The sequence below is a fragment of the Marinobacter guineae genome (assembly GCF_002744735.1).
Classification (GTDB): domain Bacteria; phylum Pseudomonadota; class Gammaproteobacteria; order Pseudomonadales; family Oleiphilaceae; genus Marinobacter; species Marinobacter guineae.
This window is the reverse complement of record NZ_KZ319340.1, coordinates 1,148,317-1,205,111: the sequence shown is the minus strand read 5'-3', so window position 1 is coordinate 1,205,111 and position 56,795 is coordinate 1,148,317. Positions and strand designations below refer to the sequence as shown.

Sequence of the window (56,795 nt, the reverse complement as noted above, 5' to 3'; positions counted from 1 at the left end):
TCGTAGCGGGCATTCAGGCCACTGGCCTCCAGGGGCTGTTCCGCGTCAACGCCTCCGGCGAAGGCGCTGCCCACGCCTTCACCATCGCCGGACGGCAGGTAGCCGCCATCACAGAACACGGGCAATGCCAACCTGGCCTTTTCCGGCAATTCTGCCCTTGGCCGCCAGTCAATCTCCGCCGCCGAGGGCGGCGTTTCAGCATAGCCAGTGGCGCACCCGAGCCCCAGCGTGCCAGCCAACAGCAATCGGCCATACCGGCTCTGCCACCGGTTTTTCGGCGTCTGCAGTGGGCGTTCGGGACATGGCACGGTGGCTGGATCCTGTTCCGGGTGAATGAGAGTGCGGGCAACGCTGAACGCCGCCTAGTTTACACGTGCCCTCCGGGGTTGTTAACGGAAACTCCGCTGCAAAACCGTTTTACCCTCTTTATACTCGTCTGCTAACTTTCCCAGTCAGCGACAACTTAATTTAAAGGATCGCAACCCGAACTATGGACACCCGCCTGCAGTTGCTGACCGAATGGGTCAGACAGTTTCCCGGCTTTGAGCGATGCAAGGCCGAACCGGTTTCCGGCGACGCCAGTTTTCGCCGTTATTTCCGGGTCTGGCAGGGTGTGGGCCAGAATGAGCCCAGACCCTTTATCGTGATGGATGCGCCGCCAGAACACGAAGACTGCGTTCCCTTTGTAGCCATCGCCCGGCACTGGCACCGACAAGGCGTGGCGGTGCCGGACATTATGCAGGCGGATTTGAAACAGGGCTTTCTGCTGCTGGAGGATTTTGGTGACCAGCTGATGCTTGCGCAGCTGACCGATGACTCTGCGGACCAGCTTTACCGGAATGCGCTGGATGAACTGACCCTGATTGCGCGGCAGACCTCGCCCGCCGACTACCCGCTACCGCCCTACGATGCCACATTGCTTGATCGGGAAATGGCGCTGTTCCCGGACTGGTTACTGGAACAGCAGCTGGGCATGAATCTCGAAAACAGCGAAAAGGCCTTACTGGACACCACCTTTTCCATACTCCGTGAAAGCGCGCTTGCCCAGCCAGAAGTTACCGTCCACCGCGACTATCACTCCCGTAACCTGCTGGTGCGTCCGGGTGAAGCCCGCCCTGGCGTCATCGATTTTCAGGACGCGGTGGCCGGGCCAGTGACCTACGATGTGGTCTCACTGCTCAAAGATTGCTATGTCCAGTGGCCCGAAGGTCGCATCTGCAACTGGCTGGAGGTATATCGCCAAAGCAGCCGTGAAGCCGGACTACACCGGGCAGACCGGGAAACTTTCCGCCAGTGGTTCGAATTGATGGGCATGCAACGGCACCTGAAGGCGGCCGGAATATTCGCACGCCTGTCCATCCGGGACGGCAAGCACAGTTTCCTGAATGACATTCCCCGCACGGTTCAGTACCTGATCGTTGCCAGCAGCCGGCAGCCAGCCCTGCGCCATTTTCACGAATGGCTCAGCGACCGGGTAATGCCCCTTATCGAGGCCAACATAGGCCCGGCCCCGAAGCAGGAACAGGAGCACCACTGAAGTGAAAGCGATGATTCTCGCAGCTGGCAGAGGCGAACGCATGCGGCCGCTGACCCTGGCCACCCCCAAACCCCTGCTTTGCGCCGGGGGCAAGCCGCTGATTGTTCACCACCTTGAGCACCTGCACCGTGCGGGATTCAGCGAAGTAATCATCAATCACGCCTGGCTGGGCGACCAGATTGAAGAAACCCTGGGCAATGGGGATCGGTTTGGCCTTTCCCTGCGTTACTCCCGGGAGGGTGAGCCCCTTGAAACCGCCGGAGGCATCGTCCGAGCCCTTCCACTAATCACTGGGGGTGAATCCGACTGGTTCCTGGTGATCAATGGTGACATCTGGAGCGACTTTGAACTGTCCAGGCTCAAACCACCAGAGCAGTCAGACGCATTGCTGGTGGTCACCGATAATCCACCACACCATCCCGAGGGCGACTTTTATCTTGCGCCAGAGGGTGTGTTGGCCGAATCCGGCCCTGACAGCCTGACCTTCACTGGCATCAGCCTTTTGCACCGTCGCCTGTTTAAGGGTCTGACGGACCAGGCCGGCAAACTGGGGCCGGTCCTGCGAAGAGCCATGAGCGAGGGCCGCGTGGAGGGCCTCTACCATCCGGGCCGATGGGTGGATGTCGGGACCCCGGAACGACTCAGAGCGCTGGACCAACAACTTCGCGGCGGGAGCTCCTGAGACCATGGCAAGCAGTGACAAACAACCCGTACTGCCGGCCCGAATGGAAGCCGAATTTTCCAGCCTGATGCGGGAACTCTCGGCGTGCGGCCATCAGGCCCCAGCCCTGATTGAGCGGGCCCAGCTTCCCCGCTGGTGCCGGCGGCCCCTGTTCTTTTTCCTGGGCTACATTGCCAGGGCGGAAGGCCGGGTCACCGAAGCCGACATTGGCAACGCAGAATCGCTCATCAAAGCCATGAAGCTGTCGGCGCGCCAGCGCCGACGGGCCATCGGCTGGTTTCAGCAGGGCAAAGCCGCCGAGAAACTGCCCTTTTTACGAGGCCTGGCCCTGAGGCTGTCGAGACGACTCTGGCCGGCGCCGGCCCTGAAAACCGCCATCTGCCTGTGTCACGCCAGCCAGCTCAGCGGCCGCCCCGGCAAACCCCGGCGTTACCGCTGTGAGGACGCCATAGACCAGATTGGTCTGCCCGTAGGCGTCAGTGAAGACATCTTTAACAGCTACGCCAGCAAGGTCTGGGCTCGCTACACAAAGAGCATCTCCAAACCAACCAGTTATCAGCAGGCCTGCGAGCTGCTGGGGGTTACCCGGCGGGATTCACTGGAAGTCATCAAGCGGGCCTACCGCAAAAAAGTGTCCGAATGCCATCCAGACAAGCTGGCGCAGCAGCAGGTCAGTGCCAGCGAAAAAAGTCTGGCCAAGGAACGATTGTTGAATTATCAGCAGGCCTGGGAGCTGATAAAGCGTCACCACGCCGCCGGCTGAGCATTATTTCAGCGGGATTCCAACCAGGCCGCAACGCGGCTGGCTATAACATCACCAAGTGCCACCGAGGGAGGGCTGAACCAGGGGATCGGTTGCCGCTGGTAGCCGCCAACACCTGCCCGAAGCAGCTTCTCACCGGTACTCCAACCCGCCTCATCACCTCTTGACCCTGCCGGATGAAGATCCAGCAACGCGATGCCGAGCGAAGCCAGGCGCTCTGGCAAGTCCACGCGGTCAACGGGATAAAACCGGGGCGCGACCCAGACCAGGGCCGACGCGCTCGCGCCCTCCAGGATCCGGTTGGTCACATGAATGCTCGCCCGGCCGATACCCAAAAGCACCGGCGTCTCGTAGCCCCGGTCGATCAGTTCGGCCAGTCCTGCCTCCAGGACCTGGCTGATCCGGTTGCGGTAGCGGGCCTCCAGATCATCCGCATTTTCCGGCTGCATAACGTCAATCATCACCGACTCGGTGGGCGCTTCATCATTTACTTCCTGCCCCGGGGCACTCACAACTGGTCGCACCAGTATTCTTTGCAAGGCAGGAGACGAGGCTTCCAGGCCAAGCGTCAACACCGCCCACCCCCTCGCAGACAATGCCCTGGCCATTGCTCCCGCCAATCCGGATGCGGCAGTTTCACCTTCATCAGCCAGAACCACCACGGCGCCCCGGGCCGGCAGCCTGATCTCAGGATAAAACAGCCCCAACGCGCGCTCGCCCTCTTCAAGCTCCAGCCAGACCCCGGCCTCGGGAAACGTCTGGCTCAGCCCTCGTTCACCGGTGCCCGTCCAGATCAGGAACCGATTCGCGGGCTCCGTGACCGATACCGTCGGCGCCTGCTCAGCCGACTCTTCTTCCTGGGCGCCCCCCGCCGGTAGCGCCACAGCGACCAACGCAGCCACCACAAAAAGCCACCTGACCGGATGTCTACAAACCTCGATTCTATGCACAGATCCTGACCCTTTGACTGCGAAAAACACGACTGAGCTGTTAGACTAGCACTCGCTTTGACTATGCGGCAGGGGCCGCTGACCACGCCATTATTCATTGTTGTGAGAGAGCCGTCATGAACCCTTACCTGATTGCCCCATCCATCCTGTCCGCCGATTTTGCCCGTCTGGGCGAGGAAGTTGACAATGTCCTGGCCGCCGGCGCCGATGTTGTGCACTTCGATGTAATGGACAATCACTACGTACCCAACCTGACCATCGGTCCCATGGTATGTGAGGCGCTTCGCAAACACGGGGTAACGGCTCCCATTGATGTCCACCTGATGGTCTCACCGGTAGACGACCTGATCCGCATGTTCATTGATGCCGGCGCCAGTTACATCACCTTCCATCCGGAAGCGTCCAACCACATCGATCGATCTTTGCAGCTGATCCGTGAGGGTGGCTGCCAGGCCGGCCTGGTGTTCAACCCGGCCACACCGCTGCATTACATGGATCATGTCATGGACAAGCTGGACATGGTTCTACTGATGTCCGTGAACCCCGGTTTCGGCGGCCAGAAGTTCATTCCCGGTACCCTGGACAAGCTGCGGGAAGCCCGCAAGCGTATTGATGCCAGCAACTTCAACATCCGGCTGGAAATAGACGGTGGCGTGAAGACTGACAACATTCGTGAAATCGCCGAAGCCGGGGCGGATACTTTTGTGGCCGGTTCCGCCATCTTCAACACCGATGACTACAAGGCCACCATCGACGCCATGCGCGAAGAACTCGAGCAGGCCCGCAAGGTCATCAGCCAATGAGCCTGGCGGGATTGTTCAGTACCCGCTGGCCGGGCGTTGCCCTGTTCGACCTGGACGGCACCCTGGTGGACAGTGCGCCGGATCTGTCGGCGGCTGTCGACCAGATGCTGGAGCACCTGGGCCGTTCACCGGTCGGTATTGATCGGGTACGGCAGTGGGTCGGCAACGGCGCGAGTATTCTGGTGCGCCGTGCCCTGGCCGGGCAGGTGGACTGGGAACCGGCACGGCCGAAAGACGACGCCTTGTTCAAGGACGCCCTGGCGATTTTTTACCACGCCTATGGCACCCTTAATGGCCGGCATTCGGTGGTCTATGCCGGTGTCGAAGCGTGCCTGACCCACCTGAAACAGCAGGGCTGTCGGCTGGGCGTGGTCACTAATAAACCGGAACAGTTTGTGGCGCCCCTGCTCGAGCAGATGGGCCTCGATCACTGGTTCGACCTGAGCGTTGGCGGTGACACCCTGCCGGTGAAAAAACCGGACCCGGCTCCGCTGCTTCATGCCATGGAGGCTTTGGGCGGAACCCGCGGTACCACGGTGATGGTGGGGGATTCCGCAACAGACATTAACGCGGCATTAGCGGCCGGCATACCCTGCGTGGCAGTCCGCTACGGTTACAACTATGGGCCTGCGGTCGATACGCTCGGCGCCGACGCAGTTGTTGATTCGCTGGCCGAGCTTTTGTAATCTCACAAGGAACTTACATTGAGCACTTCTTTACGGGAGATTCCTGCCGTGCAGGGACTGAATCTGATTGCAGCGCGAGGCATCCTGACCACCCGCGCGACACGATGGTGGCGATGGCGCACTGGCTGAGCAAGCCCGGCGGCTGACTGGCACCTGCCTGTCGAGACCGCAGCACCTGATGGAAGCACCAGGCTTTCGTCCACAATGCAGATCAGATTCAGGAAACCGTACCATGACACCCGAGCAATTCTCCGAGCTCGCCGGCGCCGGCTTTAACCGCATCCCCGTTTACCGCGAAGTGCTGGCCGACCTCGACACACCTCTGAGCACCTACCTCAAGCTGGCCAGCGGGCCTTATTCCTACCTGTTTGAATCCGTTCAGGGCGGCGAAAAATGGGGCCGTTACTCGATTATCGGTTTACCCAGCCACGAAGTGCTGAAGGTATTTGATCACCGTGTAGAGATCAGCCGCGGCGGTGAGATTGTGGAAACAAACGAGGTGGACGACCCACTGGCCTTCGTCGAGACCTACCAGAAGCGCTTCCACGCACCGGACCTGGACGAGCTGCCCCGCTTCAACGGCGGCCTGGTGGGCTACTTCGGATACGACACCGTGCGCTACATCGAAAAGCGGCTGCGAAAGAGTTGTCCGCCCGATCGCATCGGCACGCCGGACATCCTGCTGATGGTGTCCAACGAGATCGTGGTTTTCGACAACCTGCGCGGCAAACTGCACCTGATTGTGCATGCCGATCCTGCCTTGGAAGGCGCCTTTGACAAGGCCCAGACTCGAATTGATGAACTGGAGAACCGTCTGCACCGGCAAACCGCCGACGCGCCACGTACTCCCGAACACCTTCGTGGCAAGACAGTGGATGAGAGCGACTTCATCTCCGGCTTTACCCAGGACAAATTCGAAGCCGCAGTGGACAAGATCAAGGGCTATGTGCTCGACGGCGATGTCATGCAGACCGTGATCTCCCAGCGCATGTCGATTCCTTTCGAGGCGCCACCGCTGAACCTGTACCGCTCGCTTCGGGTATTGAACCCGTCCCCCTACATGTATTTCCTGGATCTGGAGGACTTCCACATCGTTGGCTCCTCCCCGGAAATCCTGGCCCGTGTGGAAGACGAGGAAGTCACCGTGCGGCCCATCGCCGGTACCCGCAAGCGTGGCGCCACCGATGCCGAGGACAAGGCGCTGGAAACCGAGCTGCTGGCTGACCCCAAGGAAATTGCCGAGCACCTGATGCTGATCGACCTGGGCCGCAACGACGCCGGCCGGGTATCGGAAACCGGCACCGTGCGCCTGACCGACAAGATGATCGTGGAGCGCTACTCCCACGTGATGCACATTGTCTCCAATGTCACCGGCCGCCTGAAAGAGAACACCAGCTGCCTGGATGTCCTGCGCGCCACCCTGCCCGCCGGCACCCTCAGTGGTGCACCGAAGATCCGGGCCATGGAAATCATCGACGAGCTGGAGCCGGTCAAACGCGGCGTTTACGGCGGTGCCGTGGGTTACCTGTCGTTCAACGGCAACATGGACACGGCCATCGCCATCCGTACCGCCGTGATCAAGGACAAAACCCTGCATATCCAGGCCGGCGCCGGCGTGGTGGCCGATTCGGTGCCCCGTCTTGAGTGGAAGGAAACCATGAACAAAGGCCGCGCCATTTTCCGCGCGGTCGCCATGACCTACAACGATTTCGACCACTGAGGCGGAGGAACGGATTATGTTGCTGATGATCGATAACTACGATTCCTTCACCTACAACGTGGTGCAGTACCTGGCGGAGCTGGGCGCAGACGTACAGGTGTACCGCAACGATGAAATCACCATTGAAGAAATTGAAGCCCTGAAGCCTGAGCGCCTGGTGATCTCCCCCGGCCCTTGCACCCCCAACGAGGCCGGCATCTCCATGGCAGCCATCCGCCACTTTGCCGGCAAGCTGCCTATCCTGGGTATCTGCCTGGGCCACCAGGCCATTGGCCAGGTGTACGGCGGCGACATCATTCGCGCCGGGCGGGTGATGCATGGCAAAGTGTCGCCGGTGTTCCACAAGGACACCGGGGTTTTCCGGGGCCTGAGTAACCCTCTGCAGGCCACCCGCTACCATAGCCTGGTGATCGACAAGACCACCCTGCCAGACTGCCTGGAAGTGACCGCCTGGACCCGCAACGACGATGGCTCCATCGAGGAAATCATGGGGGTGCGCCACAGGACATTGCCAATCGAGGGCGTGCAGTTCCATCCGGAATCTATTATGACCGAGCAGGGTCACGAGCTGCTGCGCAACTTTCTGAGAACCCAATAAGAGGCCGACACATGGACATGAAAGAAGCTCTCAACCGCATTGCCTCCAACCTGGACCTGTCCCGGGAGGAAATGAAGGACGTGATGCGCATCGTCATGAACGGCGAGGCGACGGACGCCCAGATCGGCGCGTTTCTTATGGGGCTGCGCCTGAAAAGCGAAACCATCGACGAAATCACCGGTGCGACTGAGGTAATGCGCGAGTTGGCGACAAAGGTCACCGTGAACGCCGAGCCTCTGGTCGATATAGTCGGCACCGGCGGTGATGGCGCCAACCTCTTCAACGTATCCTCTGCCGCATCCTTCGTGGTGGCGGCGGCCGGCGGTTTCGTGGCCAAGCATGGCAACCGGGCCGTATCCTCAAAAAGTGGCAGCGCAGATCTGCTGGAAAAAGTGGGCATCAACCTCAGCATGAAACCCGAGGAAGTGGCCCGCTGCGTCGAGGAAATCGGCGTCGGCTTCATGTTCGCCCCGGCCCACCACGGCGCCATGAAACACGCCATCGGCCCCCGCAAGGAACTGGGCTGCCGCACCCTCTTCAACATCCTCGGCCCGATGACCAATCCGGCAGGCGTTAAACGTCAGCTCGTGGGCGTATTCACCCGGGAACTCTGCCGGCCGATGGCGGAGGTGCTTCAACGCCTGGGTGCGGAGCACATCATGGTGGTATGTTCAAAGGACGGTCTGGATGAAATCAGCCTGGCCAGTGCCACCCATGTGGCGGAACTGAAAAATGGCAAAATTACCGAATACGATATCACCCCGGAAGACCTGGGCATCAAGAGCCAGTCGCTGATGGGCCTGAGCGTGGACACCGCGGACGAGTCTCTCGCCCTGATCAAGGCCGCCTTTGGCCGTGGTCACGATGAGATGGCCGAGAAGGCCCGGGATCTGATTGCCCTGAACGCCGGCGCGGCCATCTACGTCGCCGGTCTGGCAGGCACAGCCAAAGAAGGTGTGGATATGGCACTGGACGCTATGGGTTCTGGTCTGGCGGCGGGCAAGATGTCCGAGTTGGCTGACTTTTCTCAATGTTTTTGATCCCGGCCTGCTGAGATTGCAGCCGGACGAGCTGGTGGGGTGTCCCTTCCGAAACACGCCCGTGAATCCCCCTGGCGGGGTCCAGTCAACAATCGCAGATTGTTGCCGTTCGCCTTTCGCATGAAGCTTTGCTTCATAAGCGCTCGGTCGAACCCATGTAGGGCTTGGCTGCAGCCATCCATGGCTGCAGACAGTTTCGGAAGGGACACCCCACCACCTCTCGCATACTTTTTACGGGCCTGATATGACTGACAGACATTTGGAAAAGACACCTACGATTCTTCGGAAGATCGTTGATCGGAAGTGGGAAGAAATCGACGAGCGCAAGACCAAGGTCAGCATCGACGACTTAAAGGCCATGGCGGGAGACCTGCCGACGGCGAGAGGCTTCGCGAATGCCTTGCGTACGCGGATTGAAGCCCGAACGCCCGCCGTCATCGCCGAAATCAAGAAGGCCTCGCCCAGCAAGGGCATTCTCCGTGACCCGTTCGAACCGGAAGCCATTGCCGAAAGCTACGAAAAAGGCGGCGCCGCCTGTCTGTCGGTGCTCACCGACAAAGATTTCTTCCAGGGCCACGAGGACTATCTGGTCGCCGCCCGCAATGCCTGCAGTCTACCGGTGATCCGAAAGGACTTCATGGTCGCGCCCTACCAGGTCTATGAAAGCCGGGCTATCGGGGCCGACTGCATCCTGCTGATCGCTGCCTGCCTCACCAGGGACCAGGTGCAGGAACTCGAAGGCATCGCCCACGACATCGGTCTGGATGTTCTGGTGGAAGTGCACAACGGTGAGGAACTGGATGATGCACTAACCCTGAAAACACCACTGGTGGGCATTAACAACCGTAACCTCCACACCTTCGATGTTTCCCTGGACACCACCTTCGATTTGCACGAGCGGATTTCTGCAGATCGCCTCACCATCACCGAAAGCGGCATCATGACCAGAAATGATGTGGGCGCGATGACCAGCCGTGGCATTTATGGCTTTTTGGTCGGTGAATCGTTTATGCGAGCAAAGGAACCGGGACAAAAACTCCAAGAGCTGTTTTTCCCTGAGGGCTGACTCCTTCAGATGGGGTGAGTCAGCGGGTAAGGCTTGCCAAAATCGTGCGGAGCCATGGATGGCGGAGCCGAGCGTACACGGACGTATTTACAGCGTATTTTGGCAAGCCTTACCCGCTGACTCGCATGCACCCATCAGGCCTCAGGTTCCGACAAAGCTTCCTGTAGCAACGCCAATAAATGCGCCGGCATTCCCTCAGCAAGCCTGAGCGCCGCCTCATGCCCACGGGGTGACATCTTGCCCCAGGTCCGGCGCACGATGCGTAGCCACTTCTCCCGGTCGTAATCCGCCTTTTCTTCGTAGAAATCCGCGAAATAACGCTCAAGGAACACCATGCAGGCAACATCCTCAAGAAGCTGGGTGTCCTCATCCTGCCGGAGCTCGCGCTTGGTCAGAATCGTTTCCACCCGCTCGCATTCGCCCGCAGGGTAGCCACAGTCCGCCATGATTTCCGCCGCCCGGCGCCCATGCATCCGGCCACAGGCCTGGCGCCATTGATAGTAGGCCTTGCGGCCCTCCGGGTAATCCTTGCGCGGCATCGTCCAGCGCTCGATGTGCTGGGCCCGGCAGGCGATCTGCATGCGCTCTGATGGATCGGCCTCCAGCTCGAACAACCAGCGAGTCATATGCAGGCTATAGGCATACTCCTTGGGAAGCAGCTCGTCGCCAACCTGTTCCCGGTTCGGATCTGCCAGATTGGCTTCATCGATGGCATCCAGAGCGCATTGCAGGCGTGGGGACTGTGGCATGAGGCGTGTACCTGATAAAGAAGTGAAACACCGCCTGAACTGGTTCCGAGCGGCGCTTCATTCTAGCGTTTTGACAACAGGGCCTCTACCACCTAAAACACACTCCGCCCTGCGCCCGTTACTCCAAATAGGTAAGCACTTTACGGCATTGTTAAAACGGGCTTCGTGGTAAAGAATGAACAAGCGATCAAAAATCAAAAAAAGAGTTTTCCCGGATGTTCTATTCACCGCCGGTTGTACCCCAGAAGTGGCAATCCGCCCACGAGGCTCATACCCAGGCGGTAGAGCAAAAATTTGTCGTGGTTGCGGCCTGGATACTGCTAATTACCGTGGTCGTGTACCAGTTTTCCCACGACATCCGCAGCTTCCACAGCTCCAACCTCCTGGTAACCGAGTTTGCTATCCGGATGCCGGTTATTCTTGTGGCGCTGACCGCGCTGTCCACACACTACTTCGGGAAACCACGCTGCTCTGGCCGGCTGCTGTTACAGCTGCTGGCGCTGTCATTGATGGTCATGATCCTGGCGCTTTTACTGCTCCACCTGAAAAACGGTACCAACGAGTTTCACCAGATCAGCAATGGCCTGGTGATCAGCTTCTTCGGCGCTTCCATGCTCTCGGTCCGGGGGCTCCGCGACTGGCCCTTGCTGTTCCTGCTACCGATAGCGACGTTTGCCAGTCTGGCGGTTTTTCTTGATATTGCATTGGAGGACGTCGGACCACTGGTCTTCGACCCGCTAATGATGATGGTCATCGGCATGATTGTAATGACGGCGTTGCGGCATATTCTGACCAGCGAATTCCTGGCTCGTCAGCAACTCCGGGAGGTGGCGTCCACCGATCCGCTAACCGGACTCCTCACCCGTCGCGCCATGGAACCCCTGATGGATCATGAGCTGCAACGGGCAAAACGGGCTGATGTGCCCTTCAGTCTGGTGCTGGGCGATCTGGACCTGTTCAAGCGAGTGAACGATACCTGGGGCCACGACACGGGTGACCTGGTTCTGCGAGAGACTGCGAGACGGCTGAAAGTCGCACTCCGACACCAGGACGCACTCTGCCGCTGGGGCGGCGAAGAGCTGCTGGTGCTGCTGCCGGATACCCCCATGGAGGGCGCTCGGGAGGTTGCGGAAAAGCTCCGGGAGGTTGCGGAAAAGCTCCGGGAGGCCATGATCCCTGCGATTGACGCCCATGGCCAACCGATAACCCAGACCATCAGTCTGGGTGTGGCCAGCTTTCAAACGGATGATACTGTCGAAGCCATCGTCGGTCGGGCCGATGAGGCCTTGTATCTCGCCAAGCGTAACGGCCGCAACCGGGTCGAGGTAGCCTGCCGGGTTACCGGGTAACCATATTGCGGGCTTTTTTGACCGAAGTCCGGCCATTGGGGCCCTGACCGGGGCTCAGGCCTGAGCCGAAGGTCGCGCCTTGATGCGGTCATACCAGGCCTGGAGATTGGTCTGCTCCGGCTTGATGCGGATATTGACCACCCGCGCAAAGGCGATGGCGGTGAAAGCATTGATGTCCGCGGCAGTGAACCGGTCGCAGCAGATGTATTCCTGATCTTCCAGATGTTTGTTCAAGAAGTGCATGAATTTCTCGACACTCTTGCCACATTCTTCACCCCATTCCTTGATCGGATTCATCCGGTCCTTGAAGTACCCCGTGGTGTGCTGGAAACACATACCTGCCGGCATAAACAAGGACATCTCAATCCAGCGCAGCCACTGCTCAAGCTGCGCTTTTTCCAGCGGCGTGTCACCCAGCAGGCTCGGAGTATCCGGGTAGCTTTCTTCGAAGTAGCGGCAGATCGCCATGGTTTCGGCAATACAGGTACCGTCGTCCAGTTCCATCACCGGCACTTTTTTCATGGGATTGCGGGCAACATACTCGGGAGTCAGGTTTTCACCCTTTTGCAGGTCGATTTCGATGAATTCTGCTTTGTCGAGAAGGCCCTTTTCGGCCATGAACATGCGCACGCGTCGGGGGTTTGGGGCAGTTTTGGTCTCGAAGATTTTCATTGTTATGGGCTCCGTTCCTGATGATCTCTGGCAGTATGAAAGGATAAAACCGAAAGACTGACTGGAAAGAAGAGTTGCGTCAAGCAACCAATGCTAGCGAGGCAACCAGCTGCGAATCTGCTGGATGATCCACTCCGGCTCATCCAGGGGCAGGTCATGGCCGGCATCAGGATGCAACTTCAATGTCCACTGCCAGCGCTCTTCCAGGGCCGCACTGCAACGCCAGTGAACGATGCGGTCACCACGGCTGGCCAGCAACAAGGCGTCCGGCAGAGGGCGTTTCTGCCCTGGCATGTAACGCGCAGCCGCCGCCATCTGGTTCATGGCATTGCGGGTGCTGACCGGGCGCTGGCGCTGAATGCTGTACCACTGTTTCGCCAGGGACAACGGAACCTCACGATTGCAGGTGAGCCGGAGGATGTCCCGTTCACGGTCAAACAATTCCTTGCGGCCCAACAGCCTTAGAACCCGGGGCCAGGCCCCTGGGCGCATTCGTTGCCACGTCGGGCTGAAGCCGGAACTGGTGTTGATCAGGATCAGATTCTGAATTTCACCTTCGGGCACGTTCTGGGCCCAGTCCAGAGCAACCATCCCCCCCATGGAGAGCGCCAGGAGACTGAATGGCTTGGGGATATGACTTACCTGCTCACAGACTTTTTCACGAATACCGGCCACGGAGGCCGGACTGGTATCCCGATAGTGCACACCCGTACCGGGCAGATCGACAGCGTGAAAGTGGTGGTCCGGGAACCTATCCCGCAGGAGGGCCGGAAAGTCTCCCCAGTGCGCTCGCTCCCGTGTCAGGCCCCGCAACAGAATCCAGTGCATGCTATTGAGAATCCCGGTACCAGTGCATGATGGCGGCTTCTCTCAGCATGGACTCCTCTTCCCGGGTGGGCAACCAGTTTTCATGGCTGGCGGCGGCATTGACCAGAAAGTCCATCCAGCTCAGATGGCTGCGCAATACCCTTTTGTGCCTGTGGGGCACCAATGGGTTGAAGAAGCCCTGGAGCCGGAGCAGCTGGCGCGGGCGTTTGCGGATCCAGCGCCAGGATCCCATTTCCAGGGTCAGCGGCAGGAAAACACCGGCATTCTCACGATTCACCTGTTTGTAGAAGTAATCCCACAAATCACCGTGGGTGAGATAATGGCGGGACTGGGGTTCAAAGCGGTAATCGTGGTTCGGGTAGGCCTGTTCCCAAATCAGCTTCAGGGCCATCACTGAGGCAATGCGACGCATCGGCCGGCGACGATAGGCGTAGGGGAACCAGATCTGGTCCTGCATGCCAAAACCGGAATGGCAGTCCAGGGCCACACTGAACGGGCGACCGGGCAGCAGCTCCTGAATCACCGTTTCCAGGGCCTCGTTCTCTGGCTCCATGCCCTGCTCCGGGTCTCCCGTGTACCAGGGTAGCCGGGGCGAGAATCGCTGGCCACCAAGCAGAAAGGCGCTCCGGTCCTGGGCGGTGATCGGCGCGTTGCGCATCAGGTCCACGCCATTGGGATTGCTGCGTTGATTCAGGTACATACCCCCCGGATTCAGAATGGGCAGCACCGTTATCCGCACTTTCTGCAAAAGGTCCGCGAGATGCTCATCCCAGGTGACCCGGGCCAACAGGGATTGCATCCAGGCCATGACCACCTGGCTGCCGATCCGCTCAAGCCCGTGCACCCCTCCTACCAGAAGCACGGCGGGTACGTCTGACCGTGTCGAGCCGATGTCCACCCGGTAAATCGGTAGCGAAAGATCGTTCATCGTTACCCGATCGACCACTTGGGTGGTCACCAGTTCCGGCGCCTCGGCCAGCAGGCGCTCAAGCCCGACCATTTCCGGGAGAAATGTACGCAACAGCCGGCGTTGCCGGCCATCCCGGCTGGCCTGCTCGCTGGCGATCGATGTGTGGGGCGTCAGGTCTCGCAATTCTGTCATGGCAGCCTCCTGGCTCAGAATCTGCGGAGTCTAACGGTTGATTGCTACAGCTTGTTGACGGTCAGGCGCGAAATATGTCTTCATTAAAGACGTATTTTGAATACGCCCTTGTAACTGAGCTGAGGTTCGTTATCCTGATCATTAAGTATTAACCGAGAGTTTGAGTTTGTTCTGTCACATTTTCGACCTGAACATTGCCAACTACCCGGTCCCAAAGGACCGCGGCCAGCTAGTACCGGAAACACCCTTCGAACATCACAAACCCTGAAAAAGGAGAAGTGACTATGCGAAAGCTTACGTCTGCTGCAATGCTTTGCGCACTCTCAATACCCGCCACGGCCCAGGCCGAATGCGGCGAGGTATCCATCACCGAGATGAACTGGGCGTCCAACACGGTCGTTACCAACGTGGCCACATTCATCATGGAGCAGGGTTATGGCTGCGACGTCACTATTGTTCCTTCCGACACCGTTCCGGCGGTGACCTCGGTCGCCGAAAACGGTGAGCCGGACATTATCACCGAACTCTGGTTGAACTCCGCAGGCGAGGCTTACTTGCGGCTGGAAGAACAAGGCAAGGTCGAACGCCTGAGCAGGGTACTGGATCCGGGCGGCGTTGAAGGGTGGTGGATTCCCACCTACCTGGCGGAAAAGCACCCGGAGCTGACCACCATCGAAGGCGTGATGGCCAATCCGGAACTCGTAGGCGGCACTTTTAATAACTGTCCGGACGGATGGGGTTGCCGCGTTGTCAGTGATAACCTGATTCGTGCCCTGGACCTGGAAGAATCCGGAATCGAAGTCTTTAACCACGGCTCAGGTGAAACCCTGGCTTCTTCCATGGCCTCGGCTGTGCAAGAGGAAGAACCCTGGTTTGGTTACTACTGGGGCCCCACCGTGCCGCTCGGCAAGTACGATATGACTCGGGTTGAGCTGGGCGAGTACAAGCCAGAAGTGCACACGAAAAACCAGACTGCTGACGCCGATAATCCGGGCGTTTCCGAATTCCCGGCAGCTACCATCCTGACGTCGGTAACCTCGGACTTCAAAGAGCGCGAGCCGGAAGTTGCCGAGATGCTCAGCAAAATGACGTTCAAAACTGCCACCATGAGCTCCATTCTGGCCTGGATGGACGAGAACAACGCGTCAGGTGAAGAGGCCGCTGTGTATTTCCTCAGCAACAACAGTGACGAATGGTCAACCTGGCTGAACGATTCGGCCAGAGAACGGCTGGCTAAAATTCTCAACAACTGACCGACCTGCCCCGCCCGGGACCTCAACTTTGCAGTGTCCCGGGCAGTTTCCCGAAAACCGATCTGATTCCAGACGCGCGCAGGAGAGACTGACCGCCCATGGCAACCTACGATTCCCTGTTTTCATCATTAGGTCTCAAGGAATGGTGCTCTGAAGGCACGAGCAGTGGCCCCATGTCGATGGCCGATTTGCTGAACAAAACCAAGGGAGAGAGCGCCGAACCAGCCTCTATCTGGGACCTTCCGTTCCCGTCCATGGACGCACTGAACGAGTCCTGCGCGGCTTTCCCCCAGTCCCGGGAACTGACCAAGGGGCTTGAACAGGGTTTTCTGGCAATAAAGGACAGCCTCAGCCTGGTGCTCGACCCACTCACCCAGCCTCTGAGCTGGGCACTAGACGGGGCACTTTACGGGATGCTCACCACGCCCTGGTGGATCGTGATCCCCGTGTTGCTGGCGGTTGTTTATGTGGTTACCAAATCCTGGAAACTGATGCTTTTTGTCGGAGGCAGCATCGTGCTTCTGGCGTTCATTGATCATTACAGCTACGCCATGCAGACCCTGGCGATTATTCTCGTCTGCGCTTTTATCTGTGTGCTGTTCGGGGTGCCAATTGGTATTTCCATGGCCCGCAGCGACAAGCTTCAGCGGCTCATCATTCCGGTTCTGGACATGTTGCAGACGCTGCCCCCGTTCGTATATCTGATCCCGCTGATTTTTCTGTTCAGTGTCACCGAATCAAAACTTTACGGTATCGCCATCATTCTCTACGCCATTGTTCCGGTCATCCGGCTGACCAACCTGGGCATACGGCTGGTCGACAAAGACGTCATTGAGGCCGCTGATGCCTTCGGCATGACGCCGCGGCAAAAACTCTACAAGGTCCAGATTCCGCTGGCACTGCCCAACATTATGGCCGGGGTGAACCAGACCATCATGATGAGCCTTGCCATGGTTGTTATTGCATCCCTGGTGTCCGCACCGGGGCTTGGGGTACTGGTTCTGCGTGGCATACGTAATCTGGAACTGGGGGTTGGTCTGGTATCCGGCCTGGGCATCGTGATCCTGGCGGTCATTCTCGACCGGGTTACCAAGGCATCACTGGCACGCATTAACGTCTCGCAGAAGCAGTGAGGAAAGACCCATGGCAAAAGACATAAAGATTTCGATAAGAAACCTGTTCAAGATTTTCGGTCCGACTCCGGATGTGGCCCTTGAATATGTTCGCCAGGGCATGAACAAGGCCGATCTGCTGGAGCAGCAGAAACACGTTCTTGGCCTGCGGGACATCAATGTGGATATGCACGATGGTGAAATCACCGTGATCATGGGGCTCTCGGGTTCCGGGAAATCGACCCTGATCCGGCACCTGAACCGCCTGATTGATCCAACCGCCGGCGAGATTCGGGTCGACGGTGAGGACATCATGAACTTTAGCGAAGAACAGCTTCGCCAGCTCCGGCGGGAGCGCATGTCCATGGTTTTCCAGAAATTCGCCCTGCTCCCCCACAAGACCGTGCTGGAAAATGCAGGCATGGCCAAGAATATCCGCGGCTACACCATAGCTGACTTCGAAACCGATGCCAGGAAATGGCTGGCTCGGGTTGGTCTTGAAGGCAACGAATACCAGTATCCACACCAGTTGTCCGGCGGTATGCAACAGCGTGTCGGGATTGCCCGGGCGCTGGTCTCCGACGCACCGATCATGCTGATGGACGAAGCTTTTTCAGCGCTGGACCCATTGATCCGCTCAGACATGCAGGACTTGTTGCTGGCACTGCAGGAGGAGCTGAAAAAAACCATCGTGTTCATCACCCATGACCTTGATGAGGCCCTGAAGCTGGCCGATCACCTGGTGATTCTCAAAGACGGTGAAATCGTCCAGCAAGGTGATCCCCAGGAGATCCTGATCAACCCGGGTGATCCCTATATTGTCGATTTCATCAGCGACATTAACCGGGCACGGGTTTTGAGGGTACGGTCGGTGATGAGCCAGCCAGACGCTGGTGAAAGCACTTATGCGGGTGACATCTCGGAGAAGGATAACCTCGAGTCGGTACTCCTGAAATCCGGCGGTGACATGTCTCTGAATTACCGGGTAATGCGTGACCAGGAGCATGTGGGCACTCTTCACATGAAAGACCTCGCCCTCGCACTGGTGCCGACGGCAGCCTCAGAAGACCGGAGTAAAAGCGCAGCCTGAACACCGCGGCAGGGTTACAAAACCGCTGCCAGGGTCTATGATTCAGGTAAAGGCGACTTCTTCGACAACCCGGTTTTCCGAATATGCCAAGACCACTGGTTCTGTGTTTTGCTTTCATTCTGGTCGCCTGCTCGCCGCCAGAAGATCCGCCAACACTGGTTCCTGAAACGGCTGCGAAGACTACCAAGACCACCCTGCCAGCCCAGGAAACACCTCGCCGGAAAATCGTTATTGGCGCCGATCCCTGGTGCCCCCACAACTGTGAAGCCGGCTCGGACCGTGAGGGATACATGGTTGATATTGCCCGCGAAGCCTTTGGGCTAGCGGGAGTCGATGTCGAATACGTCAATATGAGCTGGGCCCGGGCAATTCAACAGGCACGTGATGGTTACATTGATGGCGTTGTCGGGGCCTTGCACGGCGATGCACCGGATTTTGTCTTCCCGGAGGAGGCTACCGGCCACACGACGACCGTTCTGTATACCCATCCGGATAACTTATGGCATTACGAGGGCACAGACTCGCTCAGCAACCTGACCCTGCTGGCCATCAATGGCTATTCCTATTCACCCGAGCTTGACGCCTACATTGCGGAACACCGGGACGATCCTGAAAAGGTATGGATTCTGTCCGGACCCGCCCCCCTGAGCCGGGCAATCGAGTTACTGGATAAACACCGTTCAGACGTTTTCCCGGAAGATCGTGATGTCATGGAGTGGGCACTGCAGGCGCAGGGGAACCGCATCGCCCTGCGGATAACAGATGTGATACACCAATCGCCCGTCTACATCGCGTTCTCTCCGGGGAGCCAGGATTCGGAAGGGCTCAGTGACCTTCTTTCAGAAGGGACGCGAGCCTTGAAGAGTTCCGGGCGAATAGCGCAGATTATGGCCCGCTACGGGCTTACATGGTCGGACTGAAACGCCAGAGAATCTCAAGGCAAGGCTTCTTAAACGGGGCGGGCGACAGTATGCTTGAGAGTCGGATTCAGGAGACAACCCATGGCGCTGAAACTCTACCAATTTGCCATTTCCCATTACTGCGAGAAAATTCGCTGGGCCCTTGATTTCAAAGAGCTCAGCTATGAGACCGTCAACCTGCTACCAGGCCAGCATGTGAAAGCCATCCGAAAACTGACGGGTGAGGCGTCGTCGGTTCCGGTGCTTGCCCACGATGGGCAGATTGTTCAGGGCTCGGCCCGGATTCTGGACTATCTCGACGAGACTTTCCCCGAACAGCCGCTGACCCCGGATAATCCGGATTTTCGGGAGCAGGCGCTGGCCTGGGAGCACCGACTGGACCAAGAAGCCGGGCCTGCCATTCGCTGTTATTCCTACCACCATTTCCTCCAGCGCCCGAAAATAGTAGTGCCCATGCTGGCCGCCGGTACGCCGTTCTATAACCGGATCCTGCTCAGCCTGGCCTTCAGCCGGGTTGATGAGGTCATGCGAAAATGGATGAAGATCAACGAGAAAACCGCCGACAAATCCCGACAAACAATGGAGTGTCTGCTCGCCGAATTGGCCGGCATATACAGCAAACAACCGTTCCTGGTCGGCGACCGTTTTTCCCGGGCCGATCTGACGGCCGCAGCGCTGTTTGCCCCCATGTTCCAGCCGCCGGAGTACCCGGTGCCCTGGCCCAAACCGGGACGTATTCCGAAAGACATCAAAGCCTGGCTGGACCAGTGGCAACCGCAACTCCAGGCTCTGGAGAAAATTTACGCCGACAACCGTATGGCAAACTGACACCTGACCACTGGCGGAAATCGTCAGCCAAACTGGCGTGAAACGACATTCCCCCTGACCGGTTCCATGCCACAATAATGCTGGCAGAACAAAAATACCGGCAGGAATCCTATGGCTTTAACCGACATGCTGCTGGCCGTGCTCGAAAACAGCGGTCTGCTTGCTCTCTGGCAGGCCGCCTCGCCGTGGCTGGCACTGGATGAACGGCAACTGATTTTCATCATGGCCACACCCGTGTTCGTAGCCGTTGCCCTGTGGGAGTACCTGAAAATACGGCACAACCCACGGCTAATGGACACCCGTGAAGCGATACGCAACTTTGCACTTGGGGCCGGCTACCAGGTTACTGAGCTGCTGTTTGCCGGCATCATTGCTTTTCCGGTCTATGCTCTGTGCTACCACTACCGCATTCTCGACCTTGAACTCAACGGGCTTACTGCCTTCCTGACTTTCCTGGGTGTGGACTTCTGTTTCTACTGGATGCACCGGGCCAGTCACCGGATGCGCTGGTTCTGGGCAGCCCATGTGGTGCACCATTCGTCCGAGCGGATGAATTTTTCCACTGCCATGCGCCAGAATGCCACCAACATCTTCAATGGCATGTGGATATTTTACCTGCCTCTGGCTCTGGTCGGATTCAATCCGGTCTGGATCGGGGTGGCTTATGCGTTCTCGCTGGTGTACCAGTTCTTTATCCACACCACCCTGGTAGGACGGCTGCCCGGCTTGGTTGAGGCCGTATTCAATACCCCGAGTCACCATCGCGTCCATCACGGCCGGAACCCCGGCTATATCGACAGGAATTACGGTGGCACCCTGATCATCTGGGACCGCCTGTTCGGCTCGTTTGTGGACGAGGACGCCAGGGAGCCACCGGAGTATGGTATTACCCGACCGGTACATTCCACCAACCTGATTGTGCTCTGGACTCACGAATACGTGGACCTGTTCCGCGACATGGCACAGCCCGGCAGATTACTGTCTCGCCTCAAACATTTATGGAAACCGCCGGAGTGGCAACGCCCGGTAATGGACAAGAATAACAAGGACCCGGGCAAGCGCCATGAACAAACTCCCCCTGAAGCTGGACGCACCTGACGGCCACACCGTTTCCGGCAGCCTGTTTTCCCCTGCCCATCCCCGGGCGGTTATGGTTATCTCCCACGGCATGGCAGAGCATGCTGGCCGATATACCGGTTTCGCCGAGTGGCTGTGCCATCAAGGCATTGCCGTTGTTACCTTTGATCACCGCGGCCATGGCCCAACCTGCCCACCTGATCAACTGGGTCATTACAGTGATCAGGATGGCTGGCACAAAGTTGTCGAAGATCTGCACCAGGTCATCTGTTATGCCCGGAACCAATACCCGGCCAGGCCCCTTATCCTGTTCGGCCACAGCATGGGCTCATTCCTTGCCCAGAGTTGCGTCCAGCGCCATGGCGAATCCGTGGACACTCTGATCCTCAGCGCCACCAACCGCATTCACCGCCCCGAACTTTTGGCATCAAGCTTTCTGATCGGCCTGATCAGGCTGTTTCGAGGCCAGTGCCACCGCAGTGCGACCATTACCAGGATGACCTTCGGCAAATTCAACAAACACTTCCGCCCCAACCGCACCGAATGCGACTGGCTGAGCCGTGCCCCGGAGCAGGTAGACAAATACCTGGCCGATCCGCTCTGCGGATTCGAATGCACGACGGGGCTGTGGCATGATTTCGTTGAGGGTATGCTGTCCATCAATCCTGCGCTGTGGCGCAAAGACCTGCCGGTTCACCTGTTCGCGGGTACCGAGGATCCGGTTGGAGAAATGGGCGAGGGCATCCGGTCTCACTTTCAGGCCATTCGCGAAGCCGGGATTGAAACGGTGACGCTCAGGCTGTTCGAGGGTGGCCGTCATGAAATGCTCAATGAAACCAACTCAGAGGACGTATGGCAGTATATTTTGCAGTGCATGCCGGCCAGCATCCGCTACTCAGAGGCATCTGTGTCGGCCTGATCACGCTCTTGCTGATACTGGTATCCGCCGGTAGCCAGGCGGCAATGGTCACTGCTGCGGTAGCGGCCAACTTCACGGCCACCATGGAAAAGCTGGTTCCACTGTTTGAACAGCGGACCGGGCACACCGTCCGCGCCAGCTATGGCTCAACCGGCAAGCTTTATGCCCAGATTCGCCACGGCGCCCCCTTCGATGTTTTCCTTGCGGCCGACCGGGCCCGGCCTGAGCGGCTGGAGCGAGAGGGTGACGGCGTTGCAGGCACGCGCTTCACCTACGCCGAGGGACGGCTGGTGCTCTGGAGCCGGGAGGACAATCGGCTCTCTGACCCGGAATCGTTTCTGACCTCGGCTTCCGGCCCCCGGATCGCCATCGGCAACCCCAAGACTGCCCCCTACGGCATAGCCGCAATGGAAGTGTTCGATCACCTGGAGTTGTTGGAAACCGTCCGGCCCCGGCTGGTCAGCGGCGACTCCATTGCCCAGACCTTTCAGTTCGTGGCAACCGGCAACGCCGGGGCCGGTTTCGTGGCACTGGCTCAGGTCCGGGCCTGGAATCAGACGGGAGGGTCAGCCTGGCTGGTGCCTGAATCCCTGCACAGCCCGATTACCCAGCAGGCCCAGCTCCTCAAGCGTGGTAAAAACAACGCAGCAGCGGCCGCCTTTCTTGCGTTCCTCAAAAGCAAAGAGGTCCGGGCAATTATTGAAAAAGACGGCTACGATACGGAACCAATGCCGACAGACTGAGTCGGCCACCTGATTCACCGAGCGGAGAATCCATGAGCCCGGAATGGCAGGCCGTCTGGCTGACCCTGAAACTTGCCGGCATCACCACGGCCTTGTTGCTGGTGATCGGAACCCCCATTGCCTGGTGGCTCGCCCGAAGCCGGCACTGGGCGCGCCAGCCAATCTCAGCGCTTGTAGCCCTGCCGCTGGTGTTGCCGCCGACGGTACTCGGCTTCTATTTGTTGATACTACTGGGCCCGGACGGTGCCATTGGTCAGCTGACGGAGCGCCTGGGGATTGGCCTGCTGCCATTTACCTTTGAAGGCCTGGTCGTGGCTTCTGTCATCTATTCCCTGCCGTTTACCGTGCAACCATTACAGAATGCCTTCCTTACCATCAACGACAATCTGCTGGAGGCCGCTGCCACGCTGAGGGCCTCACCCCGAGATCGGTTTTTCTCGGTGGTTATCCCCCTGGCCCGGCCCGGCTTTCTTACGGCTGCGGTACTTACCTTCGCTCACACTATTGGTGAATTTGGTGTCGTGCTGATGATCGGCGGTAATATTCCGGGCGAGACCAAAGTGCTCTCGGTTGCCATTTTCGATCATGTGGAGGCTCTGGAATACACCCAGGCTCACTGGCTCTCCGCCGGCATGCTGTTGTTTTCCTTCGTGGTACTGGTCAGCCTTTACTCCCTGAACAACCGGCTGCAACCAGGGGTGGTCCGATGAGCCCGATCCAGGCCAGCTTCCGGTGCCGTTTCGAGAACTTCGAGCTGTCTGTGGATCTCCTTTTGCCGGGAAAAGGAGTCACCGCCTTGTTTGGCCACTCCGGCTGCGGCAAAACCACCCTGTTGCGATGCATTGCCGGGCTACAGACCTCAGAGGGTTACCTGAATGTCGCCGGCGAATGCTGGCAGGACAGCTCGGGCTTCCGGCCCACGCACCAGCGCCCACTGGCCTATGTGTTCCAGGAAACCAGCCTGTTCCCCCACCTGTCTGTGAGCGGCAACCTGAACTATGGCTACCGGCGCATTCCTCGAGCTGAGCGTCGGATCACCTTTGATCAGGCGGTAGACTGGCTCGGGCTCACGCACCTGCTGAACCGGATGCCGGCAAAACTCTCCGGTGGTGAACGCCAGCGCGTCGCCATTGCCCGCGCCCTGCTGACCAGCCCCCGCCTGCTGCTAATGGATGAACCCCTGTCTGCACTGGATCAGACCAGCAAGCAGGAGATCATGCCTTACCTCGAGAATCTGCGGGAGAGCCTCGCCATTCCGGTGATCTATGTATCCCATTCCGCAGCGGAGGTGGCGCGCCTTGCCGATCATATCGTAATGATGGATAACGGCCGTGTGGTCGCCGAAGGGCCGCTTCAGGAAACCCTGGCACGGACCGACCAGCCATTCGGCCTCGAAGAGGATGCCGGCGTGATTCTCAACGCAACGATCGAGCAGGTTGAGCCTGAATGGCATCTATGCCGGGCTGGATTCGATGGAGGCGAGCTTTGGCTGCGCTTGCATGACGGACTCGTTCCGGGCAAACCGGTACGAGTGAGGGTTCTGGCACGGGACATCAGTATTGCACTGGCGGCGCACCCGGATCAGAGCATTCAGAATCTGGTGCCGGCAGTCATTGACGAAATTGCCCGGGAGGTGACACCGGGCACGTCAATGGTTCGTCTTTTGGCGGGCCAGACGCCTTTTCTGGCCCGTCTGACAACCCGGTCACTGCACCAGTTAAAGCTGGAAGCCGGCAGGAACGTCTGGATGCAGATCAAATCCGTGGCGATTGTCGACTGAATCACTACCAGAGGTGACCCGCTGTTTGCCTTAGCGGGTGCCGTAAACCACCATGGTTTTACCCTTGACCCGGACCAGACCCTGATCCTCAAGGGTCTTCAGGACCCGTCCGACCATTTCCCGGGAACAGCCAACGATGCGGCCAATTTCCTGGCGGGTGATCTTGATCTGCATGCCATCCGGGTGGGTCATGGCATCGGGCTCCTTGCACAGGTCGAGTAAGGTCCTCGCCACACGGCCGGTGACATCCAGAAACGCCAGATCACCCACCTTGCGAGTAGTCTGGCGCAGGCGGGAGGCCATCTGTTCGCCAATGAAGTACAGCACCCGGGGATCCTGCTGGGCAATCTCCCGGAACTTGGTGTAACTGATCTCGGCCACTTCGCATTCGGTCTTGGCCTTCACCCAGGCACTGCGGGAATCCATGTTGTCGAAAAGCCCCATCTCACCGAAGAAATCACCGGCGTTCAGATAGGCCATGATCATCTCACGGCCATCGTCATCCTCAATGATGACGGTTACCGAGCCTTTGACGATGTAAAACAGGGAGTCGCTCTTGTCCCCGGCGTAAATGATCGTGCTCTTGGCTGGATAGCGCCGACGATGGCACTGTGACAGGAAGTAATCCAGATGCTTGGTTTTCTGCTCAACCGGCTTGACGATAGTGGCCATAATGCGAGTCGTGCCTCCTCAAATACTGGCGGGTCCCATTGTTTGTTATTCACCCGGCTTTCCGTGCGGGTTCGCTCTTTTTTCTTACAAAACTGCGCAACTTATAACAAGAAGGCCTGTTTCGGGCAACCGGAAAGAGTATACAACATGTATCCGGGCCCGGCTGCTCCCTCTCGCAGGTTGTGCTAGCATCCGGCCTCATATTATCGGTATCAGCGCTGCGGGTAACACTGGCCCACAGCCATCACAACGGAGACACCCCCATGAAAGCGACCGTCGACTGGACCGGCAACGCCAGTTTCAAAGTGACCAGCGGCAGCGGCCACAGTGTTCAGCTCGATGGCCCACCCGATCACGGCGGCCAGAATCTTGGGCCACGCCCGATGGAGATGCTGCTGATGGGGCTGGGTGGCTGCTCGTCCTTCGATGTTATGAGCATTCTGAACAAAAGCCGGCAGGACGTGACGGCCTGCCATGCCGAGCTCGAAGCGGACCGGGCCGATGCAATTCCCGCGGTCTTCACCCGGATTCACCTGCATTTCGTGGTCACCGGTAACCGATTGAAGGAAAACCTGGTCAAGCGTGCGGTCAGTCTCTCGGCCGAGAAGTATTGCTCAGCGTCTATCATGCTTGAAAAGGCCGGCGTTGAAATCACTCATAGTTATGAAATCCGTGAGGCAGAGTCAGAGTAGCCCGACAAACATGAACCACTGAGATCCGGCTCAGGGCCCTCCAGGGGCCATTTCCCAAAGGCCGGATCCGGGGGAAGTCAGCGATGCTAAAATGTCATTGTAAATACTATTCAACGTCACTTGCGGTGTGCATAATACGCACCCTCTCCGCCGGTCTGCGCAAAAGGTGAACAACCCGGTCAGTAGTCGGTGGCGGCCTCGGCAGAGCGCATAACATTAGCTCTGCAGTCATTCATCTCCACGATCCGGAGGGGCTGAGCATGGAATCAAAACTCCAGCTGCACGGTTTTAACAACCTGACCAAATCCCTGAGCTTTAACATCTACGACATCTGTTACGCGCAGACCGAAGAACAACGTGAAGCGTACATCGACTACATCGATGAAATGTACAATGCCGAGCGTCTGACCCAGATCCTGTCCGATGTGGTCAAGATCATCGGCGCCAACATTCTCAATATCGCACGTCAGGATTATGAGCCCCACGGCGCGTCGGTCACCATGCTGATCGCCGAGCACGAACTGTCCAATGGTGAGCCGGATAATGAAGAGTCTCCGGGGCCGCTTCCGGACACCATCGTTGCACACCTGGACAAGAGTCATGTAACCGTCCACACCTACCCGGAAAGTCATCCCCACGATGGTGTGAGCACCTTCAGGGCAGACATCGACGTGTCCACTTGTGGCCTGATTTCCCCCCTGAAAGTGCTGAACTACCTGATCCACAGCTTTGATTCCGATGTGGTTACCGTGGATTACCGTGTCCGCGGCTTCACCCGCGACGTGGACGGCACCAAACACTACATCGATCACGACATCAACTCGATCCAGAACTATCTGACCGAGGATACCCAGAATGCGTATCAGATGATCGATGTGAACGTGTACCAGGAAAACATGTTCCACACCAAGATGATGCTGAAGAACTTCAACCTCGATAACTATGTGTTCGGTGTCAATGCCAGTGATCTTGACCCGCAGGAAGCCCAATCCATCGAGGATCGGCTGCGCCGGGAAATGCTGGAAATTTTCTATTCCCGAAACGTGGAATAGGTGTTCACCGGTGGCGTCCTGAACCGGTCGCCACCGGTCCTTCAGTTTTTTTGATGTCACCCGCCAGATTTCTGCGTTTTATAATCACCTCTCCTCCCGCTTTAATAGGATTAAGAGTAAACGAGAGGAGAACACCATGACCCATCGCTCCCTGAAACAGATTATTCCCGCATTGGAAACATCCGATGGTGCCGGTGTACGTATCAAACGTTCAATTGGCCAGCGGCAAAGTGTTCGCCTGGACCCCTTCCTGATGCTGGACGAGTTCGGCTCAGCCGAGGCGGCAGACTACATTGCCGGCTTTCCGTCCCATCCCCACCGCGGGTTTGAGACCGTGACCTACATGATCGAGGGCCACATGCTCCACGAGGATCATCTCGGCAACCGTGGCGACTTGCGTAACGGCGGCGTGCAATGGATGACCGCTGGCCGTGGCATCATTCATTCGGAGATGCCCCAACAGGAAGAAGGCGTGATGCGTGGCTTTCAGCTATGGCTGAACCTGCCCGCCGCAGAAAAGATGACTGAGGCTGGCTACCGTGACATCCAGTCCGAAGAGATCCCGGAGATCGCCTTTGAAGGAGGCATGGTAAAACTGATCGCCGGGACGCTCATGGTCGGTGACCAGGCCCATCGTGGGGCGGTGCCCGACCGCAGCACCCAACCGGTGTACGCGGACATTCACCTGGCATCCGGGGCGAGCCTTACCCTGCCGGTTCCCGAGACTCATAATGGCATGCTGTACCTGTACGAGGGAGACGCGCACCTCGGTGACGCGGGGTTGCAGCGCAGCGCCGCCAGCATCCTGGGTGACGGTGACCAGATCAGCGTCCGGGCAGGAAACACTGGCGCGCGCCTGCTGCTGATTGCCGGCAAGCCCATCGGTGAGCCAGTGGTTCAGTACGGACCGTTCGTAATGAACACCCGGGAAGAAATTGAGCAGACCCTGCAGGATTATCGGGATGGTCGCCTGACCGTCTGAAAGCCGCAGGTGCTCAAGCGAACGGCTTTCGGGCCATCAGCCGCTGGACCATGGGCCTGACAATCAGGTCGGTAGCCAGCGGCATTTTTGTGCCCGGTATCACCAGGGTATCGTGGCGTGACAGACTGCTGCCGGAAATTACCTGCAGCAGATAGGGAAACTCGACTTCCGAGGGATCCCGGAACCGGATCACCAGCATGCTCTCATCTTCGGTGGGTACATCCCGGACCACGAAGGGATTGGAGGTATCCACCAGCGGGATGCGCTGGAAATTGATGTGGGTGTGGGAAAACTGCGGCACGATGTCATGAACATAGTCGTCCATGCGGTTGATGATGGTCTCCACGACTGCATCCTGACTGTAACCGCGCTTATGGGTATCCCGATGGATCTTCTGGATCCATTCGAGATTGACGATGGGCACCACGCCGATCATCAGGTCCACATACTGGGCAATGTTGTAGGTATCGCTGACCACCCCACCGTGCAAGCCTTCGTAAAATAGCAAATCGGTGTCAGCGGGCAGTGGTCCCCAGGGCGTAAAAGTCCCGGGTTTGTGGCCAGCGGCCACCAGTTTCCGGTCTTCGTCGTGAACGTACTGCCGGTACCGGCCATTGCCGGTGTGGCCGTAGTCGTAGAAAAGCGCTTCAAGCTTATCGATGTGGTTGGCGGCCAGGGCGAAATGGTTCCGCTCGCCAAACTGGCCTTTGGCGGCCAGCCGGGCCATCTGCTCCCGGTTGTACCGGTGAAAGCTGTCACCACTGACCATAGCTGCATTCAGGCCTTCACTGGCAAACATCCGGCTGAAAATCTGGCCGGTCGTGGTGGTACCTGCCCCGGATGAACCGGTAACAGCGATAATCGGGTGGCGTTTTGACATAGGCGCAGCGTGCCGGAATCAGGTGAGGCTGTCGAGCAATCGGGGCTTTTCAATCACAAAGCCCTGGGCGTAGTCCACACCCAGTTGCCGGAGCAGGTCCAGAACATCCCGCGATTCAACCTGGGAAGCGATCACTTCCCGTTTCATGTAATGGGCCATATCCACCATGGAGCGCACCATCGCGCGGTCGGTTTCGCTGGTCGACAGCTGGCCGGTAAAGGCATTGTCGATCTTGATCAAATCCACCGGCAATGAGCGCATGAGCTCGAAGGAGCTGGGGCCACTGCCAAAGTTGCCCAGGCAGAACCGGCACCCGAGTTCCTTCATCTCCAGAATGAAGTCCGCCACCGACTGGACATCGTTAATGGCAGAAGCCTCGGTGAGCTCGAACCAGAGCCGCTCGATAGGTGCGTCCTTCTCGCTCAGCTTCTCGTAGATAAACTCCAGCAGCGCATGATCGTTCAGGGAGTAGCCGGAAAGGTTGATACACACTCCGCCAAAATGCCGCGGATCCGGGGCCTTGTCCCTGAGCCAGTCCAGCATGTGTCCGACGACCCAGCGGTCAACCGCCTGCATGCGGTCGTAACGCTCGGCCATACGGACAAAGTCCCGACCGGTAATCAGGTTGCCTTCGTCATCGTACATGCTGATCAGCACTTCGTACTGAGCCGTCATGGTCGCATTGGCATGCAGGGGTATGATTTTCTGGCACCGCAACAGCATGCGCTCTTCATTCAGATTACTGAGACTGGCCACCTTGGCGGCAATCTGCTCCTGTCGGGCCTGATCTTCGGCGCCCAGTGCATATTCCGAAACCTTGCCATGCCCCTGCTGCCGGGACACGGCCAACGCCTGTTCCGAGGCCCGTAACCAGCGTTCGGCGCTCACCAGTGCCGGCAGCGTAGGCACCACACCGACATTGGCGGAAAGCCGATAAGACCGGCCGCCGAAGGTAAACTCGGCTTCTTCGACTGCCTGAATGAGATTTCTCGCCGCCTCAGTGGCAGTTTCCGAGGGCACCAGCATGGCAAATTCGTTGCCTGCAAGCCGGGCCACGGGCATGCCGTCACCCACATGACTACGAAGAATGTCAGCGACCTGTCTCAGGGTTTCATCACCGGCCTGGTAACCCGCCGTGTCGTTTAGCAGGCGAAAGCGGCGAAGGTCCAGTCGCACCAGGGACCGCTCATCTTCCCTTCTGGCCAGCTGCTGATCCAGCATGCGCTCGAATTCACGGCGGCCCAGAAGCTTCGTCAGCTCATCGTGGGTGGAAGCCCATGACAGCTGGTCGTAGACCTTGCGAACCATCCGGTCGATACTCTCATCCACCAGGGGCCGCTCATACTGGCTGTCCGGCACAATGATGCCTTTGCGCATATGCCGGGCCAGAGCTTCAAGCTCCAGTTCCACCACCCGCATACCCTGGTGGTTAACGAACACAAAACGGCTGAATCCCCGGGCAATCCAGACCAGCCGGATATACTGCGGTTCTTCCGGCTTTTCCTGATCCCGTAGCCAGTCCCCCGTGCGCAGTTGCTGGGCCCGGTTGATCCAGCGCTGCAGGCTGCGTTGTTCGCGGTCAGACAATTTTCTGATATCTGCCTGGTCCGGCCTTGCTGGCGGGATTTCCACCAGCTCAGGCGATTTATCCGGGCTGCGAACCAGAAACTGCTTGAGCTCGTCCCGGATCTGGGAGGACGGCATATGGTTGCTGGAAATGGAGGCGAGACCATCCTGGATCACCCGCAACAGCTCTGGCAGATTGATGGAGCTGTTGGCATCCTCGGCAAAGGACAGCAGGGAATCAATCACCGACAGATAGTCCTGCCAGAGCTGGCTGTCTGGCCCTTGCCGGATCCAGGTCAGCGAGAGTAAATCCCGCCAGCCACCATCCAGCAGACTTAGTACAGCCTTCGGCACCTTGCGTCCACCCAGCTTCTGATTCAGGACATCAGTCACGGCCTTTTTTGATTCGGCAACCTTCTGGGCGCCCTCTGCTGCGGCTGTCACCCGCTCAACATTTCTGCGATACACCAGGTTCTGGCGATCAATCAGGGTATCCAGCTCCTGAACGGTTTGCTCGAACACCCCGGTGTCCTGCTCGAAATCGGTGGTAATACGGTGAACAAGCTCATCCACCCGACGCTGGACCACGGGATTGATCCGACCACCCTTGACCCCCAACTGGGCCAGACGATTCATTACGCCGCGAACGGGACTGTCCTGGTCGTCAAAAAACGCGGGGTCCCGCATGACCACCTTGAGTACCGGCACCTCCAGTTGCCGCATACGCTGCTGGGCATAGTCACTGAGTTTGGGGCTTTCCACGACGGAACGGAAAAACCGGTCAACCACGTCCAGTGTGCCCTGCTGCTCCTCGTTCAGCCGGTTATCACCACTTTCCTTGACCTTCTCGACTACCCGTTCCCTGAGCGGTGCCACATCAGCCCCGGAATCCAGCGCCTGGCCCTGAAGTTGCTGCAGTTCACGCTGCAGCTCGCCGGACGATAGGGGGCGGGCGTTGGGTTGGAACGGCGCGGGTGCGGAATCACCCCGCGCCACACGGCTTGCGGTCAGTGTATTAAGCAGGTTCCGCACGGTAGCGAAGGCAGTTTGCGCCGCTTGGGCATAGCCCCGGAACTCGCCACCGAGCATACCGGGTTTGCGCCGGGCAACAGTTTCAGCGGTAGCTGCCTTTTCCGGTTCAGGTTCTGGCTCCGGGGCAGTGGCCGGTTTTTCTTCCGCCCGCGGCTGTTCCGGCCTGGCCTGCGCCGGCTTTTCATCGGACTTTGCGACCGCGTATTCGCTCAGGTACTTACTCAGATCCAGATCCGGCAGCACTCCATGACGAATCAGGATATTGTTCAGCTCCTTGTAAAGGGGCCCCAACTGCTGCAGAACGGTCTGTTCAAAAACCCGCAGACAGACTTTTTCCACCTCACGAGAGGCCTTGAGTTGATTCAGTCCGCCATGGAAAGCCTCACAAACCAGTGACGGACCGAGGGGATTGTGATGCCCGGTGGCATTGGCAATACCGAGGTTGTCGAGGCGCAGCTTGAGCTGGAGCAGGTCGCCCCGATACTGGGTATCGGCCTTGGTAACCATCACCCGGATGGTCAGCCAGTCCTCGAATTCGCCCTTGTCCACCACCGACAGCTCAGAACCGGGAAAGCCCTTGGGAGCCGGCTTAAGGGGAGATTCCAGGCTGCGCGCCATCTGGCGCCACATCACCCGCTGTCGGGCCTGGATCTGGCCTGAGGCATCCATGTATTCGTTGGCTTGCTGATCGTTCGAAGCTTTCTGGGCTGCCTGCTTGAGTCCGGCGACCATCTGCAGGAAGCAGGCATCCATCAGCGGTTCAATGAACTGAATCACTGCCTTGGCAGACTGATGCAAAACGAACTGGATCCTGTCACTGGGCGCGCGCAAGGAGGAGCGGTCCTGGTTCCGGGAACTGCCGCATTGCTGCAGCATGGCATCCACGGCCTCCGGGTTCGGTCGGGTAAAATTCACCCCCATTGCGCCATCAATACGTCGTACGATGGCGACATGCAGCTCATGACGACGGGCACCATCAAGGCCGCGGAAACGAACGATAAGCTCCGGTGGCGTTCCCGCCGCAAAGGCCCGGTCAAGCTTGCGGGACGTTTCGCCGGAGTAGCGAACAAACAGGCCCTCCGGGCAGAAGTCGGCAATCTGGCACGGCCAAGCCTCACCGGTCCCCAGGTCTATCTGGGCGGCAAGCTTGATGGGTTGGCGGGGGCTACTACGACGTTCTCTTGGATCCATGAACTACCTGATATCTCGCACAGCCGGAACAATCGCCGGACCCACTGTCCGGCACCGACTCACGTCCCTGAAACGGTGGCGGATGCCACCTGCTACTATGGAAATCACGACTGTACTATAGCGGCCTGGCCCCCACAGGCAAACCAATTCACTATAACATCCTGACCCATGAAACAGCTTAGTCAGATCTATCCACTTTTGCTACTGGTAACAATGCTTAACGGGTGTACGACCATTGGCTACTATTCCCAGGCGGTCAGTGGGCATATTTCCCTGATGGTCTCAGGACAACCGGTGGAAGCGGTTATTGCTGACGCCAGTACTCCGGCAGCGCTCCGGGATAAACTCGCCATCTCCCGGCAGGCCCGGGAGTTTGCGGTCCAGCGGCTTGCCCTGCCGGTCGGGGATGCGTTCGGTGAATACGTGAATCTTGACCGCTCCTGGGTGGTGGTCAACCTCGTTGCCGCGCCCGAATTTTCGCTGGAGCCCCATCGCTGGTGTTACCCGATCCTCGGCTGCCAGGCCTACCGGGGGTATTTCCGCCTGAAAGATGCTCAAAGAGAACAGGCACTGTTCCACGCCCGAGGCTTCGACACCTTCATCGGCGGGGTTACCGCCTATTCCACCCTGGGCTGGTTTGATGACCCACTCCATACGGGCTTTACCCGGTTACCGGAGGATCGGATGGTCGCCCTGATGTTTCATGAACTGGCCCATCAGGTCGTGTACATCCCCGATGACACGGCCTTTAACGAAAGCTTCGCCACTGCCGTGGAACTGGAAGGGTTGAGACTCTGGCTGGTGGCGCAGGGTAAGCCCGGTCAATTCCGGCAGGCGCTAGAGCGCCTTTCGCGACTGAGCCAGACTCTGACTCTCGTTCAGGCCTTCAGCACCCGCCTGGAAGCACTCTACGCACAGCAGGGGCTTGTGCCCGATGACCAGCTACGGACCCGCAAGGCAGATTTGCTGGAGCAGCTTGCCCAAGCCTACCAACAGACCTCTGAAGACTGGCCAGAACCAGGCCCATTCGGCCCGGCGCCGGTGACCCTTAACAATGCCAACCTCGCTCTGTTCCGGCAGTACAACCAGCATGTGCCTGCATTCCGCCAGTTACTCCGGGAAAACGGATACGACTTCGCCGGTTTTTACCGGGCAGTCGACGAATTGTCACAGAAACCGGCGCCTCAACGGTCAGAGCTGCTTACTGACTTGTCAGAGCGGTTTACAGAATACCTTTGAGTTTCGCTGAGTGTTGTAGGACGCCAGCTTGGGCCCGGGCAAAGCCTGCACGGTGGAGGGCTGGAAGCCCCGCTCCCGGAACCAGTGTTCGGTCTGGGTGGTGAGCACAAACAGCTTCTGGATACCCTGGCCCCTGGCGAGCTTCTCAACCATCGCCAGAATCTCATCACCCCGCCCGGCCCGGCGATAGGTCGGGTCTACCGCAAAGCAGGACAACTCGCCGGCACCTTCATCCGGGTAACTGTAAAGAGCGGCACACCCCACGATGGTGCCGTCGCGCTCCGCCACCACAAACCGATCGATTTCCGTTTCCAGCATCTCCCGGGACCGGCGGACCAGAATACCCTGCTCCTCCAGCGGCTGGATCAACTCCAGAATCCCGCCAATGTCTTCCACCCGGGCCTGTCGGAACTGCTCGTAGTGGTCGCCACTGACCAATGTACCGGCACCGTCCCGGGTGAAAAGCTCCTTCAGTAAAGCGCCGTCGTCCACGTAGCTGATGATGTGCGCCCGCCTTACGCCCTTCACACAGGCATCACAGGCGGCTCTCAGCAGATCGGCGTCGTGACCGGTCACGGCACCGGCCGCAAGTCGCTCGGTTGCCTGGCGGGCCGACAGTTCCCGGATAAGCGCACCATCCTCTTCCTGCAACCCGGGATCATCAATAAACACAATCAACTTCTCAGCCTGAAGTGCCGCCGCTACCTGGCTACCAACATCCTCATACGAGAGATTGAAGGCGTCCCCGGTGGGCGAGTAACCCATCGGCGGCAACAGCACAATGTGACCAAGCTCAAGCAGTTTCTCGATGCCGGCCACATCCACCCGGCGTACCTTGCCGGTATGACCAAAATCGATACCGTCCAGCACGCCAACCGGCTTGGCAGCCACATAGTTGCCGCCACTCACCCGGATGCGGGCATTGTGCATGGGGGAGTTCACCAGCCCCATGGACAGGTGGCTCTCCAGATAGGCCCTTAGCCCTCCAATGGCCTCCATCACCATGCCAAGATGCTCTACTGGCGTAATCCGCAGGCTTCTGGCAAACGACGATTCTACGCCGGCCGTGTCCAGCCGCGCCTGAATCTGCGGGCGGGCGCCAAAGGCAACGACCAGTCGCACGCCGAGACTGCTCAGCAACGCGATGTCATGGATGATGTTGATGAAATTGCCATGCTCAATGGCATCCCCCGGAATGGTCAGCACCACCGTACGCCCGCGGTGGGCGTTGATGTAGGGGGATGAATGGCGGAATCCATGCAGCCAGTCGTTTGATTTCAATTCGAATACTCCAAGCTTTTTTCTTTACGCGGCCTGCAATTCAGTCTGACGAACACTGTCGGGAGCCCTCTCCAAAGCCGTGGAGCGCCAGGGATGGCGCGACCGAGCCCTACAGGGACGTATTTACGGGCGTGTTTTGGAGAGGGCTCCCGACAGTGTTCAGCCCCCTATTTGACCCGGACTCCGGCCTAAAGGCAAAACTGTCGGATCAGCCCTTGCAGGATCTTCACCGTCGGCTCCAACTGAGAGAGCTCTATAAATTCATCTGGCTGATGCGCCTGATCGATTGATCCGGGCCCCATCACCAGGGTTTCCAGGCCGAGCTTTTGCAACCAAGGGGCTTCCGTGGCGAACGCAACGGCATGGGCCGTGTGACCGGTCAGCTGCTCGCAGGCTTTTACCAGGGCCGCATCGGACGGGGTTTCGAACGGGGGCACACCATCAAACAGGGGCTCGAACACCATGGACAACTCGCGGCGCTCCGCCACCGGCTGGACCTTGTTCAGGATCGCCTGGCGCAGGGATTCCATGTTCATGCCCGGCAGAGGGCGCAGATCGAAGTGAAGCTCACACTGGGCACAGATCCGGTTGGGGTTGTCACCGCCATGGATGCAGCCGAGGTTCAGGGTCGGGAACTGCACCTCAAAGTTCGGATTCCGGTACTTTTCCTGCCATGTTGACCGGAGTGCCAGAAGCTCGGTCATGGCTTCGTGCATTCCTTCCAGGGCATTGCGGCCCAGGGCCGGATTGGAGGAATGGCCGGACTGTCCCTCGAACTTAAGACGCTCCATCATGATGCCTTTGTGCATGCGCACGGGCCTCAGGCTGGTGGGTTCGCCGATGACCGCGTAGCGGGCCTTGGGCTTACCGGCCTCGGCCAGTGCCCGGGCGCCATCCATGGAGCTCTCTTCGTCGGCGGTAGCGAGAATGATCAGGGGCTGTTTCAGATCTTCCCCGACAAAGGTCCTGGCCGCTTCGATAGCCAGCGGGAAAAAACCTTTCATATCGCAGGTGCCCAGCCCGTACCAGCGGTTATTCCGCTCGGTCAGGGTGAACGGATCGCTCTGCCAGCGCTTATCGTCGAAGGGCACCGTATCGGTGTGTCCCGACAGCACCAGGCCACCCGGGCCGCTGCCCAGGGTTGCAATCAGGTTGAATTTGCCGGGCATGCCCGGAACTTGCAGGATCTCCACGGAAAAACCGAGGGCCTCCAGCCACTCTGCCAGGGTTCGTACCACCGGCTCGTTGCTGTGGTCCCACTCGGCCGAGGCACTGCTGATGGACGGCAGGGACACCAGGCGGGCAAGCATGTCACGGATGCCCGGCACCGCTACGGTCTTGCTATCGGACTGCGACATAGTTTCCTCTCAGATTCCCAAAGGAATCATTGTGCACGGCCCCGCCGCCACACTTCAAAGTTGGTAATGGCCCGGATCAGCATCGGATAGGCAACTTCTCCGCCAGCAACCACCCGGGCCACCTCAAGTTCCCTTTCGCTGACACTCACCAGGCGGCCTTCCACAACATTATCGTTGGAGAGCGTCACCCTGACCCTATGATCAATCCACTGGTCCGCATTCGCCATGTCAGCCACATACCAGCCTTCGACACCCGGGTTTTCCCGCGGCACGACCGGTTCTACGGCTATGTCTGGCGTTTCCGGTATCACTGGTTTGGCTTCCGTGAGATAGACATCGGGGACACCCGCGCCGTTATAGCGTACTGGCCAGCTGCTACTAACCTGCCCCGCCCCTTCGGCTCTGACCGGGATACCCAGCAGAGCCTCACCGGGCTGAAGACTCACCGTGAGCTCACCACCTTCCAGCAACCACTGCCGGTAAAGCGCCTTCAACTGATCACTTGGCGCCAGCCCCTGGGCTTCAAGCCCCGCTATCAGGGCGTCCAGTGAACGTTTGGCCCATTTATCGGGCTCAATGCCCGCCTCACGGGCGCAATAGGCGGCGATACGACGCATCAGACCGGCATCCCTCAGGGTCAACTGCAGAGGTTCCGTGCCGCCTGATATCGTCACATCTCCGTCCTGGTAACGGACTCTGGCGGCTGGCCAGTCCAATTCCAGGCTACCGGTACTGATGGTATTCAGCTCGGCATGAATACGGCCAGGATCCTGGCGCAGAAACGCGTCGCCGGCAAGACCCGCAATCCCCATCCGGATCAGATCCCCACTTCCCAGCTGTTGACGGGGATCTGGTGCACAGGAGAGAACAAACAGGGCCTGTTCGCCTTCGCTGTTCGCACCATCTGCGGTCACCCAGTTGCGTAGCATGGTGGGGTCGAGCCTCAGGCTCACGCCATCCAGTCTCAGGGACCATTGTGCCGGCAGACTGGAGGGATCCGCCAGACCGGTGAGCAAATTGACCGGAGAACCGGCGTCAAATTCGGCGCGGGCGATGTCCAGGGGCTGGGTCAGTTCAAAATCCTGCCAGCTGGCACCGTTGAGAACCACGCGACCGTCCACACCGGAACTGATGCTGCCACGGTGCAGCACTCCGAATTCTTCCAGCGCCTGCCGTGCGTCCGCCATTCGCTGGTCTGCCAACCACCAGACGCCCGCCTTGAACGCGGCAAAGCCGACCAGGACCAGTATAATCAGCGTCGTGAACAGGCGCTTCATCCGGAAACTCCTTGTCAGGTGTCGTCAGTTACGGGAAATCAGGGTGCCGACACCCTCATCGGTGAAGATTTCCAGCAGGCAGGCATGAGCGACCCTGCCGTCGATAATATGGGCCGTGCGCACACCGTTCTCCACCGCACTCAGGGCACACCGGATCTTTGGCAGCATTCCCCCGTGGATGGTGCCGTCCTCAATGAGGTCGTTGACCTGTTTTGCCGTCAGCCCGGTCAGCACCTTGTCGTCCCTGTCCTTCAGCCCGGACACGTTGGTAAGCAATATCAGCTTCTCGGCCTTCATGGCTTCCGCCACCTTGCCGGCAACCAGATCCGCATTAATGTTGTAGGAAGCGCCGTCAGGCCCCACCCCGATGGGCGCGATCACCGGAATCACATTGCTGCGGGTAAGCATATCGATAACATCCACATTGATACTGGCAACTTCGCCCACATGACCGATATCGATGATTTCCGGGCGTTCCAGTTCCGGAGAACGGTTAACGACTTCAAGTTTCCGCGCCCGAATCAGGTTGGCATCCTTTCCGGTAAGGCCCAATGCGGTGCCACCTTGAGCATTGATCAGCGAGACAATCTCCTTGTTCACCTGACCTCCGAGCACCATTTCCACCACATCCATGGTCTCGGCATCGGTAACCCGCATGCCGTTGACGAACCGGGACTGGATATTCAGGCGCTCCAGCAGCTCTCCGATCTGGGGGCCGCCGCCGTGAACTACTATCGGGTTGATGCCCACCAGCTTCATCAGCACCACGTCACGGGCAAAGCTGCTCTTCAGGTCCTCGTTCTCCATGGCATTGCCGCCGTACTTGATCACCACGGTCTTGCCGGTAAATCTTTGAATATAGGGCAGACCCCGGCTGAGTACCGAAGCTACCTGCATTGCTGTTTCACGATCCAGCGCCATGTTTATACCTTACTAATCCTGAGTTAAAACTACCTGCGAAAACCGCCAGGGAAGTTGGTCAGAAGTCCGCCACCAGATCCGGTGCCGCCTTCCGCAGCTGTTCCCGGAAGACAGCCTTGATGCGTTCGAGGGCGTCCTCGGTTTCTGCTTCGAAGCGCAGGACCAGAGCAGGCGTGGTATTCGATGCCCGGCACAGACCCCAGCCGTCGGCGTAGTCCACACGAATACCATCAATGGTACTGGTGTTGCCGTCACCAAAGTCTCCCGCTTCACCGAGCCGCGCAATAATGTCGAACTTGGAGCTTTCCGTCACCTCGACATTCAGCTCGGGGGTACTGATATCCTCCGGAAAATCCTCAAAGACCTCATCACTGTGGCGATCTTCGATGCCCAGAATTTCAAGCAAACGGGCGGCCGAGTACAGGCCGTCATCGAAACCGTACCAGCGCTCCCCGAAAAAGATGTGGCCGCTCATTTCACCGGCCAGCAAGGCACCGGTCTCTTTCATCTTGGCTTTCATCAATGAATGACCGGTTTTCCACATGATCGGCCGGCCGCCGGCTTCGGAAATCACACCGGCCAGCCTGCGGCTGCACTTGACGTCATAGAGAACGTCCGCACCGGGGTTCCGGGACACCACATCCCGGGCAAACAGCATCATCAGGCGGTCTGGCCAGATAATCTTGCCGGAATTGGTCACCACACCAAGGCGGTCGCCATCACCATCGAAGGCAAGCCCGATATCGGCGCCTTCGGATGTCACCCGGGCAATCAGATCCGCCAGGTTCGCGGGCTTACCGGGATCCGGATGGTGGTTGGGGAAGTCTCCGTCGACATCGCAGTACAGCGGAATCACCTCACAGCCCAGCTCTTCAATCAATATGGGACCGAGCTCACCGGCGATGCCGTTACCGGCATCAACCACCACCTTGAGCGGTGCGGCCACTGCAATGTCACCGACAATCCGGTCCAGGTATGCCCGACGCACATCCTCGGAGGACTGACTGCCCTGGCCGCTGGCAAAGTCGCCGGTCTGAATGCGCTGGTACAGCTTCTGTATGGCCTCACCAGACAGGGTTTCCCCGTCCAACATGATTTTCAGACCGTTGTAGTTGGCCGGATTATGGCTGCCTGTCACCATCACGCCAGAGCCGGTCTGAAGCTCATGCGTGGCGAAATAGAGCACCGGAGTAGGCACCGCACCCACATGAATCACATTGCAGCCAGCTGCCATGACGCCCCGGGCAAGCGCTTCCGCCAGATCCGGGCTTGAATGCCGACCGTCGTAACCGATACAGAGGCTGGCAACGCCACGCCCCAGGGCCTCCGAACCAATGGCCCGGCCAATAACCTGAACAATGTCTGCCGTCAGGGTGTCGCCAACAATGCCCCGGATGTCGTAGGCCCGGAAAATATCCTGGGAAAGATCCACCTGGGGCAGGGCCACCTCCTCAACTTCGGGGATGTCGCCCGAGCCAAAGGCGCTATCGTCACCGCCTCCAAATCCCAGAACATCTTCGTCGCCGTCCAGCATGTCGATATCCGGCATATCTTTGTCCTGAAACAGGGGCTCCTCTGCACTTTGCGATGCGCCAGCGCCGGATTTACCGGTACTGGTCGGCTTCGGCCTTGCACTCTCACCGGCTTTCCCGACCCGCTTGTCGACAACCTGGGACAGCCGGTAAAGCACTTCGCCGGTGGATGCCACCATGTCCCAGCGGAAGGTCGGCAACTTGACCCGCTCACCGCCGAATACCTTGTGAGCCCACTGAATCAGAGCCGTCACATCCTGGCGCAGACCTTTCTGGGCGCCACCAAGCAGAACCCAGATAACAATCGCGGCAATGAGAACCGGGACGCCCACCAGTATCGCGATCATCACAGTGTCAACCGGGGCGGCCGCTGCTCTGGCCGGCGTATAGGTCACGGTCCAGTCGGGATTGAGGAGTGTTCGGGCTTCAGCATTACCAGATCCGCTGCCGTTGCTCGCCACGGTCCGGGAGGCTCCCGAGACCGTCTGAACCAGCGCCAGCTGGCCACCAAGAGTGGAGTTAACCACTTTCAACAACGGCTGAATCTGCGCCGTGTCGAAAATCATCAGCAGGCTGCCCGCCACGGCATTACTTGCCGGCTTACGAACCGGTGCCGCCATCTGAACGAGCCATTGATTGTCGCGCGGGAAGGCATCCGGATACAGCCTTTGACCGGTTTCAGCGCGCCGGGCGAGTTCCAGACCGGAGAATCCCAGTGCTTCTTCTCCACTTGTCGTGCGGGGGATCATACCGTAGGGAAACAGGTGCACCGCCTCGATTCCGGGCAGGGCGCTCTCCAGTTGCGCCTCCACGGCAGGTATCTCGTTCGAGTTACCAAAGGCCTCAATCACGTATGGCTGGGTGGCGAGGCCATCGATACTTTTCTGAACCTGCTCGAAATACTGATTCAGGCGCAAAGCGGCGGCGTCTGCCTCCAGGGCTTTCAGTGATGCAAAGCGCTCACTGGTCGCCGGCTGCACGACAAGGAAATGAAGCAACGCAACAGCAGCAACACCCGCCACAAGAACCACCAGCGACTGACCCATGGCTACGGAGTTGAGTCGCTTGAGCTTCGGCCCCGCAGCCTTACCCTTTTCCTTTTTTGTCGCTTTCTTTGCCGGCTTTTCATCAACGGACGCGTCGGCAGTCTTCTTTTTACCCAGCTTCATAGTCCATCCTGCAGTTGTAATTTTATGGTTCTGGACAAGCAGTTATCCGCAAAGTATAGACGCCGGCGTCCCACTCTGCGTGGCCGGCTTCCCAATCACCGGGTGCCGGTGGAACCAAAGCCGCCCTCTCCCCGAACACTGGTGTCGAACTCGGCAACCACTTCAAAATCGGCCTGAACCACCGGAACCAGCACCAGCTGTGCCAGCCGCTCGCCGACATCCACGGTAAAGCTGGTGCGCCCACGGTTCCAGCAGGAAACCATCAGTTCACCCTGGTAATCGGAATCAATCAGCCCCACGAGGTTGCCCAGCACAATCCCGTGCTTGTGGCCAAGACCGCTGCGGGGCAGGATCATGGCCGCCAGAGACGGGTCAGCAATGTGAATAGAAAGCCCGGTTCTGATCAGCTGCGTATCGCCCGGCTCCAGAGTCAGCGGCTCATCAAGACAAGCCCGCAGATCAAGGCCCGCAGATCCTTCGGTGGCATACTCGGGAAAGGGTATCTGGTTGCCAATTCGGTCATCCAGAATGCGTACCTGAAGATTTTTCCTGCTCATGAAAGATCCTGTTTATTGAGAGCTCGTGCCCGACACTGTATCAGCGGGCAACCTCGCCAAGATGGTCGCCAATCATTGCCATGAGACGCCGGGCAATGTTCGTTTTACTGTCTGGCCCCATAGACTCATTACCGCCGGGCCAGAACACCGTTACCGCGTTATTGTCACTGTTGAAACCCAAGCCGGGAGCCGAGACATCATTGGCCACGATCATGTTGAGCTTTTTGCGTTGCATTTTCTCGGTGGCATAGCGCTCGACATCGGCTGTCTCCGCTGCGAAGCCCACGGTAAACGGTGCATCGGTACGCCCGGCGATCGTCGCCAGGGTATCGGGATTGCGTACCAGCGAGAGCGACATGGCTTCACTGGATTTCTTGATCTTGTCGCCCGCGCAGTTTTCCGGCCGGTAGTCGGCCACCGCCGCGGTAGCAATAAACAGGTCACACCCCTCATCCACCGCCCGGGAGGCTTCGCGCAACATATCCTGTGCCGTTAACACACCGCGCACCTCTACTCCAGCAGGTGCAGGAAGGGTAACCGGACCGCTGACCAGAACCACATGGGCACCCGCGGCACGGGCTGCGCTGGCCAGGGCGTAGCCCATTTTTCCGGAGCTGTGGTTACTGATGTAACGGACCGGATCAATGGGTTCGCGAGTGGGACCTGCAGTGATTACCACCCGCTTGCCGGTCAGCGCTGTACCGTTTCCGGCGTCCAGAAGACCAAGGATCGACTCAGGCTCCAGCATCCGGCCGGGACCAGTATCGCCACAGGCCTGCTCGCCCTGATCGGGGCCCCACACCTCAACCTGCGGATCTTCCTCAAGCAGCCGGATATTTCTCTGGGTGCGGGCATTGCCCCACATGGCCTGGTTCATCGCCGGCACCACCGCGATGGGCGCCTCGGTTGCGCAACACACGGTGGTGAGCAGATCGTCTGCCATACCCTGGGCAAAGCGGGCGATGAAATCCGCGGACGCCGGGGCGACGATCAACTGATCGGCCCATTTGGCCAACTCAATATGACCCATGCCCGCTTCTGCCTCGGGATCCAGCAGGGAGGTACGTACCGGCTCGCCACTGAGCGCCTGGAACGTCAGCGGTGTCACAAAGGCTTCGGCGCCACGGGTCATGACCACCCTGACCTCATGCCCCGCTTTCTTCAGCAGGCGCACCAGTTCGGCACTCTTGTAGGCGGCGATACCACCGGTCACTCCCAAAAGGATTCGTCTGGCGGCCATAGGGGCTCCGTTTCCACATAAAAAGAAAGGCTTATAAGATAGCATGCTCCGGCGGCACCGACAGCCCGCAGACACTGAACATACGTTTACCGATTGTTACTTTTTAAAGTAACCTTTGTAACCCTGAGACCACTGTCTCGGTGCAGGAAGCACCCGATCACAAAACCCAATGCAAGGAAGCCCATATGACAGACCCCGCCTGGCCCACGGACGAACGTCCGAGGGAGCGCCTGCTCGCCCATGGCGCGCAAACCCTCTCCGATGCCGAACTACTCGCCATTTTTCTTCGCACCGGGACCACCGGCATGCCGGTCATGTCACTGGCCCGCTACCTGGTTGATGAATTTTCCGGGCTTCGGGGCCTGTTGACGGCCTCCCGCCGCCAGTTCTGTGAGGTAAAAGGCCTGGGAACCGCCAAATACGCCCAAGTTCAGGCGGCGATGGAAATGGCCCGCCGGGTCATGGACGAACCACTTCGCCAGGGCGATCCTCTGCGCTCGCCGGAAGACACCCGCCGGTTTCTGACCAGTCGCCTGGGCACCTACCCTCACGAGGTATTTGCCGGCCTGTTCCTCGACAACCGCCACCGGGTCATCCAGTACCGGGAACTGTTCCGGGGCACCATCGACGGCGCCGCCGTGTATCCCCGGGAGGTGGTGCGACAGGCGTTGGAGGACAACGCAGCGGCGGTTATTTTCGCACATAACCACCCATCGGGCGTAGCAGAGCCCAGCCAGGCCGACATTTCCCTGACCCGACGCCTTAAGGAAGCCCTTGGTCTGGTGGATATCAGGGTTCTTGACCATATGGTTGTGGGCCACGGTGAGGTAATATCTCTGGCTGAACGGGGTTTGATGTAAAGCCTGGCGTGAGATAGTGAACGTCAATGCCAGAAAATTGGCCAAATTCCCAACAATTTTTTGCGTTGGGGGGCGGGTTCTGGTATAAAAGCGTCCCTTTCTGGCGGCGTCTGGCGAGCAGCCTTCAGTTTAGAGGCGCGAATGGGAGCCTGACAGTTCCCTAGCAACCAGAGACGCATTAAAAACGAATTCGTATTATTGAGACCATTGCTCAGGTCGGAGGCAAGTATGTCCAGAGTTTGTCAGGTTACCGGTAAGCGTCCGGTATCCGGTAACAACGTATCCCATGCGATGAACCACACTCGTCGTCGTTTTCTGCCGAATCTGCAGAACCATCGTTTCTGGGTTGAAACCGAGAAGCGTTTCGTGAAGCTGCGTGTATCCACCAAGGGAATGCGCATCATCGATAAAAAAGGCATTGACGCTGTGCTGGCCGATCTTCGTGCCCGCGGCGAGAAATTTTAAGGAGCCGCATCATGCGCGAGAAAATCAAGCTGGTATCATCAGCAGGCACTGGTCACTTCTACACGACCAAAAAGAACAAGCGTAACACTCCGGAAAAAATCGAGATCAAAAAGTACGATCCGGTTGTCCGCAAGCACGTTGCGTACAAGGAAGCCAAGATCAAGTAAATCCTGATCCGGCATCCACAAAAAAGCCCGGTCGATGTGCCGGGCTTTTTTGTGGGCTTATAACCTCCCTCAGAATTTCTCCAGATACCCCTCCGGCAACGCCACATCCATAGCGATGGGAAGATGATCCGACATCGGATAACTGACCACCTCCGCGCGCCGGATTTCCAGGGACGGGCTCACCAGAATATGATCCAGGGCCTTCTCCGGTCGCCAACTGGGGAAACTGTGGGCGGTATCCGGCAGAGGCACCAGATTGGTCTCTTTCAGAGGTGTCTGAGTCAGCAAGTGTTCAGCGTGGGCATTCATGTCCCCCATAAGAACCACATGCTGGTAGTCCGCAATCAGCTCCCGGATATAGCCCAACTGTCGTTGCTGGGCCGCCTTACTCAGGGAAAGGTGCATTAACACCAGCACCAGCGGATCATGCTCGGTTCCATAGCGGGCAATGATGGCGCCTCGGCCTGGTATCAGCCCCGGTAGTTTGTGCTCGGTCACATCCAGCGGCCGATATCGGCTGAGCAGACCGTTACTGTGCTGGGCGATCTGGCCGAGATTGCGGTTCAACTGCTGATGCCAGTAAGGAATGCCTGCCGCCTCGGCCAAATACTGCACCTGATTGATGTAGCCGCTGCGAAGACTGCCACCGTCGCATTCCTGCAAGGCCACCACATCGTAGTTACGCAGCAATGACGCAATGCGATCCAGGTTCTCGATGCGGTTTCGGTGGGGCAGGAAATGCTGCCAGCTACGGGTAAGGTAATGACGGTAAGAGGAGGTATTGATACCCACCTGAATGTTGAAGGTCAGCAGGCGAATGTAACGGTGTGGTTCGAATTCCGGCACATGTTCGGTTCCGGAACAGGCACCCCGGGGCCCGCCGGAAGGCCGCAGGATGCCATTCAACTGCTTTCGGATATGCTTGTACATAATGGCGGTCTCAACCAGCCAGCTGCCCTCGGTATTCGGGCTTCAGTCCAAATAATGAGGCCCTATTCGGCGCCCTCGTGCTCTTTGGCAACAAGGTAGTCCAGCACTTCCAGGACAGCTTCATGGCTGCCGGCCAGGGATGCACTGGTCCTGTACTTGCCATTTACCAGCATAGTCGGTGTTCCGGTGACCCGCGCACCACGGATCTTGGCCTGGGCCTTCTGCATCAATGCATTCACGCCAAAGCTTTTGTAATTGGTAAGAAACTCGTCCCGATCCACACCGTACTCCGCAACGAAATCAGCCAGGGCTTCCGGCGTATTCAGCGGGCGGCGCTCGCCGGCGAGGGCATCAAACAGGGCATCGTGAACCTTGTCCAGCTCACCCATGGCCTGCAGGGCATAGAAGGCATAGGCATGGGGCTCCCAGCTCCGCCCGAGAGCAGCAGGAATTTTGACAAAATTGACGTAATCCGGCGCATTGGCCTCCCAGTTCTCAATCAGTGGCTTGAAGTTGTAGCAATGCGGGCAGCCGTACCAGAATACTTCCGCCACCTCGACCCCTGACTGACTGTTTGTAGGCACAGGTGTATCCAGACGCTCGTAATGCGTACCTTCCTTCCACTCTGCTGCACTGGCGAAGCCAGACACAGACAGAACCAATAGAAGCAGGAAGGCGGTTCTGAAAGATCGAAACATGGAAAATCTCCGGTTATTTGAATGTCGTTATAGAAGGATTATGACCCAGCGAACCCGATTAGTTCCACACGCCTGCAGTTACAGTATCGAAAGGGACAAAAAACCCCGCACGAGGCGGGGTTTTTTGCGCACACCCAGTGGATCAGTTCAGACCGGAAATGTAGCTGGAAACCGCTTCGATTTCAGCGTCCGTCAGCTTTGACGCCACATCCATCATGATGGCAGCATTGGCACCGGCGTTGCGGGCGCCGTCACGGTATGCTTTGAGCTGTTTGGTCACGTACTCGGCGTTCTGGCCACCCAGAGCCGGGTAACCACCTGGCTCGTTGCCGCTGCCCCGAGGATTATGACAACCGGCACAGGCCGGAACACCAGTGGCCATGTTGCCACCACGGTACAGTGCCGCGCCCTCATCAACCAGATCCGGATTTGCCTGGCTGACAATCATGTCCTGATTGTCAAAATAGGCTGCCAGATCCAGCAGTTCCTGTTCTGACCGGTTATCCAGCAGGCCGGTCATTTCCGGAATGACTCGATCACCCGCCTTGATGGCCACCAGCTGGTTATAAAGATACTTTTCGCCCAGACCGGACAGCTTCGGGTAAACACCCATAATCGGCTTCTGGCCACCCTGGCCATGACAACCGGCACATACTGCTGCGTTCTGTTCGCCTGCCTGAGGATCTCCTGCCCCGTGAGCCACCGCTGTAAGGGCAACACCGAGAACAACTCCTGCGATCAGTTTTTTCATGCTCGCTCCGCTTCTCTCATCTTTTAAGGGTATTCTTCGTTGTGCAGCCGGCAGGCGCTGACCAGTCAGGCTCAAAACCGGGGCTGACAGCGGTCGCGCGCAGCGCGCCGCCCGGAATTGGTGTAGCATTATACATTAATCCCTGATAACTGAAATCCAAAGGAAAGCCAACCGCTGTGGACCCTGATCTGACTCAAAAAACCGTCTCTTTTAACAGCGCCCGTTTCCTGGTCAGCGCCTCCCGTCTGGACGAATGCCCACCGGACATCGGCGCGGAAGTTGCCTTTGCTGGCCGCTCCAACGCCGGCAAGTCCAGCGCACTCAACGCCATTACCGTGAATGGCAAACTCGCGAGAACCAGCAAAACCCCCGGCCGCACCCGCCTGATCAACTTCTTCTCCCTCAACCGGGAGCAGTGTCGCCTGGTGGATCTGCCCGGGTATGGTTATGCCAAGGTCTCCAGAGACATGAAGGATGACTGGCAAAAACATCTGGGGCATTACCTGAACGACCGTCGCTGCCTGCGTGGACTGGTTCTGGTGATGGATATCCGCCACCCGTTGACCGATTTCGACCAAATGATGGTGGAATGGTGCGAGCATAACAACCTTCCGCTGATGATTCTGGCCACCAAGGCCGACAAACTGAAGTTTGGCCAGGCCAAAACCGCCATGATGGGTATTGCCAAAAACCTGGAGGCGTTCACCTGTGTGCAACACCTGATCATGTTCTCTGCGACCTCAAAACGCGGCGTTGATGAATGCCGGGAGGCACTGACGGACTGGCTGGAAGTCGTTTAACCGGAGACCGTTTAGAGGGTTCCACCGGGCTCGATCCGATAACCAAGGTCGATGAATCGTTCACCGATAGCAGCCCCGGAAAGGCGAGCGATCAGGGCCTGGGCTGCTCGCTGGCCCACCTGCTCCCGCGGCGTGATCACACTGGCCAGTGTCGGTACCATTACCTGGCCAACATCGTGGCCGTGGAAGCCGGCGATGGCGATCTGCCCGGGCACTGGAATGCCCCGCCGCTGACATTCGAAAAAGGCGCCAATGGCCACGTCGTCGTTGGTGCAGAAGATAGCGTCGGTGTCCGGCGCTTCGGTGAGGATGCGCTCCAGCAATGTGGCGCCAACGCTGAATGAAGAACGCTGTTCGCTTCGCAACGTAACCGGGGGCAGTCCCTGCTCCTCCATCGCCCGGGTGTAACCTTCCTGGCGTTGCAGCGTACGGGCATCCAGCCGGACCGCCAGGTACACCACACGGCGGCGGCCGCGACGAATCATTTCCCGCACCATGTCGTAGGCCGCGAGTACGTTGTCAAAGCCCACGGCCTGCTCAAAGGGCGGCGTGTGGGTATCCATGATTTCCACCGTCGGAACGCCGGCGGTCCCCAGCATCCGAAGGGTTCGATCAGTGTGCTGGCTCTCAGACAGAATAACGCCGTCGACGTTGTACGACAGAAGCGACGCCAGACTTCGTTCTTCCACCTCCCGGCTGTAACCATAGTGGGCCAGCATCAGGTGATAGCCGGCTGGCTCGGTGACCGATTCGATGCCCTTGATGACATCGGCGAAGACCTGGTTGGTCAGGGATGGCAGCAACACCCCGATGGCGTGGCTGGTGGACTTGGACAACAGATCGGGCGCCCGGTTCGGGATATAACCCAGAGCTTCGGCTTCGGCGAAAATCCGCTCTCGCATGTGCTCGGACACATTATCGCCGCCCCGAAGGCACCGACTCACGGTCATTTTCGTGGCACCGACCCGATCGGCAATATCCTGCAATGTGGGGCGTTTCTTCTTCACCATTCGGTTTCCTGGTAACAATCAGGGCTCCATCATACGCGAGCACTCGCCATTCAGCTTTCCCCAGTCCGGTCCGGAGCGCCCAGGGCTGACAGGCAACGCTCGACAATCCGGTCCGGCAGTTCGGAGACATCCACGGTAATCGCCCCCTCGTCCGGTTCCGGCTCCTGCAGGGCACGGAACTGGCTTTCGAGCATGGTTCGACCGTTGAAATAGTGGTCCTCACGACTTGAGTGCCGGGACCAGATGGTATCCATATCGCCCCTGAGGTAGACAAACTGCAGCGACGGATTGCCCGCCCGCAGCCGGTCACGGTAGGCCCGCTTCAGGGCGGAACACGCCAGTACAAGCCCCTTCTGCTCAACCCGGACCAGCTCCGCAAGATCGTCCAGCCAGCCACTGCGATCAGCATCGGTCAACGGAACTCCACTGGCCATCTTGGCCACATTGGCCTGGCTGTGGAAGTCGTCGGCGTCGAAAAACGGCACTTCAAGGCGTTCCGCCAACCGGGTGCCAATCAGACTCTTGCCACAACCGGACACGCCCATGACGATGACTTTGCAAACACTCATGTTATTGCCACCACAATGCCAGTTGCGGGAACGCGATCAGCAGGGCAAGCGCGACAATCTGCAGAGCAATAAACGGCAACAGCGACTGGAAGATCTCTCCCAGGGTGATGTCTTTCGGCGTCACCGTTTTCAGGTAGAACGCCGCCGGGCCAAAGGGTGGAGACAGGAAGGACACCTGCATGTTCATGCAGAACACCACACCGAACCAGATCGGACTGTAGCCCAGCTCCGTCACGATAGGCACAAAAATCGGCATGGTCAGCAGAGCCACGCCGACCCAATCCAGGAACATCCCCAGAATCAGCAGGATCAGCATCATGAACAGGATGGTGGTCAGCCCATCGCCGCCACTGACAGCAAAGACCATCTCGCGGACGAACTCTATCCCGCCCATCAGGTTGTAAACGCCAACCAGGGCGGTGGCGCCAATGCCGATCCAGATGATCATGCCACACACCCGCAGGGTGCTGATGGTAGCCTTGCGTACCATGGGCAGAGACAGCTCGCCACGAATCCAGGTACTGATGGCAATGCCCATCACACCCAGAGCCGACGCCTCGGTGACCGAAGCCACCCCGCCATAGATGCTGCCCAACACCACCACCACCGAGAGAATCGGAAACAGCAGGGCCTTGAAAAAGTTCGGCGCCGGGGCGTCCGGCTGGTCGTCATCCGAGGGAATGGGAGCCATCTCCGGCTTCAGCCAGACCCTGACCAGCACGTAGCTCATGTAGAGCAACGCCAGGATCAAGGCCGGGAGGAACGCGCCCTTGAACAGGTCACCAATAGAGACGTTCGCGGTCAGACCATAGATGATCAGGACAATACTCGGTGGCAACATGGTGCCTAACGCACCACCGGCACAGGTGGTACCAATGGCCAGTTTGCGGTCGTAACCCAGGCGCAGCATCTGCGGCAGGGCCAGAATGCCCAGCAACACGGTTTCGCCGCCAATCACGCCTGACATGGACGCCAGGATCACCGCCACCACCAGGGTCTGGAGGGCGACACCGCCACGCAGTTTCCGGCCAAAGCGGGCCATGGCATCAAACAGGTCCCGGGCGATGCCGGAGTGATCCAACAGGGATGCCATCAACACGAACATCGGCACCGCCAGAAAAACGTAGTTGCCTATAAAGCTGTATAGGCGACTGCTGACAATCGGCAGTGCGTCCACACCAAACCAGCCCAGGGCAAAGACCAGTGCTACCAGACCCGTGGCGAAAGCCAGTTGCATGCCGGTCAACAACAGCACAATCAGCATCAGCAGCATCAGCAGGCTGCCATAGCCAATCCCGAGAGAAGCCAGCTCAAACATCGTCATTCTCCCTTGGTGGTGCCGGATGGCGTAGATCACGAATCAGATGCAGGACAAACTGCAGGGTCATGATGACGATGGCCACCAGAATGATCACTTTCAGAAAGGCGGGAAACGGCGGATTCCAGGCCGACCCCGAGGTCTCCAGGCGCCAGCCACCCCATGGCGCACGAACGGCGCCTTTGGCCATGAACCAGCTGGCGTAGAGCATCATGCTGCAGAACGCCAGCCCGAACAGGTGGTGAACCACACGAAGCCAGCGCTGGACCTGTGGCGACACTGCGTCGTAAATCAGCACAATACGCACGTGCCGGTCGGTCGCCAGGGCATAGAGCCCACCGAGCACGAACAGGGTGGCACCGGCGAAAGTAACCGTTTCATGTACCCAGAGTGTCGGTGAGTCGAACACGTACCGCTGTACGATCTCATAGAACGACACTAGAACGATCGCGGCGAACACCAGGCTCAGCCTCTTGCCCAGCCAGACGATTGCCCGGTCGAGGCGGGTAAAACCGACATCCTCGTCGGATTCGGGCAGCAGATCACCATGGTCCGGATTGCGCTCCGGCCCGGAGGAAAGCTTTGCAGCAGACATAATGAACTCCGCACCGGGCAAGCCTCGCCTGCCCGGTTACTGGTTGCTGGGCATCGTCCTCAAAGCAGGCCCTGGGATTCCAGGTAGCCGGTCACGGACTGATAGACTTTTTCAGCGTTCGGGGATTGCTCGGCGTAGATTTCCCACTGATCGCGGGCAATGGTCCGGAACTTCCGGCGTTCCTCGGCCGACCAGTCATGCACGGTAATATCGGGGTTGGCCCGGGCTTCCTTGACGGCCTTCTTGTCCGCCATGGCCAGCTGGGTGCTGATGTCCTGGGCAAAGTCCCGCGCCGAGACGGTCATGATGGCCTGAATGTCCTCCGGGAGTTTTTCCCAGTCTTTCAGGTTCATGGCAATTTCGATCAGGGGCAGGGAATGGAAGCCCGGATACACCGGATGCGCCGCAATCTCATGCAGGCCGGCTTCATGGTTGGTGGAAAACACCGTGTAATCGGCGGCATCAATCACGCCCTTGCTCAGAGCGGTGTAGACCTCGGAACCCGGCAGATTTACCGGAGCCGCCCCGGCGGCAGCAAACACGGACTGCACCAGGCCCTCTGGTGCCCGCATCTTGAGGCCTTTCAGGTCTTCGACACCATCCAGGGGTTTCTTCGAGACAAATGATTCAAGGCCGGTACCACCGCCACCAACAAACTTCACACCGTAGGGTGCATAGAGCTCGTTCATCAACTCATAGCCACCACCGTAGTAGATGTAATCAATGAGCTGGTCCGGGCTGGACCAGGCACCCACGGTATTGCCAATGAGTCCGAACGCGGGGTCCTTGCCGGAGAAGTAGCCGGTCACGGACACATGACCATCAAGGACACCCATTTTCATGGCGCCGAGGGTTTCGGTGTGACTGACCACGCTGCCCACGGGCAGCAGATCAATGGCAACGCGGCCGCCGGTCATTTCCTCTACGCGGTCAGCCCACTCCTGCTGGATCTCGAAATTCTTGACACCGGAGGGGTCGGAAGACTGGAACTTGAAGGTGTAGTCCGCAGCAAAGGCGTTGAAAGCAAACGTAGCTGACAACAAGCCAGCAGCGAGTCTGGTCGGGAACATAATCGGGTCTCCTGATTGTTGTTGTGCCGGCGCATGTTACCGGTAACATAGTCAGCGTATCGAATTCGGAAACCACTTACAAGGGCGTTTTTTGATCAATGAACAGAAGCAGAAACGGCGGGATAAAAAAACCGGCCTACCAATAAGCAGACCGGTGAAACGTCAGGGTTTGCGACGTGCTAAAACCTGAGAACTCACTCAGGAGACGCAAGGAATGTCCGAATTCCTAACGTCTTTCCCTTTGAGAGAGGTATTCGAAGAAAGTTCCAGAGAAGATCATTTTTTGATCATCTCTTCGGCTTTCACTTACACGATGCTGCATTTTCACTCGCCAAATTGATCTCAGGAAGCGATGGCCGGTACTTTTCTCTCAGAGCCATCACCTGATCACGATAGGCCGGCGTCAGGTAGGGAATCTCAAGGGTAAGCACCTGGTAGATCCCCTGCTTGAGTTCGGTCAGCGTCAGGCAGGCCGATTCCTCAGCCGCATGGGCCGTTTTCAGGAACGCCATCCAGTTGGTGATCACCAGCCAGACATTCAACGACATGGCCGCACGCAGGTCATCTTCCTGGGGTTCAATAATTCCGGCGTCCGCCAGCTTCTCAAAGATGCGACTGATCGACGCCAGACAGCGATTGGTGAACTCCCGGTAGTCCTGGCGCAGGCGCTGGTCGCCATCCAGCAGGTACTCCAGATCGCGGTGAAAGAACCGGTAACTCCAAAGCCCATCAAAAACCGACTCAAGGTAGAACGTCATATCATCAAGTGTCATGGCCCGGTCTTCCGGGATATCCAGGTAGAAATCCACAAGCTTTTCGTATTCCAGGAAGATCTCGTAGATGATGTCCGACTTGTTGCGGAAATGGTAATAGAGGTTGCCCGGCGAAATCGCCAGGTGAGCCGCGATATGGTTGGTGGTGACGTTGCGCTCGCCCCGCTCGTTGAACAGCTCCAGGCTGGAGAGCAGTATCTTGTCTCTTGTTTTCATACACCCTTCGGCGTTTGTTGTTGTTCAGGTCACAGATGGCCCGATTCGCCAGCCACCTTCGCTTGACTCACTAGAGTATATACTCTAATAATACCCTCAGACGCAAATTGAACACTTTTTCGCCAGCCGTTCAACGCCCTGAATAACAGGCTGCCGACTGAAACCAGATTGGCGCCACACGAGGAGAGAGCACCATGGGAGCCACCGTCGTCCAGCTCACTGAGAGCAAGAAACAGATCCAGCATACCCACCGGGTGCTCGAGGATCAGAAGAAGGCGTTCCGCAACAACCCCATGCCTTCCCTCACCGAACGGCAGGAGAACCTGAAACGCCTCAAGCGTGTGCTGCTGAGCAACCAGGACCGACTTCTGGATGCCATTGACCGCGATTTCAGCTGCCGCTCCAGGGACGAGTCCCTGATCGCGGAGGTAATGCCCTCAATCCAGGGCATCAATTACACCCTCAAAAATCTCAGTGGCTGGATGAAGCCGTCAAAACGCCACGTTTCGATTCTGTTCCAGCCGGCCAGTAACAAGGTTCACTACCAGCCCAAGGGCGTGGTCGGCGTGATCGTACCCTGGAACTACCCGCTGTACCTGGCCGTGGGGCCACTGGTGGCTTCACTGGCAGCGGGCAACCGCACCATGATCAAGATGTCGGAATACACCCCCCACACCTCGGCATTGTTCAAGGAACTGATCGAAGCCAGCTTCCCGGAGGATCTGGTGTCGGTGATCAATGGCGAGGCCGACGTGGCGGCAGACTTTTCGTCACGTCCGTTTAATCATCTGCTGTTCACCGGGTCCACATCCGTGGGCAAGCTGGTCATGAAGGCGGCAGCCGAGAACCTGACGCCGGTGACTCTTGAGCTGGGCGGTAAATCGCCGGCGATCGTGTCACCGGATGTGCCGATGGAGGATGCCGCCCAGCGGATTGCCTTCGGTAAGGCATTCAATGCGGGGCAGACCTGCGTGGCCCCGGATTATGTGCTCTGCCCGGCCGATCGGATTCAGGCTTTTGTGGACGAGTTCCGGGCCCGTTTCTCAGAAATGTATCCAAGTCTGCGGGATAATGATGACTACACGGCGATTATCAATGAGCGCCAGTACGATCGCCTGCAGGGTTATCTGGAGGATGCCCGGGAGAAGGGTGCGGAGTTGGTGGAGATCAATCCGGCCCGGGAGAATATGAAGGATGGAACCCGTAAGATTCCGGTGACGCTGGTTCTGAAAACCACGCCGGATATGAAGCTGATGCAGGATGAGATCTTCGGGCCGATTCTGCCGGTGGTGAGTTATGGCGGTCTGGATGAGGCCATCCATTACATCAACGACCGTCCTCGGCCGCTGGCGCTGTATTTCTTCGGTTATGACAAGTCGCAACAGCAGCATGTTGTGGATAACACCCACTCGGGCGGTATGTGCATCAATGATGCGCTGATGCATGTGGCTCAGGATGACCTGCCATTTGGTGGTATCGGGGATTCCGGCATGGGGCATTACCATGGCCGCGAGGGTTTCCTGACTTTCTCTCATCACCGGGCTATTTTTACCAAGCAGAAGTTCAACAGCGGCAAGTTTGTTTATGCGCCCCATGGAACGGCGGCACACAAGATGGTTTATAAGCTGTTTATTCGCTAGATCCCGGCTTTGGGAGTCTGTCGAGGGCTGGGGTCACTTTCCCTGCCCTCAATAAAATAAAAATGAGAAGCCATCCATGCACGAACCAAATCCCCATAACTCACGCCAGTCTCAATTCCCTGATCTGGACCGCCGAAGCTTTCTGAAAACCGGGCTCGGCGGAGCCCTGTTTCTGGGTACTGTCAGTGTCACCGCCGGGCTGAGCGGTTGTGCCACGCGGCCGGCCGGCAGGTTGAGTGCCGTCGGCACCCGGATGGACGCCAGCTATCAGTTCCGGTTTCTGAACCGGGATGACATCACCCTGTTCGAGGCACTGCTGCCGGCCATGATTGGTCCGGGGTTGCCGGAGCAGCCGCAGGCCCGGAATATCGCCATCGCCGGGACGATTGAACGTATTGATGCCGGGATCCTCAATTTCGGGCCAGCCAATCAGAAGGAGCTGCGCCGGCTGTTCGATCTGCTCAACTTCGGGCTGACCCGGGTGACCATTGCCCGGGTCTGGTCAAACTGGCCGAATGTGACCACCACGGAGGCCGATGCGTTTCTGGAGCGCTGGCGCACCAGCAGTATTGGCCTGTTCAACAACGGCTACATTGCCCTCACCAAGGTCAGCAACGTGGCGTTTTATGGTCATCGGGATTTCTGGCATCTGTCGGGTTATCCCGGGCCGCCAAAACAGGCGGTCGATGCCCTGCCACAATTTAACAACGCCTGATTGCCAGCTGATCTGACGGAGCCAACCATGTCATTAACCGATCGTATTGCCCAAGGCCTGGAATCGGGCTGGAAAGTCACCGACGGTGCCAGCCTCACCGGGAACCTGACCACGGAAGCGGACGTTGTCGTTGTCGGAACCGGCGCCGGTGGTGGCACCACCGCGGAAATTCTCGCCCGAAACGGGTTGTCCGTGATTCTTGTGGAAGAAGGCAGGCTGTATTACCAGAAAGACTTCAAGATGGACGAGCTGACCTCCTATGCCAACCTGTACCAGGAGGGTATGAGCCGGGTCACCCGGGACGGCGCCATTGCCATCCTGCAGGGGCGCTGCGTGGGCGGCTCCACGACCGTCAACTGGACCAGCAGTTTCCGCACGCCGGAGGCCACCCTGAATTACTGGGCCGACCAGTTCGGTCTGGACGATCTCCGACCGGCGGCCATGGCGCCCTGGTTCAACGGCCGGGAGGAACGACACAACGTTGCCCTTTGGCAGGTCGACCCAAACGTCAACAACGACATCTTGCGCCAGGGCTGCGAGAAGCTTGGCTACAGCTGGAAGATTATCCCCCGCAACGTCAAAGGCTGCTGGAATCTGGGCTACTGCGGCGTCGGCTGCCCAACCAACGCAAAACAGGGTGCGCTGATGACCACCATCCCTGGCGCCCTGGACAACAACGCCCGACTGTTCCACAGCCTGAGGGCCGACAAACTGGTGATGAACCAGGACCGGATCGACCACCTCCAGGCCACGGCCTTCGCCAGCGACGGCATTACACCAACGGGAGTTACCGTAACGCTGAAAGCCAGACACTTCGTCGTTGCTGCCAGCGCCATCGGCTCGCCAGGCCTGCTGTTACGATCGGATATTCCGGACCCCCACCAGCGTATCGGCAAACGCTCCTTCATCCATCCGGTCAATGCCTCCGTCGCCCAGATGCCCCAACGGGTTGACCCGTTCTACGGCGCACCACAGTCCATCTACTCCGACGAATTCAACTTCCGCAACGGCGTCGACGGGCCCGTCGGCTACAAACTGGAAGTACCACCACTTCACCCCGGCATGTCCAGCGGCGTGATACCCGGCCACGGTGAAACCCAGATCAACAACATGACCGGCCTGCCCCACATGCAGTCGGTCATTGCCCTGCTCCGGGATGGCTTCCACCCCGAAAGCCCCGGCGGCACCGTTTCATTGCGCGACGACGGCAGCCCGGTACTGGATTACCCGGTCACGGACTATCTCTGGACCGGCCTGCGGGAAGCCTTCCACACCATGGTAGAAATCCAGTTCGCCGCCGGCGCCGAAAA

Annotated in this window: 56 protein-coding genes (2 of these 56 only partly in view); 31 read left to right on the top strand and 25 right to left on the bottom strand. The window is 58.5% G+C overall.

Annotated elements, in window-relative coordinates; genetic code table 11:
- Positions 1-245, bottom strand: the beginning of a protein-coding gene (locus CLH62_RS13515) for an LPS-assembly protein LptD (RefSeq protein ID WP_228152858.1). It extends 2,077 nt beyond the left edge of the window; the window shows 245 of its 2,322 coding nt (coding positions 1-245); it begins with the start codon at positions 243-245; its stop codon lies beyond the left edge, outside the window.
- Between the two features lie 245 nt (positions 246-490).
- Here CLH62_RS13515 and CLH62_RS13510 point away from each other — a divergent pair, with 245 nt between their 5' ends.
- The 3 genes from CLH62_RS13510 to CLH62_RS13500 are packed head-to-tail and all read left to right on the top strand — an operon-like array spanning position 491 to position 2,982.
- Positions 491-1,537, top strand: a complete 1,047-nt coding sequence (locus tag CLH62_RS13510) for an aminoglycoside phosphotransferase family protein (RefSeq protein WP_099618655.1) — start codon at positions 491-493, stop codon at positions 1,535-1,537.
- A gap of 1 nt (position 1,538) precedes the next feature.
- On the top strand, positions 1,539-2,219 hold the full coding sequence (gene murU / locus CLH62_RS13505) for an N-acetylmuramate alpha-1-phosphate uridylyltransferase MurU (RefSeq protein ID WP_099618654.1): 681 nt from the start codon (positions 1,539-1,541) through the stop codon (positions 2,217-2,219).
- A gap of 4 nt (positions 2,220-2,223) precedes the next feature.
- Positions 2,224-2,982 (top strand): DnaJ domain-containing protein, encoded by a 759-nt coding sequence (locus CLH62_RS13500; RefSeq protein ID WP_170005802.1) that lies wholly within the window; start codon positions 2,224-2,226, stop codon positions 2,980-2,982.
- Between the two features lie 8 nt (positions 2,983-2,990).
- Here the strand turns inward: CLH62_RS13500 and CLH62_RS13495 are convergent, their stop codons facing one another.
- Entirely contained in the window at positions 2,991-3,887 is an 897-nt protein-coding gene (locus tag CLH62_RS13495; RefSeq protein WP_228152844.1) for a DUF3530 family protein, read from the bottom strand.
- Between the two features lie 161 nt (positions 3,888-4,048).
- Between CLH62_RS13495 and rpe the strand changes: the two genes are divergently transcribed.
- The 6 genes from rpe to trpC all read left to right on the top strand — a co-directional run bounded on the left by rpe (position 4,049) and on the right by trpC (position 9,845).
- Complete coding sequence (gene rpe, locus CLH62_RS13490; RefSeq protein ID WP_099618652.1) at positions 4,049-4,735, top strand: ribulose-phosphate 3-epimerase; 687 nt, start codon at positions 4,049-4,051, stop codon at positions 4,733-4,735.
- Positions 4,732-5,421, top strand: a complete 690-nt coding sequence (locus CLH62_RS13485; RefSeq protein WP_099618651.1) for a phosphoglycolate phosphatase — start codon at positions 4,732-4,734, stop codon at positions 5,419-5,421. Before rpe ends, CLH62_RS13485 begins: the two co-directional genes overlap by 4 nt.
- A gap of 232 nt (positions 5,422-5,653) precedes the next feature.
- The gene (gene trpE, locus CLH62_RS13480; protein ID WP_099618650.1) at positions 5,654-7,141 is read left to right on the top strand and encodes an anthranilate synthase component I; all 1,488 of its coding nucleotides are present in this window, start codon (positions 5,654-5,656) and stop codon (positions 7,139-7,141) included.
- A gap of 16 nt (positions 7,142-7,157) precedes the next feature.
- Positions 7,158-7,739, top strand: coding sequence for an aminodeoxychorismate/anthranilate synthase component II (locus tag CLH62_RS13475; protein ID WP_099618649.1), 582 nt, complete (start codon positions 7,158-7,160; stop codon positions 7,737-7,739).
- Between the two features lie 11 nt (positions 7,740-7,750).
- Positions 7,751-8,779 carry an anthranilate phosphoribosyltransferase gene (gene trpD, locus CLH62_RS13470; RefSeq protein WP_099618648.1) on the top strand — a complete coding sequence of 343 codons (1,029 nt, stop codon included), beginning with the start codon at positions 7,751-7,753 and terminating at the stop codon, positions 8,777-8,779.
- Between the two features lie 244 nt (positions 8,780-9,023).
- A complete protein-coding gene (trpC, locus tag CLH62_RS13465; RefSeq protein ID WP_099618647.1) occupies positions 9,024-9,845 on the top strand; it encodes an indole-3-glycerol phosphate synthase TrpC in 822 nt (273 codons plus the stop codon).
- Positions 9,846-9,979: 134 nt separating this feature from the next.
- On the opposite strand, the gene CLH62_RS13460 is transcribed toward trpC, so the two are convergent.
- Complete coding sequence (locus tag CLH62_RS13460; protein WP_099618646.1) at positions 9,980-10,594, bottom strand: DUF4202 domain-containing protein; 615 nt, start codon at positions 10,592-10,594, stop codon at positions 9,980-9,982.
- Between the two features lie 215 nt (positions 10,595-10,809).
- Here CLH62_RS13460 and CLH62_RS13455 point away from each other — a divergent pair, with 215 nt between their 5' ends.
- Positions 10,810-11,943 (top strand): GGDEF domain-containing protein, encoded by a 1,134-nt coding sequence (locus CLH62_RS13455; RefSeq protein ID WP_099618645.1) that lies wholly within the window; start codon positions 10,810-10,812, stop codon positions 11,941-11,943.
- 54 nt (positions 11,944-11,997) lie between these two features.
- Here the strand turns inward: CLH62_RS13455 and CLH62_RS13450 are convergent, their stop codons facing one another.
- From CLH62_RS13450 to CLH62_RS13440, 3 genes are all read right to left on the bottom strand, one after another.
- Positions 11,998-12,615 (bottom strand): glutathione S-transferase family protein, encoded by a 618-nt coding sequence (locus CLH62_RS13450; RefSeq protein WP_099618644.1) that lies wholly within the window; start codon positions 12,613-12,615, stop codon positions 11,998-12,000.
- Between the two features lie 93 nt (positions 12,616-12,708).
- Complete coding sequence (locus tag CLH62_RS13445; protein ID WP_099618643.1) at positions 12,709-13,443, bottom strand: alpha/beta fold hydrolase; 735 nt, start codon at positions 13,441-13,443, stop codon at positions 12,709-12,711.
- Between the two features lies 1 nt (position 13,444).
- Positions 13,445-14,545, bottom strand: a complete 1,101-nt coding sequence (locus CLH62_RS13440; protein ID WP_099618642.1) for a M14 family zinc carboxypeptidase — start codon at positions 14,543-14,545, stop codon at positions 13,445-13,447.
- 284 nt (positions 14,546-14,829) lie between these two features.
- Here CLH62_RS13440 and CLH62_RS13435 point away from each other — a divergent pair, with 284 nt between their 5' ends.
- The 10 genes from CLH62_RS13435 (at position 14,830) to modC (ending at position 24,267) form a co-directional block, all read left to right on the top strand.
- Positions 14,830-15,798 carry an ABC transporter substrate-binding protein gene (locus tag CLH62_RS13435; protein WP_099618641.1) on the top strand — a complete coding sequence of 323 codons (969 nt, stop codon included), beginning with the start codon at positions 14,830-14,832 and terminating at the stop codon, positions 15,796-15,798.
- Positions 15,799-15,896: 98 nt separating this feature from the next.
- Positions 15,897-16,931: an ABC transporter permease gene (locus CLH62_RS13430; RefSeq protein ID WP_099618640.1), complete on the top strand. Its 1,035-nt coding sequence runs from the start codon at positions 15,897-15,899 to the stop codon at positions 16,929-16,931.
- A 10-nt stretch (positions 16,932-16,941) separates the two neighbouring features.
- Complete coding sequence (locus tag CLH62_RS13425; protein ID WP_099618639.1) at positions 16,942-18,000, top strand: quaternary amine ABC transporter ATP-binding protein; 1,059 nt, start codon at positions 16,942-16,944, stop codon at positions 17,998-18,000.
- An 83-nt stretch (positions 18,001-18,083) separates the two neighbouring features.
- Complete coding sequence (locus CLH62_RS13420) at positions 18,084-18,920, top strand: substrate-binding periplasmic protein (protein WP_099618638.1); 837 nt, start codon at positions 18,084-18,086, stop codon at positions 18,918-18,920.
- Between the two features lie 81 nt (positions 18,921-19,001).
- The gene (locus CLH62_RS13415; RefSeq protein ID WP_099618637.1) at positions 19,002-19,748 is read left to right on the top strand and encodes a glutathione S-transferase family protein; all 747 of its coding nucleotides are present in this window, start codon (positions 19,002-19,004) and stop codon (positions 19,746-19,748) included.
- Between the two features lie 111 nt (positions 19,749-19,859).
- Positions 19,860-20,846 carry a sterol desaturase family protein gene (locus CLH62_RS13410; protein ID WP_099618636.1) on the top strand — a complete coding sequence of 329 codons (987 nt, stop codon included), beginning with the start codon at positions 19,860-19,862 and terminating at the stop codon, positions 20,844-20,846.
- Positions 20,812-21,744 carry an alpha/beta hydrolase gene (locus CLH62_RS13405; RefSeq protein WP_099618635.1) on the top strand — a complete coding sequence of 311 codons (933 nt, stop codon included), beginning with the start codon at positions 20,812-20,814 and terminating at the stop codon, positions 21,742-21,744. The genes CLH62_RS13410 and CLH62_RS13405 overlap by 35 nt, the downstream gene beginning before the upstream one ends.
- Complete coding sequence (gene modA, locus CLH62_RS13400) at positions 21,678-22,487, top strand: molybdate ABC transporter substrate-binding protein (RefSeq protein WP_099618634.1); 810 nt, start codon at positions 21,678-21,680, stop codon at positions 22,485-22,487. The genes CLH62_RS13405 and modA overlap by 67 nt, the downstream gene beginning before the upstream one ends.
- Before the next feature lie 32 nt (positions 22,488-22,519).
- Positions 22,520-23,197, top strand: a complete 678-nt coding sequence (gene modB / locus CLH62_RS13395; RefSeq protein ID WP_099618633.1) for a molybdate ABC transporter permease subunit — start codon at positions 22,520-22,522, stop codon at positions 23,195-23,197.
- Complete coding sequence (gene modC, locus CLH62_RS13390; RefSeq protein WP_099618632.1) at positions 23,194-24,267, top strand: molybdenum ABC transporter ATP-binding protein; 1,074 nt, start codon at positions 23,194-23,196, stop codon at positions 24,265-24,267. Before modB ends, modC begins: the two co-directional genes overlap by 4 nt.
- Before the next feature lie 30 nt (positions 24,268-24,297).
- Here the strand turns inward: modC and crp are convergent, their stop codons facing one another.
- On the bottom strand, positions 24,298-24,939 hold the full coding sequence (gene crp, locus CLH62_RS13385; protein ID WP_007153756.1) for a cAMP-activated global transcriptional regulator CRP: 642 nt from the start codon (positions 24,937-24,939) through the stop codon (positions 24,298-24,300).
- A gap of 263 nt (positions 24,940-25,202) precedes the next feature.
- Here crp and CLH62_RS13380 point away from each other — a divergent pair, with 263 nt between their 5' ends.
- From CLH62_RS13380 to CLH62_RS13370, 3 genes are all read left to right on the top strand, one after another.
- Positions 25,203-25,631, top strand: a complete 429-nt coding sequence (locus CLH62_RS13380; RefSeq protein ID WP_099618631.1) for an OsmC family protein — start codon at positions 25,203-25,205, stop codon at positions 25,629-25,631.
- A gap of 260 nt (positions 25,632-25,891) precedes the next feature.
- A complete protein-coding gene (speD, locus tag CLH62_RS13375) occupies positions 25,892-26,683 on the top strand; it encodes an adenosylmethionine decarboxylase (RefSeq protein WP_099618630.1) in 792 nt (263 codons plus the stop codon).
- Between the two features lie 136 nt (positions 26,684-26,819).
- Positions 26,820-27,665: a pirin family protein gene (locus tag CLH62_RS13370; RefSeq protein WP_099618629.1), complete on the top strand. Its 846-nt coding sequence runs from the start codon at positions 26,820-26,822 to the stop codon at positions 27,663-27,665.
- Between the two features lie 13 nt (positions 27,666-27,678).
- On the opposite strand, the gene CLH62_RS13365 is transcribed toward CLH62_RS13370, so the two are convergent.
- Positions 27,679-28,545, bottom strand: coding sequence for a phosphoribulokinase (locus CLH62_RS13365; RefSeq protein WP_099618628.1), 867 nt, complete (start codon positions 28,543-28,545; stop codon positions 27,679-27,681).
- An 18-nt stretch (positions 28,546-28,563) separates the two neighbouring features.
- Complete coding sequence (locus CLH62_RS13360) at positions 28,564-32,334, bottom strand: DUF1631 family protein (RefSeq protein ID WP_099618627.1); 3,771 nt, start codon at positions 32,332-32,334, stop codon at positions 28,564-28,566.
- A gap of 168 nt (positions 32,335-32,502) precedes the next feature.
- Between CLH62_RS13360 and CLH62_RS13355 the strand changes: the two genes are divergently transcribed.
- Complete coding sequence (locus tag CLH62_RS13355; RefSeq protein ID WP_099618626.1) at positions 32,503-33,573, top strand: aminopeptidase; 1,071 nt, start codon at positions 32,503-32,505, stop codon at positions 33,571-33,573.
- On the opposite strand, the gene argA is transcribed toward CLH62_RS13355, so the two are convergent.
- From argA to coaBC, 7 genes are all read right to left on the bottom strand, one after another.
- Positions 33,547-34,854, bottom strand: a complete 1,308-nt coding sequence (gene argA / locus CLH62_RS13350) for an amino-acid N-acetyltransferase (RefSeq protein ID WP_099618625.1) — start codon at positions 34,852-34,854, stop codon at positions 33,547-33,549. The genes CLH62_RS13355 and argA overlap by 27 nt on opposite strands.
- A gap of 188 nt (positions 34,855-35,042) precedes the next feature.
- Complete coding sequence (argE, locus tag CLH62_RS13345) at positions 35,043-36,212, bottom strand: acetylornithine deacetylase (RefSeq protein ID WP_099618624.1); 1,170 nt, start codon at positions 36,210-36,212, stop codon at positions 35,043-35,045.
- A gap of 26 nt (positions 36,213-36,238) precedes the next feature.
- Positions 36,239-37,489, bottom strand: coding sequence for an acetylornithine deacetylase (locus CLH62_RS13340; RefSeq protein WP_099618623.1), 1,251 nt, complete (start codon positions 37,487-37,489; stop codon positions 36,239-36,241).
- Positions 37,490-37,513: 24 nt separating this feature from the next.
- A complete protein-coding gene (argB, locus tag CLH62_RS13335) occupies positions 37,514-38,410 on the bottom strand; it encodes an acetylglutamate kinase (RefSeq protein ID WP_099618622.1) in 897 nt (298 codons plus the stop codon).
- Between the two features lie 58 nt (positions 38,411-38,468).
- On the bottom strand, positions 38,469-41,111 hold the full coding sequence (locus CLH62_RS21580; protein ID WP_099618621.1) for a phosphomannomutase/phosphoglucomutase: 2,643 nt from the start codon (positions 41,109-41,111) through the stop codon (positions 38,469-38,471).
- A 95-nt stretch (positions 41,112-41,206) separates the two neighbouring features.
- On the bottom strand, positions 41,207-41,668 hold the full coding sequence (dut, locus tag CLH62_RS13325) for a dUTP diphosphatase (RefSeq protein ID WP_099618620.1): 462 nt from the start codon (positions 41,666-41,668) through the stop codon (positions 41,207-41,209).
- 40 nt (positions 41,669-41,708) lie between these two features.
- Complete coding sequence (coaBC, locus tag CLH62_RS13320; RefSeq protein ID WP_099618619.1) at positions 41,709-42,908, bottom strand: bifunctional phosphopantothenoylcysteine decarboxylase/phosphopantothenate--cysteine ligase CoaBC; 1,200 nt, start codon at positions 42,906-42,908, stop codon at positions 41,709-41,711.
- A 185-nt stretch (positions 42,909-43,093) separates the two neighbouring features.
- Here coaBC and radC point away from each other — a divergent pair, with 185 nt between their 5' ends.
- From radC to rpmG, 3 genes are all read left to right on the top strand, one after another.
- The gene (gene radC, locus CLH62_RS13315) at positions 43,094-43,768 is read left to right on the top strand and encodes a RadC family protein (RefSeq protein ID WP_099618618.1); all 675 of its coding nucleotides are present in this window, start codon (positions 43,094-43,096) and stop codon (positions 43,766-43,768) included.
- A 228-nt stretch (positions 43,769-43,996) separates the two neighbouring features.
- Positions 43,997-44,233, top strand: a complete 237-nt coding sequence (gene rpmB / locus CLH62_RS13310; protein WP_099618617.1) for a 50S ribosomal protein L28 — start codon at positions 43,997-43,999, stop codon at positions 44,231-44,233.
- A gap of 11 nt (positions 44,234-44,244) precedes the next feature.
- Positions 44,245-44,400, top strand: coding sequence for a 50S ribosomal protein L33 (gene rpmG / locus CLH62_RS13305; protein ID WP_008173465.1), 156 nt, complete (start codon positions 44,245-44,247; stop codon positions 44,398-44,400).
- A 69-nt stretch (positions 44,401-44,469) separates the two neighbouring features.
- Here rpmG and CLH62_RS13300 read toward each other — a convergent pair whose 3' ends face one another.
- From CLH62_RS13300 to CLH62_RS13290, 3 genes are all read right to left on the bottom strand, one after another.
- Complete coding sequence (locus CLH62_RS13300) at positions 44,470-45,330, bottom strand: endonuclease/exonuclease/phosphatase family protein (protein ID WP_099618616.1); 861 nt, start codon at positions 45,328-45,330, stop codon at positions 44,470-44,472.
- A 62-nt stretch (positions 45,331-45,392) separates the two neighbouring features.
- Positions 45,393-46,028, bottom strand: a complete 636-nt coding sequence (locus tag CLH62_RS13295; RefSeq protein WP_099618615.1) for a thiol:disulfide interchange protein DsbA/DsbL — start codon at positions 46,026-46,028, stop codon at positions 45,393-45,395.
- A 142-nt stretch (positions 46,029-46,170) separates the two neighbouring features.
- Positions 46,171-46,779, bottom strand: a complete 609-nt coding sequence (locus tag CLH62_RS13290; protein WP_099618614.1) for a c-type cytochrome — start codon at positions 46,777-46,779, stop codon at positions 46,171-46,173.
- Positions 46,780-46,955: 176 nt separating this feature from the next.
- Between CLH62_RS13290 and yihA the strand changes: the two genes are divergently transcribed.
- Complete coding sequence (gene yihA / locus CLH62_RS13285) at positions 46,956-47,579, top strand: ribosome biogenesis GTP-binding protein YihA/YsxC (RefSeq protein ID WP_099618613.1); 624 nt, start codon at positions 46,956-46,958, stop codon at positions 47,577-47,579.
- 11 nt (positions 47,580-47,590) lie between these two features.
- Here yihA and gntR read toward each other — a convergent pair whose 3' ends face one another.
- The 6 genes from gntR to CLH62_RS13255 form a co-directional block, all read right to left on the bottom strand.
- A complete protein-coding gene (gntR, locus tag CLH62_RS13280) occupies positions 47,591-48,589 on the bottom strand; it encodes a gluconate operon transcriptional repressor GntR (protein ID WP_170005801.1) in 999 nt (332 codons plus the stop codon).
- A gap of 50 nt (positions 48,590-48,639) precedes the next feature.
- On the bottom strand, positions 48,640-49,158 hold the full coding sequence (locus tag CLH62_RS13275; RefSeq protein WP_099618612.1) for a gluconokinase: 519 nt from the start codon (positions 49,156-49,158) through the stop codon (positions 48,640-48,642).
- 1 nt (position 49,159) lies between these two features.
- Positions 49,160-50,476, bottom strand: coding sequence for a TRAP transporter large permease (locus CLH62_RS13270; RefSeq protein WP_099618611.1), 1,317 nt, complete (start codon positions 50,474-50,476; stop codon positions 49,160-49,162).
- Entirely contained in the window at positions 50,469-51,071 is a 603-nt protein-coding gene (locus tag CLH62_RS13265) for a TRAP transporter small permease subunit (protein WP_099618610.1), read from the bottom strand. The genes CLH62_RS13270 and CLH62_RS13265 overlap by 8 nt, the downstream gene beginning before the upstream one ends.
- Before the next feature lie 59 nt (positions 51,072-51,130).
- Entirely contained in the window at positions 51,131-52,141 is a 1,011-nt protein-coding gene (locus CLH62_RS13260) for a TRAP transporter substrate-binding protein (protein WP_099618609.1), read from the bottom strand.
- 302 nt (positions 52,142-52,443) lie between these two features.
- Positions 52,444-53,130, bottom strand: coding sequence for a TetR/AcrR family transcriptional regulator (locus CLH62_RS13255; RefSeq protein ID WP_099618608.1), 687 nt, complete (start codon positions 53,128-53,130; stop codon positions 52,444-52,446).
- Between the two features lie 194 nt (positions 53,131-53,324).
- Here CLH62_RS13255 and CLH62_RS13250 point away from each other — a divergent pair, with 194 nt between their 5' ends.
- The 3 genes from CLH62_RS13250 to CLH62_RS13240 form a co-directional block, all read left to right on the top strand.
- Complete coding sequence (locus CLH62_RS13250) at positions 53,325-54,770, top strand: coniferyl aldehyde dehydrogenase (protein ID WP_099618607.1); 1,446 nt, start codon at positions 53,325-53,327, stop codon at positions 54,768-54,770.
- A gap of 76 nt (positions 54,771-54,846) precedes the next feature.
- Positions 54,847-55,485 carry a hypothetical protein gene (locus CLH62_RS13245; protein ID WP_099618606.1) on the top strand — a complete coding sequence of 213 codons (639 nt, stop codon included), beginning with the start codon at positions 54,847-54,849 and terminating at the stop codon, positions 55,483-55,485.
- A gap of 27 nt (positions 55,486-55,512) precedes the next feature.
- Positions 55,513-56,795 carry the 5' portion of a GMC family oxidoreductase gene (locus CLH62_RS13240; RefSeq protein WP_099618605.1) on the top strand. Its footprint extends 310 nt past the window's final position, so 1,283 of the gene's 1,593 nt are visible here — the first part of the coding sequence; the start codon lies at positions 55,513-55,515; its stop codon lies beyond the right edge, outside the window.

Excerpts from the sequence above, each read along its gene's own strand:
- CLH62_RS13510 (WP_099618655.1), top strand. The coding sequence starts at position 491 with ATGGACACCCGCCTGCAGTTGCTGACCGAATGGGTCAGACAGTTTCCC.
- CLH62_RS13500 (WP_170005802.1), top strand. The coding sequence starts at position 2,224 with ATGGCAAGCAGTGACAAACAACCCGTACTGCCGGCCCGAATGGAAGCC.
- rpe (WP_099618652.1), top strand. The coding sequence starts at position 4,049 with ATGAACCCTTACCTGATTGCCCCATCCATCCTGTCCGCCGATTTTGCC.
- CLH62_RS13485 (WP_099618651.1), top strand. The coding sequence starts at position 4,732 with ATGAGCCTGGCGGGATTGTTCAGTACCCGCTGGCCGGGCGTTGCCCTG.
- trpE (WP_099618650.1), top strand. The coding sequence starts at position 5,654 with ATGACACCCGAGCAATTCTCCGAGCTCGCCGGCGCCGGCTTTAACCGC.
- CLH62_RS13475 (WP_099618649.1), top strand. The coding sequence starts at position 7,158 with ATGTTGCTGATGATCGATAACTACGATTCCTTCACCTACAACGTGGTG.
- trpD (WP_099618648.1), top strand. The coding sequence starts at position 7,751 with ATGGACATGAAAGAAGCTCTCAACCGCATTGCCTCCAACCTGGACCTG.
- trpC (WP_099618647.1), top strand. The coding sequence starts at position 9,024 with ATGACTGACAGACATTTGGAAAAGACACCTACGATTCTTCGGAAGATC.
- CLH62_RS13460 (WP_099618646.1), bottom strand. The coding sequence starts at position 10,594 with ATGCCACAGTCCCCACGCCTGCAATGCGCTCTGGATGCCATCGATGAA.
- CLH62_RS13455 (WP_099618645.1), top strand. The coding sequence starts at position 10,810 with ATGTTCTATTCACCGCCGGTTGTACCCCAGAAGTGGCAATCCGCCCAC.
- CLH62_RS13450 (WP_099618644.1), bottom strand. The coding sequence starts at position 12,615 with ATGAAAATCTTCGAGACCAAAACTGCCCCAAACCCCCGACGCGTGCGC.
- CLH62_RS13445 (WP_099618643.1), bottom strand. The coding sequence starts at position 13,443 with ATGCACTGGATTCTGTTGCGGGGCCTGACACGGGAGCGAGCGCACTGG.
- CLH62_RS13440 (WP_099618642.1), bottom strand. The coding sequence starts at position 14,545 with ATGACAGAATTGCGAGACCTGACGCCCCACACATCGATCGCCAGCGAG.
- CLH62_RS13435 (WP_099618641.1), top strand. The coding sequence starts at position 14,830 with ATGCGAAAGCTTACGTCTGCTGCAATGCTTTGCGCACTCTCAATACCC.
- CLH62_RS13430 (WP_099618640.1), top strand. The coding sequence starts at position 15,897 with ATGGCAACCTACGATTCCCTGTTTTCATCATTAGGTCTCAAGGAATGG.
- CLH62_RS13425 (WP_099618639.1), top strand. The coding sequence starts at position 16,942 with ATGGCAAAAGACATAAAGATTTCGATAAGAAACCTGTTCAAGATTTTC.
- CLH62_RS13420 (WP_099618638.1), top strand. The coding sequence starts at position 18,084 with ATGCCAAGACCACTGGTTCTGTGTTTTGCTTTCATTCTGGTCGCCTGC.
- CLH62_RS13415 (WP_099618637.1), top strand. The coding sequence starts at position 19,002 with ATGGCGCTGAAACTCTACCAATTTGCCATTTCCCATTACTGCGAGAAA.
- CLH62_RS13410 (WP_099618636.1), top strand. The coding sequence starts at position 19,860 with ATGGCTTTAACCGACATGCTGCTGGCCGTGCTCGAAAACAGCGGTCTG.
- CLH62_RS13405 (WP_099618635.1), top strand. The coding sequence starts at position 20,812 with ATGAACAAACTCCCCCTGAAGCTGGACGCACCTGACGGCCACACCGTT.
- modA (WP_099618634.1), top strand. The coding sequence starts at position 21,678 with ATGGCAGTATATTTTGCAGTGCATGCCGGCCAGCATCCGCTACTCAGA.
- modB (WP_099618633.1), top strand. The coding sequence starts at position 22,520 with ATGAGCCCGGAATGGCAGGCCGTCTGGCTGACCCTGAAACTTGCCGGC.
- modC (WP_099618632.1), top strand. The coding sequence starts at position 23,194 with ATGAGCCCGATCCAGGCCAGCTTCCGGTGCCGTTTCGAGAACTTCGAG.
- crp (WP_007153756.1), bottom strand. The coding sequence starts at position 24,939 with ATGGCCACTATCGTCAAGCCGGTTGAGCAGAAAACCAAGCATCTGGAT.
- CLH62_RS13380 (WP_099618631.1), top strand. The coding sequence starts at position 25,203 with ATGAAAGCGACCGTCGACTGGACCGGCAACGCCAGTTTCAAAGTGACC.
- speD (WP_099618630.1), top strand. The coding sequence starts at position 25,892 with ATGGAATCAAAACTCCAGCTGCACGGTTTTAACAACCTGACCAAATCC.
- CLH62_RS13370 (WP_099618629.1), top strand. The coding sequence starts at position 26,820 with ATGACCCATCGCTCCCTGAAACAGATTATTCCCGCATTGGAAACATCC.
- CLH62_RS13365 (WP_099618628.1), bottom strand. The coding sequence starts at position 28,545 with ATGTCAAAACGCCACCCGATTATCGCTGTTACCGGTTCATCCGGGGCA.
- CLH62_RS13360 (WP_099618627.1), bottom strand. The coding sequence starts at position 32,334 with ATGGATCCAAGAGAACGTCGTAGTAGCCCCCGCCAACCCATCAAGCTT.
- CLH62_RS13355 (WP_099618626.1), top strand. The coding sequence starts at position 32,503 with ATGAAACAGCTTAGTCAGATCTATCCACTTTTGCTACTGGTAACAATG.
- argE (WP_099618624.1), bottom strand. The coding sequence starts at position 36,212 with ATGTCGCAGTCCGATAGCAAGACCGTAGCGGTGCCGGGCATCCGTGAC.
- CLH62_RS13340 (WP_099618623.1), bottom strand. The coding sequence starts at position 37,489 with ATGAAGCGCCTGTTCACGACGCTGATTATACTGGTCCTGGTCGGCTTT.
- argB (WP_099618622.1), bottom strand. The coding sequence starts at position 38,410 with ATGGCGCTGGATCGTGAAACAGCAATGCAGGTAGCTTCGGTACTCAGC.
- CLH62_RS21580 (WP_099618621.1), bottom strand. The coding sequence starts at position 41,111 with ATGAAGCTGGGTAAAAAGAAGACTGCCGACGCGTCCGTTGATGAAAAG.
- dut (WP_099618620.1), bottom strand. The coding sequence starts at position 41,668 with ATGAGCAGGAAAAATCTTCAGGTACGCATTCTGGATGACCGAATTGGC.
- coaBC (WP_099618619.1), bottom strand. The coding sequence starts at position 42,908 with ATGGCCGCCAGACGAATCCTTTTGGGAGTGACCGGTGGTATCGCCGCC.
- radC (WP_099618618.1), top strand. The coding sequence starts at position 43,094 with ATGACAGACCCCGCCTGGCCCACGGACGAACGTCCGAGGGAGCGCCTG.
- rpmB (WP_099618617.1), top strand. The coding sequence starts at position 43,997 with ATGTCCAGAGTTTGTCAGGTTACCGGTAAGCGTCCGGTATCCGGTAAC.
- rpmG (WP_008173465.1), top strand. The coding sequence starts at position 44,245 with ATGCGCGAGAAAATCAAGCTGGTATCATCAGCAGGCACTGGTCACTTC.
- CLH62_RS13300 (WP_099618616.1), bottom strand. The coding sequence starts at position 45,330 with ATGTACAAGCATATCCGAAAGCAGTTGAATGGCATCCTGCGGCCTTCC.
- CLH62_RS13295 (WP_099618615.1), bottom strand. The coding sequence starts at position 46,028 with ATGTTTCGATCTTTCAGAACCGCCTTCCTGCTTCTATTGGTTCTGTCT.
- CLH62_RS13290 (WP_099618614.1), bottom strand. The coding sequence starts at position 46,779 with ATGAAAAAACTGATCGCAGGAGTTGTTCTCGGTGTTGCCCTTACAGCG.
- gntR (WP_170005801.1), bottom strand. The coding sequence starts at position 48,589 with ATGGTGAAGAAGAAACGCCCCACATTGCAGGATATTGCCGATCGGGTC.
- CLH62_RS13275 (WP_099618612.1), bottom strand. The coding sequence starts at position 49,158 with ATGAGTGTTTGCAAAGTCATCGTCATGGGCGTGTCCGGTTGTGGCAAG.
- CLH62_RS13270 (WP_099618611.1), bottom strand. The coding sequence starts at position 50,476 with ATGTTTGAGCTGGCTTCTCTCGGGATTGGCTATGGCAGCCTGCTGATG.
- CLH62_RS13265 (WP_099618610.1), bottom strand. The coding sequence starts at position 51,071 with ATGTCTGCTGCAAAGCTTTCCTCCGGGCCGGAGCGCAATCCGGACCAT.
- CLH62_RS13260 (WP_099618609.1), bottom strand. The coding sequence starts at position 52,141 with ATGTTCCCGACCAGACTCGCTGCTGGCTTGTTGTCAGCTACGTTTGCT.
- CLH62_RS13255 (WP_099618608.1), bottom strand. The coding sequence starts at position 53,130 with ATGAAAACAAGAGACAAGATACTGCTCTCCAGCCTGGAGCTGTTCAAC.
- CLH62_RS13250 (WP_099618607.1), top strand. The coding sequence starts at position 53,325 with ATGGGAGCCACCGTCGTCCAGCTCACTGAGAGCAAGAAACAGATCCAG.
- CLH62_RS13245 (WP_099618606.1), top strand. The coding sequence starts at position 54,847 with ATGCACGAACCAAATCCCCATAACTCACGCCAGTCTCAATTCCCTGAT.